The sequence below is a fragment of the Saccharopolyspora griseoalba genome (assembly GCF_042665275.1).
Classification (GTDB): domain Bacteria; phylum Actinomycetota; class Actinomycetes; order Mycobacteriales; family Pseudonocardiaceae; genus Saccharopolyspora; species Saccharopolyspora griseoalba.
Genome location: NZ_JBHTCJ010000022.1, coordinates 1 through 45,237, shown reverse-complemented (window position 1 = coordinate 45,237; position 45,237 = coordinate 1). Strand labels below are relative to the sequence as shown.

The following is a 45,237-nucleotide window of genomic DNA, read 5'->3' as shown; positions in this document are numbered from 1 at the left end:
TTCCTGGGTTTCGGCGAGCGCTTGCAGGCGGGTGATCGCTCTGTCGTAGAGGGCGATCTCCTCGGGGTCTTCGTGGTAGCGGCCGCCGAGGAGAACTTCCTCGTAGACGACCCCAGGATCGCCCACCCAGTCCGTGGGGAATTTCAGCAGGCTGAACGAGCCGCCCTGCTGAGCCAGGTGCGCTCCGGCTTTGCGCGGGAGGATCTGCAGGTCGATCCGGCGGCGCTCGGAGAGTTTGATCAGGTGGTCGATCTGTTCGGCCATCACCTGTGAGTTGCCGCGCTCGCGGTAGAGCACCAGCTCGTCGATCAGCGCCCACAGCCGGACCGGGTCGGCGTCTCGGTCGAGGATGCGCTGGCGTCGCATCCGGACATCCACGATGCGCTGGACTTCTTCGTCGGTGAAGTCGGGGTCTCCACGCACGACGGCCTCGGCGTAGTCCCGGGTCTGCAGCAGCCCGGGGATGAGGTAGGCCTCGAAGGTCGAGATCTCGGCGGCGCCGCTCTCCAAGCCGAGGTAGAGGTCGAACCACGGAGGAACCGCTCCGCTGAGCTGGTCCCACCAGTTCTTGCCCTTCTTCGCCGCTTCGACGATCCGCAGGAAGTCAGGGAGCCGATCAGGTTTGCCGTAGAAGTCCAGAAGGATCTCCAGTACCGGCCGCGACGGCAAGCGGGTCGCGGTTTCGAGATGGCCGACCTGGGCGCGGCTCAAGTCGAGCCGCTGCATGACCTCGGAGCGATCTTTCCCGGCTTCCTGCCTGAGTTGCTTCAGGTTGAGGGCGATCCAGCGTCGTAGCAGCGCAGGGCTCGATGACTCCACCACCAGTGACCTCTCCTTCGCCTGCCGTGGCTCCGGCCCTTGGCATTCAGCTTCGGTTGCCCTCGGGGCACAACATCACCCGAATGGCGGCATGAACAACTCTTGGTCGTGTAGCAGCTACGTTGTAGCTTCTACTTGTAGCCGCTACAGGGACAAGGCTACACGTAGAAGGACCGGGTGGGGCGCTCCGGTGGCCTCCCCCAGCGCACCGTCGAGCGCCCCACCCGGTCGCCAGAGCTTGTGGGGCCCGGCCGTGCTCCCCGACCCGGCCGGGCCCTGCATTTCCAACGGTAGGGAGCCATCGTGTTGGGACGATCGCGCCAGCCGTGGATCACGACCGACGGCTCGGGGACCCGCGCTGATCCGCGGCAGAAGCACCGCGGCGGCCGGCCGTGGACGACGGCCCGCCCGAGGACGATCTTGGGGATTCACGTCGCGCATGAAGTGCAGACCTTTTTGCACTGGTGGGACCAGCGCCAAGGCGAGCACATGCAGTTGGTGTGTGCCTGCGGTGCGGTGCGGCTGTGTGATGCAACTGGGCTGAGCCCGTGGCTGAAGCCGCACACGTCTGCCGCACCCGCTCGCAGTGATCAGGGTATGGCTCGTGGGCTGGCAGGAGTCGCGTCGTGAGCCGGGTCGAGCAGCTGATGCGGGAAGTGGCCCACGCGCTGGCCACCGAGGACGAACCGGCTCCTGAGCTGGCCGCGGCCGCAGTGGAACTCGCCGCCGAAGCGCTGCGTGTAGCCACGGACGCGCTGCCCGAACACACCGCGCCTGCGACGGCCGCCGTGGTGATGCCTGTGCCGCCGCAGGACGTGCTCATCTGCGCCGAGCGCACAGCCCCTGTCCTGCTGCAGGTCATGCAGCTGCTGCTGAAGATCGAACCGCAGCTGTACGCGCTTCCCGACGACCTGCTGCATGCCAAGCCCACCCGCTCGGAGGAATCCGGTGCTGCGCGTGGCTCGACGCTCAAGCGCCAGGCCGCGACCGCGCTGCGGTCGATCGGGGGAGAGCTCACCAGTGGTGTTTCGCCGTGGCTGCTGGCGAAGGTCTCCGATCTCCGGCACGTCGAAGTTCGAAAGGAACAGTGATGAGCGAACAGTCGTGGGGCCATGTGATCGGCGATGCCGAAGCCCTGGCAGCCGAGCGAGCAAGTTCGGCGACGGAACCCGAGATGTGCTGGTCCGCACCCCCGGGGGTTCTGATCGCCTCCGGCGAGTGCGCGCGCTGGCTGGTCGACGACGGCCGTGCTCGTTGGGTCGGGGACTGCGTGTTGCTGGAGCCGCCGCCGAAGCTGCAGGGAGGCGAGCCACGCCTCGCCGCGGCCGAGGCCTACGTGCGCACCCTGGCCGCGCGGCTGGCCGACGAAGGCGTGACCGTCCGGCTGGTGGGGCTGGCTGAGCCCGAACGCCGGACCCCGGGGCAGAGCTGGGACGAAGTCGTGCGCAACGGGATGCGGGCCTTCCGTCCGCCCGAAAACGGTTGGTTCGGCGCGCCTGTCGAGAACGACAACGCCCCGCCGCCGCAGCACTCCGTGGTCGAGGTGTTCCAGGCCTCCCAGCAGTGCTGATGCCTCTCAGCGAGGGGTGGTGGTTCAGGGGGAGGGCCGATGAAAAGGCGCTTGCTCGGCCCTCCCCCTGAACCACCACCCACACCGGAGGAGGATGGATGAATTCAGCCGTCGCACCTGATCACGCCGCTGATGACGAGGTACGGCGCGGCTTCGAGGAGCTGGCACTGCGCTACGGGGTGCCGCTGGAAGACGTGCTGCTGCTGGCGGTGAACCTGCACGGGGTCAACGCCGACCGACCCCGCAACCGGGCCCGGCTGCGGCTGCGGCTGGTGCGCGAGCCCGATACCCCGTGGATGGTGATCGTGCCGCTGAACAACACGGCCTCACCGTTCCGGCTCTACGACCAGGAGCTGTGGCTGGGATCGACGCTGGTCGCGCACGTCTCGCGCATCGAGGGAGACGACGCGGTCGGCGGGTACTTCCGGTGTGGAGGCCGGGCGGTCACGCTCAACCCCAACGCCCGCTCGCGCTGCACCGGATGCGCGTTCTGCCCCAACACGCTGGAGGCCGCGGCGGATCCCCGGCTGACCGAGGAAACCAAGCTCAGCGCGCTGCTGGAGTCGCTGGCAGCGAGCTCACCAACCGGCAGCCTGGAGCAGGTCGACGTCGTCACCGAATCCACCGGCTGCTACCAGCTCGAAGAAGCCGCGGTGAAGCACTTCATCGACTTGCGGCGCGTGCTGACCGGCATGGGGTTGTCGCCGCGCATCGGGTTTCTGACCAGCGTGGTGCGCACCGACGAGGCACTGCGCACGCTGGCCGACCGGGTCGGCGACTTCACGTTGTGGCTGACCATCGAGTGCTTCACCCGCCGCGATCTGCTGCTCAAAGACACCAAGGCCGATCTCACCCCCGAGCAGATGCCCGACCTGCTGGCCCGGGCGCGCTCGGCCGGACTGGATGCCTCGTTCAACCTCGTGGTCGGTCTCGACCCGCTGGACCGGCTCACCGACGGCGTGCGCAGCCTGGCCCCGCACGTGAGCGAGTTCCCGAACCTGCAGGTCTACCAGGCCCACACCCCGCTGATGTCGAGCCTGCGCACCTCGGGCGCCGAGAACCTGGAGTTCTACCTGCAGGCCCGCGCCGCGCTGGAGAACGAGCTGGCCGGCACCGGGCTCACCCCGATGCGGTGGGCCTGCTACCGACCGCTGTGGCACTACGAATTCGCCGGTCAGCCGTTGACCGGCCCGACCGTGTGAGGAGAGCCCGATGGCGGACTGGAACAAATTGTTCACCGACGAGGCCCACATCAAGCGCGCACCGGAGGGCGCGTTCTACAAGTGGGCCTCCACTGTGGAGGACCTGTTCAAGGGCGAGACGATCCGAGCGTGGGACTTGTGCTGCGGCGCCGGGCGGCACACCGTCGCGATGACCCGCCGCGGCTGGGACGTGTACGCCAGCGACCTCGCCGAAACCGGTATCGCCGAGACCCGCTCCTGGCTGGACCGCTTCGACCTCGACGCGACGCTGGCCGTGGCCGACATGACCGACATGCCCTGGCCCGAGCAGTCCTTCCACGCCGTGATCAGCTGGGACTCGATCCACCACAACACCATCGCCAACATCCGCACCGCGGTAGCCCACGTGCGCGAGCGCCTGGTGCCGGGCGGGCTGTTCATCGGCACCATCAAGTCCGACAAGGCGTGGTCGGCGAACTCGGGCGAGGAAGTCGAGCCCGGAACCCGCCGCAAGAACGTCGGTTCCGACGCCGGGGTGCTGCACCACTTCTTCAATGAGGACGAGCTCCGGGCCCTCTTCGACGGCTTCGACTACATCGCCTTGGCCGAGAAGGTCATGGACTACAAGGAGTACGACCGGGCTCTGAACCCCTTCGGGTTCACGACGTGGGCGTTCTGCCTGCGCAAACCGAACGAGAGCTGAGCCAGGCGATGGCCAGCTTTCCCGACGACGTCAGCGCCCGCCACCACCTGCTGTGGCGGGCGCTGACGTATCTGGCCGCCGCGCAGCTCTACCTGCGCGGCAACGTCACCGCCGACCGGCCCCTGCAGGCGGGCGACCTCACGGCAAGCCCGGCCGGGCACTGGGGCACCGTGCCACCGGTGGCCTGGGCCTTGGCCGGGCTCGCCGTCCAGGACCTCCCGGTACGGCCGGTCATCGGTGCCGGGCACGCCGGCATCGTGCAGCGCGGCTACGCCTGGATGACCGGCGATCTCGGCGAACTGCGCCCGCGCTACGCCCGCACCCGTACCGGGCTGGAGGCGCTGTGTGCGGACTTCCCCCACTGCGACGGGCTCGGCGCGGAAGTCCACCCCGAGCTGCCCGCCGGAAGCTACGTGGGCGGGCAGCTCGGCGGTGCCCTGGCGTTCGCCCAAGCCGCCGCGGCCGCCGACGACGGCACGGTGGTCGTGCCGATCATCGGTGACGGCGAGGCCGAGACCGGCGAGACCGCGGCCGCATGGTTGGCCGACCCCGTCATCCGCCCGCGCGCCGAGCATGCGCCGATGCTGCCGGTCCTCAACCTCAACGGCCTACGCATGGGCTCGGCCTCGCTGCTGGGAACCCGCGCGGCCCGCGAGGTCGACGCCTACCTCGCCGGGACCGGCTGGCGAACCCGATGGGCCCACGTGCGCACCGCGAGCCTGGACGAGGCCCGCCAGTTCGGACACGTCCTGGCCCAAGCGCTGGAGGCGGTGCGCACCGGCGAGCGCCTGGTGCTCGTGCTGGACATGCCCAAGGGGCTCACCGGTCCCGGCGCGGGGACTCCCGCCTGCCACAAGACCCCCTTGCCTGATCCCGCCACCGACCCGCGGCAACTCGACGAGCTGCGCCGCTGGCTGGGCGACTACCAGCCGCAACGACTGTTCACGACCGCGGGCGCGCCCCGCCGCGACCTGGTCGACGCGCTCCCGCGCTGGCCACCCAACCCGCCGCCGCAGCCGCCGGCATCGCCCCGGCCGGTCCAGAGCGAGCCGGTGACCTGGTCACGCGCGGCCGAGGACGTTCTGCGCGCCCACGCCGAGCGCGGGCTGCGGGTGTTCAGCCCCGACGAGCTGGCCTCCAACCGGCTCGGCGGCCTCACCGGCGAGCAGTGGGTCACCGAGGTGCTCAACGAACCGTTGCTGGCAGCGTGGCTGCTCGGCCACTGCGCCACCGGGAACCCGGGGGTGGTCATCACCTACGAGGCATTCGCCCCGCTGATGCACACCGCGCTGATCCAGCACGCGAAAACGCTGCGGCTCACCGCCGAGGGCCACCGGTGGCCCTCGGTCAACGTCGTGGTCACCAGCCTCGGCTGGCGCAACTGCTACACGCACGGCGACCCGAGCCTGATCACCACCGCGCTGGGGCTGGCCGATCCCGCGATCCGGGTCTACACCCCAGCCGATCCGCGCCGCGCCACCGCCCAGCTCGACCGCATGCTCGCCGACCACGGTCAGATCAACCTGCTGGTCGTCGACAAACACGGGCCCGTCCAGGGCCCCGCCGACTCGATCGACGCCGAACTCGACCACGGCTGGGCCACCTGGCACGAACCCGAGAACCCGCCCCAGGTCGTGCTGGTCAGCATCGGCGATCTCGCCGCCACCCAGCTCACCACCACGCTCGCGCAGCTCGACGTCCCGGCGCGGCACGTCCACGTGCACGAACCCGCCGTGCTCGGCGACCCGGGTCGCTGGCCCCAGGCGATCCCGCACCAGCAGTGGGCACGGGTCTTCCCGCCCGAGCTGCCGATGCTGGTGGTCACCACCGGCCAACCTGCAGCCCTGTGGCCCCTGCTCGGGCCACGCGGGCACCGGAGGCTCGACATCCGCGGCTGGCACGAACCACCCGCCCCGCTGCCGGACTCCGAACTGCTGCGCTGGTCCGGAATGGACATCCCCTCGCTGACCGCCGATGTGCACCGCGCGGCGCGCACCGCACGGGAGGCCATGTGATCTGCGATGACGTGGCGGTGTTCGACGCCGCCGAGCACGCCCTGCACCCCAGCGACGATCACCACTTCCTGGCACTGCGCTGCAACAACCTCACCGGCTGGTACGGGCCCGTGCCGCACCAGCTCGCCGAGCGCGCCGCACGACTCGCGGCCCGGCTGCGTGGCCACCGGCTGACCGTCGAAACCCTTCCAGGGCTGCTGACCGCGCTCGCCCCAGCCGGCACCGACCGGGCGAGCCGGGCCGCGCTCGGGGTCGTCGACGCCGCGGCCTGGGACCTTTGCGGACGTGCGGCCGGAGTCCCGGTCGCCGACCTCCTCACCGACCGGCCCGTGCGCACCATCTCCGCCTACGCCTCGTGGCTCAGTCTGGACGCCGCCGAACCCCGCCACCACGCCACCGTCGCGGCCCTGGCCGCCGAGAACTGGGCCCACACCAAATGGTCACTGCGCGCCGACGGGCATCCCGACCCCGGCGCGCTCGCCGCGCGCCTCGCCACCATCACCGCGGCCGCGGGCACCCCGGTCGCCGTTGACGCCGTCGGCACCTGGAACCAGCCCGTCGTCGAGCACCTGCAGGCCGCCCCAGCGCCGAAGAGCCTGGTGTGGCTCGAAGACCCCCTGCCCGCCGGGCATGACCCGGTCGACGCCGGAGTCCCGGTCGCACTCGGAGAGCACGCAACCCACCCCACCGGCCTGCTCGACCTCGTCCGCCGGCATCGGCCCGCAGTGCTGACACCCGACGTGCTCTGGCTCGGTGGGATCGAGGCCACCCGCTCTGCACTCCACACGCTCGGACCGGCCGCTCCCCCGATCTGGCTGCACGGCAGGGCCTTCGCTCCAGCACTGCACCTCGCCGCTGCGGCCCCAGGCCTGATCCGGGGCGTGGAGTACCAACACCACTGGTGGCCCCGCCGCATGGCTCTACTCGCCGAACCGTTCCCCGCCACACCGGGACAGCTCACTGTGCCCGACCGGCCCGGCCTGGGCCTGACGCCGAAAGGAGCGCTCACCCCATGACACCCAATGCAATCGAGGTCAGCGGCACCACCACCCGCGGCGAAGGCCGACCGCTACTGATCTGCGAGCAGCGCGTGCTCGGCGAGACCTTCCTCCAGGGCTGGCTCACCCTCACCGGTACTTCCGAGCAGCACGCCGTGCGGGTACACACCTTCGACGAACGCACCGTGCTCGAACCCCTCACGCCAACCGCACTCCCGCCCGGAAACGACTGGTCTGGGCACCTACGACTTCGCCCCGGCGCGCGCCCGCCCGTCCTGCCCGCCGATCTGGCGCAAGCCCTGGCCGATGCGCAGCTCAGCACCGATCAGATCGACCCCAGCGAGCTCACGCACCTGCTGCACTGGCTCGCCGAAGCCCGCGGCCCCCACGTCCGACACCAGCGCATCCAGCAGATCATCACCGCCGCCCGCCTGCCGTGAACGAGCGGCGCGTCGCTGCCGACGCCTGGCAACCCACCTCGCTACGATCACCACATCTAGTAGTACGCCGTTGTTGTTTCGCCAACTTGTTGTGGTGAAGGAGTTTTCGTTGTCCGATCTTCTGGTGCCGGCGACGCCGACGATCACGCGCCAGCACGTGCCGCGCGTCCGCCGCGGCTACCGCTGCGACGTCTCGATCGGCGGGGTGAGCTTCGAGATCACCATCAACGCCACCGGGGAGCAGCTCGTGGAGGTCGACCTGCAGCACGCCAAGCACGGCACCTTCGGCCACGGGATGAGCTCGGCGGTGGTCGTGCTGCTCAACGAGGCACTGCGGCATGGGATGCCCATCGAGGCCTTCGTGCAGCGGTTCCTCCACACAACCTTCGAGCCCGCAGGGATCACCGATGATCCCGAGGTACCGCGCGCGAGCTCGGTGATGGACTACCTCGCCCACCGGATCGCGCTGGATGCGCTGCCCCAGGAGCGCTGCCAACGGCTCGGCGTCCTCGTGGCCGCGGTGTGACCGTCTCGGCCCGGTACCCGCGGCCGGGGTGAGGTCGTCTGGATGCGCAGGACACGGGGCCGGTGGCGATGACGGCCGTACTCGACCCGTCCCCGTCCGCCCGACGAAGGGGTGTCTCGGCGGATGTGGCGGTTCAGCCGGGGAGCAGGCTGTGGCCGTATGCGGGCGCGTTGCATCTCGCGCATCCCCCAGGAAGGCATGGTCGCTACCGGGGCGGTGTGCCGCCTCGACCGCGGTGCCCCGGCCGCGCAGGCTGCCGGGTATGACCACCACCGGCGATCGACCCGACTGCGGCGGCCTCGTGATCGAGCACATCGACGACACCGTCAGTGCCTGCTCGCGCGGTAGCGCGTGCACTGGCGGAGGACACACCGAAGCCGAGGAGTGCCACGGTTTTCCCGAGCGCTGCGATTACTGCCTGACGCTGCGCTGCGAGCATGCGGTCATCGAGCACGCCAACGGCGCCGAGGAATGCAGGGTGCTCGGCGCGGACTGCCCGGGGGCCTGGCACGACGGCGAGCTGATCGCCTGCGAAGACGTCTACGGAAACGATCACACCTGCCCGCCGGCAGTCTGATGCATGGCACTGCGGGTCGGGCGTGTGCGTGCTCACGCGCTGCCAACCGGGGCGGCGCGCAGCTGTTCCAGCCGCTCGGCGAAGAGGTCTTGCAGGGCGTCGAGCAGCCGCTTGCCCTTGTCCGCACTGGCCAGCGATGGCTGGCCGATGGTGCCCTCGGGGGCGTAATGCCCGAGGCCGTGCAGCAGTAGGTCGGGCCGCTGGTCGGCGCGGTGGTCGGCGCTCATGTAGTCCCCGACTTGGTCGGGGGCGGCGTGCAGCAGGATGGAGGTCTCCCCCTCACCCGCATGCATGTCCTGGGACGCCGTGAGCTCGCAGCCTGCGTCGTCGCGGGCCTGGTCCCAGATCTTATCGGGGTAGACCAGCATGGCCCGGTTCCTGCTGGCTGAGACTTCCTGCGCGACGTTCGACAGCACGTAGTTGCCTCCGTGCCCGGAGATCAGGGCGATGCGACGGATTCCCTGCCGTTGCAGGGAGTCCGCGATGTCGTTGACCTGCGCGTACAGCGTCGTCGATGCGATAGAGACCGTCCCGGCGAGCACGCCTTCATGCTCGTGGCTGCAGCTGAACGGGATGGTCGGCAGCAGCATGAGGTTGTAGGTGGTGGCGAGCCGCTCGGCGATCAGCCAGGCGATCATCGAGTCCGTGGCAAGCGGTAGGTGCGCCCCGTGTTGCTCGAAGCTGCCGATGGGCAGTACCGCCGCGTCGAGGTTCTGCTTTTTGACGTCGGCGGCGGTGGTCGAGGGTAGAAACACAGGTGCGCTCCTCATCATGCTCGCAGGATCAGCCGGAGTCGGTCGGAGAGCTCGGCAACGGTGGGTTGGTTCCGGCGGTACTGGTGGAGGGTGCCGCGCAGCTGCTCCAGTTCGTCCAGGGCCCGGGCTGACGGGATCGCCTGAACGGCGTCGGCGGCTTGGTGCCCGAGGCCGCAGGCGCGGTCGAGCTCGCCCGCCAGCAGCACGGCGTGGGCCAGGCGCGCCAGCCCGATTCCGTGGTCCCGGGCCTGTTCGGCAGGCCAGTTCCGCAGGGCGTCATCGAGGAGCCCCACGGCGCGGTCCGGGCGGCCGAGCCGCACCCAGGCGCTGGCGGCTTCGGACTGGATGTAGGACACCCCGCAGTAGGGGGCGAGGTCGGAGGCGTCCGTGCTGTGCACCGTGATGTCGAGTGCGCGGTCGATCGCGCGCCCGGTCTGCAGTTCATCCCCGCGCAGCGCGTAGGCGTGGGCGTGCTGCCGGTAGGCCAGTGCCTGTAGGTCGGCCGGGAGCCGGTCGGCCTGCGCGAGCGCACCGTCTGCGAGCAGGAGCCCCTCGTGAGCTTGGCCGGCATCGGTGGCCACGTTGGACCGGCGCATCCACACGTAGCTGACCAGGTTCGCGTTGCCGGTGAGCGCGGCCAGGTCGGCGGCTTTCGCTGACCAGCTCGCGGCGGCCGCGGAGTCTCCGTTGTCCTGCGCCAGCCAGCCGCCCAGTTCGGCGTAGCGCGCGGCGAGCTCGGCCAGCTCGGAACGCATCGGAGCGCTCGCCTGGTGTAGCAGGCCTTCCAGGGTGCGCAGCTGTTCGCGCACCGGACCGATCGCGGCCCGGGGGCCTGCGCTGGCGTCGAGCTGGGCGTACATACCCAGCAGGTTTCGGTAGATGTGCAGTGTGTCGGGCGTGATCGCGGCAGTCGAGGACACCGTCGGCTGCGGTTCGCTCCCACCGACGGGCGCACTGCTCTCGCCGACCCCGAGTTCGTCTTCCGAACAGCCGAGCGCAGCACACAGCAGCTCCCGACTGCTCTCATCCGGCACGTTATGCCCGTTTTCCCAGCGGGACAGGCTCGTGCGCAACGAGTTCCGAGTCGGAGCAGAGCGGCCCAGGCGGAAGGCGTGCTGCTCCAGCTCGGTCAGCAGGCGCTCCTGGCCCCACCCAAGGGCCCGCCTGAGCTCCGCGATTCGCACCTGGTCTCCCCGGCTCCCCTGGCTTGGCCGCCGCATGATCTAGCCCCCTGATCGTCGCCGCCGCGCCCCGGCTCACCAACGCCTTAGCACGGACTTAGCACGTTACGTGCTAACCCCTGCTAAGCGATGCCAGGTTCCGCGCGAGGAGGCCGAGCAGCACAGTCAAGGCATGATCGATGTGACACGTGACCAGGTCCTCACCCCGCGCGAGGCTGCCGAACTCCTGCAGACCTCCGAGGCCGAACTCCTCGACGCCGCAGCCAGGCGCATGATCCCGGGCGTCTGCCTCGGAGGTGTGTGGAGGTTCTCGCTGGTGAAGATCACGCGGGCGAGCGACACGAGGGTGAGGGAGCTGCGCTGAGCTCGGAGCGCCGGTAGAACGGCGCCATGGCGTATGTGGGACAGACCGGGGTCGTCATCCCGGTCCCGGAGGCGCAACCGTTGCTCGCCGCAGTAACCGAGCGGTTCCCGGAGGCGGTGCGCTCGGGGGTGCCAGCGCACCTGTCGTTGCTGTATCCGTTCGTGCAGGCTGACTCCCTCGATGATCACGTGATCACCGAGTTGACCAGCATCTTCGCCGAACAGGCTCCGTTGCCGGTGAAGTTCGCAGCGTGCCACCGCAGGGGTGCATTCGTCGCGTTGCGCCCAGAACCGAGTGACGGGGTGGAAGCCCTGGCCAGCGCTGTGCAACGCCGCTGGCCCGATGTAGTGCCCTACGAGGGGCGTTACGACGCCGACCCGCACCTCACGGTCGCGATGCACACCACGGAGGAGCGCGCGGCCATCATCGAGCGCGAGCTGGTGCCCGAGTGGGTACCGCTGTCCGCTGAACTGCGGGAGGCCTGGCTTGTCGAGTTCGACGGCCAGTGGCACCTGCGCCACAGGCTCACTCTCGGCAGCAGCTAGCCGTCGACCGGCGCTGTCTGACGATGCGCGATCTCGCGACGCTGCAGCTCCGCCGCGACGCGCGTGAGCCACCCGATTTCGCCGGCCAGGTCGTCATGCTGCGGGCCGGTAACGGAATCGCCGTCAGGGCGGTCACCGCTCTCCCGGCGCTGTATTGCGCTGCGGATATCCGCTGCTTCGATGGCGGCCGCGCGCCGACGGGCCGGAATTCCCTGGGCCTGGTGCTGATGCTGGAGCGTGTCGGCGGCCGAGCGGTACGGCTGCAGAGCCAGCAGGTGATCCCTGATGCTGATCACCTGCTCGTAGAGCCGCTCGGCGGGCGTCGAGGGCTGACCGGTCGGAATGGCCCCGTCGAGCTCCGGCAAGGCATCGCGCAGCAGGGTCCACAGCGGTCGCAGCTTGCGGTGGCGCCACCGTGCGAGCGCCGCCTGCACTGGGCGGGTCAGGCGTGGGCCGATCACCGGCAACGAGGCGCCGAGGATGAGCGCGGACGCGAAGATCGGCGGGAGGCCCACCGAGGCGGTGCACCCCCACCCTGCAAACGGTGAGGGGCAGTAGGTCTCCGCGGTATCTGGTTCGGTGAACAGCTCCGATCCGATGCTGGCCACCTTTTCGGCCAGATACACCACGGCCAGCACACAGCCGAGAGCAACAAGGCTGAGCCCGGCGCGCAGCCACGATCGCGTGTGGGGCAGGGACCGCAGGCTCAGCGAAGCGCCATCGCTGACCGCCACCGCGAGGTAGACAACGTAGATGGCCGCGTAGACGGCCAGACCGGGCTGCTGGTCATACAGCCCACCGAACAACCCGCTGGTCGGCGGGCTGCTGACCAGGAACATCACGGTCATCACGGCGGCCGCCACCAGGAGGACACCAAGACGCTGCCGGGCCGCGCGCCGGGCCGCCGCGTCGTCGTAGCGGACATGCAGCCCAAGGCACACGAAACCGTAGGCACAGGTCAGCGTGCTGATGTTCGACAGCAGCCGCCCGAGCGCGGGCGTGATGGCGCTGGCGGTGACCTGCACACTCGGGGCGATGAACACCAGCGCGCTCGCGCCGGCGATGGTGATGGTCAGCAGGGCCCCGTCGACCGGTTTACGACGGCCGTGGTGGCGCACCCACATTCGCCAGGCCGCCGAGGCGAACACCAGCAGCGCGCTGGTGAGGAACAGGGCATCTACCATCGCCGATCCCCCAGGTCATTCGCCGAAGACGTACTCAACCCGTGCAATGGTGCTCTGGTCGGTGGTGACCTGCGGTGCACGGGTCAGTCGCTGGTACAGCAGGCTAGCCAGCAGTTCGGCCTCCTGCTCGTCGTCGGCACCGGTAGCGCGGTCAAGTAGGTGCGCAAAGGCCGCAGGGCCCAGATCGGGCGCCAAGCGTTGGGCATCCTCATTGGACAGGATGCACTTCCCCCGATGGCCGCACACCATGTGTGCGACCTCGTGCAGGATGATGTGATCTTGATGCGGCCCCGACGTATTTGCGGGGTAGGCGATCACATCGTGATCGCGCTGGGCGCGCCACACGCCGAACGCGTCGCCTTGGGTCCACTTGATGGCACAGAGATCGATCGGCCGGCCACGATCAAATTCCAGCCGGTCCAGCCAGCGATCCATGCACCACGGCACCGGAACACCCGTGCGCGCGACGAGGTCCTCGACGCGACGCTGGCACCGGGCGCGCAGCTTCGGTCCCGGAAAGCGTCGCCGCACCGATTCCCCCACTGCCATCGCCGTTCCCCTGATACACCACGGCGCCGCGCCAGCACCGGCCGCGGTGTACATGTTCAGCCGTCGCCGTCGCCGTCGTACGAGGCTTTGCGGCGTCTGCGCTGCTCACGGGGCGCGTCCTCATAGGACTGCAGACTTTCGATCAGGTTCGTGACTGTAGCGCGATCACGAGGGCTGAGCTCGGAAACACGCTGCGCGATTGTCCGCGCTTCGGTGTCCCGCCAGGCGAGGATGTCGTCGATCTGTGCGTTGATCGACTCCGTCTCCTCATCGTCGAAGAAGTAGGCAGGCGGGACGCCGAAGAACTTCGCCAGCGCTTCAACGTGGTGCATCCGGGGGTACGGCTGCTGGCCACGTAGCAGCTGGCTCACGAAGGCGGCGGTCATCGCACCGGGGTCATCGGCGATCCCCGCAGCGATCTCTCGGGCGGAGTACGGCCCCCGGTCGGGCGGATGAATCCGTTCACGCAGGTGAGCGAGCTTCGCCGCGAACGACCGCTGCTGCTCCTCGCTCATGTCGTCGCCCCCGTTGGTGTAAACGTTCGGATATTCCATTCATACCACGCGAGAACACGTGTTGACAGCCCCCGAAAACACTTGTTTACACTCGCCACTGACCGAGGAAACGTTTGCAGTCAGGCCCGGGAGGTCTCGCGATGAACGACCACGAAGTCCTCGACACCGTGCTGCTACCTCACGAGGCCGCCGAGCTGCTGCAGATGCCCGAAGCCGAACTCCTCGACGCCGCGTCCAGGCGCGCGATCCCGGGTATCTGCCTGGGCGGGACTTGGAGGTTCTCGCGCCGCCGACTTCTGACGTCGCAGGTGGTCAAGGCTGCTTGAGAACAGAGTGCGGCGTGTCGCCTGCTGGACCTCGCCAGGTCCTGATAGGTTCTGATCATGGCGAGATCGACATCACCGGAGCGGGCGGAGTGGGCGTTTCGCACCGACCCACTCCATCGCGACGTCTACGACGAACTTGCCGCCGAGCACGGGCTGAAGCGCCAGATCTTCCTGGCGATGCTGGGCGCGGCGGCTGCGGGTCTTCCCCGGCCGTCGGGGACACCGGCGATGCAGCTTGACCTTGCTGCGATTCAGAAGCGCGGTGCCGAGATCTACCGAGAACTGAACCCGGGCAAGGAGGTGCTGGCCGAGACCGCGTAACCCTAAAGAAGTTGTGGGCTAACTGAAGACGCGGCGGGCACCCGCACAGCAAAAACCCGCCCCTGCCAGGGCGGGTGTCGGAACCACGGTCTCTATGAGGCCGATGACCTCTGCCAAGGTCGCCGACCAAGCTTTGTGTGGGGAACGGACTGCCATCCGTTCTTCCCGTCGCCTCCCTGCCAGGAGGACTGCGTGCCAACGCGTTCTCAGGGTAGCGCACGTCCTGATCCGTTTGCCACCCAGAACCCGGGCGACACGCCGTGTCGGTCGGGTGACTCGGGCCATTTCAGCGTCGGCAAGTGCGCCGTCGAGGCCGATGCTGCCTGCGATCCAGCTGCACTGGATCGCGCCTTGTTCGAGGTCGGGGCCCCGTATGTGGGGATTACCGCGCAGAACGAGGGCACCGTGATCACGCGCGATCACGAGGTCGCACAACGATGGCTGGCCATCTCCGAAGAGATCGCGACTGTGGCCGGCACCCTGCGTGCTGACGTGCACGCCGCTGACGTCGACCCGGCCGATGCCGGGGCCGAGCCGGAGGCAGGCCAGGCGGCCGCCGAGGAGCTGATCGCGGCGGCCGAGGCCTTGGGGTTGCCGTGGTTGCTGCGCGCGTCCGGACGGTCCGGTGGTCGACACGTCCTGGTCGCGGCGCCCGAGCTGGCGGCCGAGGAGTGGTCGCGCTGGTGCTGCGGGGCTGCTGGGCGGCACGGGGTCGGGGTGACGCCGCGGCGCACGCTGCGGTTGCTGGCCGCGCCGCACCGCAGCGGGCTGGCTGCGCCGCTCGTGGCGGGCACGCTGACCCCGGAGGATCTGCCTGCGCCGGAGCCGGGCTCGCGGCGGCCATCGAGCCGGGTGATCCGCGTGCGGGAACACCGCGCCGCTCCTCCGGTCGACGAGGACCGGTCGGCGCGCGAGTTTGGTACCGCGCTGGCTCGACGCCGGGCTGGCTGGAGCGCCCACCGCGCCTACCGGGCGGCCGCGACACCGGGCTCGAAAGCCGCGGAGTTCGGCGAACTCAACTGGCGCCGGTGGGTTTGGTCCCGGGTGGTCACGATCGAGGCCGCCGAGCGGGGCCTGGACGAGGACGCGGCGTGGGCCGAGTTCGAGGCAGCGTCGCGCGCGCGGGCTCGGCAGCTGGGACGCGACGCCTGGAGGCAACGCTACTGGCTTCCGGCCGTGGCCGAGGCAGCCACCGAGCGGCCGCGGCGCCGCAGCGTCGACGTGGGCGGTGGCACGGAGCAGGGCGAGGTCGAGCGGATGCGCGCGGCGCTGCGCGCGGTCGCCGACGAGGCCCTGACCGCTGAGGGTCGGCGGCCGCAGTTCCGCCGCTCGGTGGCGGCCGCCGTGGACGCGATCGCGCCGGTGTTGGTGCGCCGCGCCGGGTCGTTGTCGGAGCGGGCGTGGTGCGAGGCCGCGCACCTGGCCCGCAGCACGCTGCGAGCGGTGCTGACCTGGTTGCAGCAGCACGCGATCCTGGCCCGGCAACGGGCTTATCAGGGCGGTACCGCGGACTGCGCACGCTGGGAGCTGGGCGCCCGCGCGAGCACCGCACTCGCAGCTCAGAACGCCACAGCTGAAACTCGGACCACTGGTGGTACACCTCCCCCCCAGCCCCCCACGGTCGGCCGAGCCAACCCCACGAGGTTGCGGGAGGCCCACACACGGGAGCGGCAGGTGCGGGAGGAGGAGATTTCAGCTCTCACTGAGACGTCAGTAGCAGCCGAAGTAAGCCCCGCGGCTCACCGCACGGCCCGCAGCCTGGCCTGGCAACGCCGCTGGTGGAACAGCCTGGACCCCGCCGAGCAAGACGCCCGCCGGGCCGCCCGGCGCCAGCTGCTCGGCGCGATGCACCACCGCCGCCGCAGCGCCTGGCTGGACTGGCTCGGCCGCCGCAACGACCTCGCCGCAGCCGCTGAGCGCGTCGTGGCCGCCCGCGGAACCCCCAGCGACCACGACGCCCTCGCCGAGGCCCCTGAGACCGCACACCGCGGCCTCCAGGCCGCCGAATGGCGCACCCAGGCCCCAACGCCGCCCGAGCTCGCCCTAGCGGCGTAGCGTGCCGTCGGCAGGGATGCGATCACCGGACCCGATCGATGGTGCGCGCCGTGCCCCGTGGGTGCCGGCGGGAACGCTTCGAGTGGGACACCTCGATCATCCACTGCCTCGAAGTCGTGCTCTCGGTGGCCCTTTGCGCAACGCTCGATACCGGGGAGCCGCACCATCCAGGTCCTCGGCCGCGCCGCCATCGTCAACGCCAGGTTCACCTTCGACAGGACCCGGACCCGGCTCGCCCCCGGGTGCTTGCTATGCCGAGTGCAGCAGCGCGGCGCCGAGTCACGCTGCAGTGTTCGACATGGCGACCGGCCTATTCCGTACGGCATAGGCCGGTCGCGGTCGCGTGGTGCGGTCAGGCTGGGGTGGAGGCTTTTACTGCTGGGGTTACCCCATGCTCGTCGAGCTCGTCGAGTAGCTTGCGGTAGTCCTCGGTGACCTCTGCATCAGGGAAAGCCACCGGCAGCGGGGTGGCCTCTGCGTAGGCTTCGTCAACCCAGTGCTGGCGCCGGATTGTCTGCTTTGTCACGACATCCGCATGCTGCTTCCCCAGTTCCGCCAGGACTGCGGGGTAGAATCCGCCGTCACGCTTGGACGGGACGATGTTGGGAACGACCGCTGCGACTGGCGTTCGGAACTGCTCGGCGCGTTCCAGCAAGCGATCGATCGCGACCTGTTTGATAGTGGGCGAAACGCAGATGATGATCTTGTCTGCCGCTGCGATCGCGGCCGCAGACAGGATGTTGAGCTCGCCGGGCCCGTCGTAGAGGTTGCAATCGACCGGCGGGGCGCTTCGCATTGCGCTGGTGAGCGTCTCGCCGACATTCCCCAGCTGTGCGAGCCTGATCGCGTCGTTTTCCAGCTCGATGGCCTCTGGTACCACCGTAAGCCCGTCGATCATCGTGGGGCGTTCGATGTCCTCCACCGTTGGTACCCGTTTGACGGGCTTGCCGTTGGCGTCGACTTCGCCAGTTCGGATTCTGCCCTTACCTTTCAGGAGGTCTGCCGAGTAGAGCTCACCCTCGTCGGGATCGACGTCGTGGCCATACCAGAGGCTGAGGGTGCGCTGCCGGTCCAACCCCGTCAGCCGGACTCGCTGCCCTCGCTGGGCCATGAGCGCTCCGAGGTTGGCCGTCAGCGCCGACTTCCCCACGCTCGTTGCGCCCGACAGGACGGCGATGTTCGTTGTCATCGATGGATCTCCTCACGGATCGGGCGAACAGAACGTGCCCTATTCCGTACGGAATAGGTTAGCCAGCGGCGCCCAGTGCGCGGAGGCGCTCGATGTGGCGGTGTACATGGGGTGGCTGGGGGTCGGTATCAGCGTGCCGCCCAAGCTCCCCATCGAGGATCACGAGTGCTCGGATCGTGGCCACCTTGCGCCTGTTTGGTTGCGACAGCTGCGATGTGTCGATCGCTCCGTGGCCCGGAAGGCTGATGCCGAGGACTTCCTCCGCGAGTGCCCGCCACTCCGTTCGGACTGCCGCGTCTTCATCAATGTGCAGGGCAACATCGGCAAGCATGTCCGCTCGGACGGTAGCACTCACACCGGTTTTCAGGATCGCTGACAGGGCGTTTGCTGTGATCGGCCCAGGCCAAGCGAATGGCGACTCCGGTGCTGACGCCGGCGACTCCGGGGCTGGCGCCTTGCTCGTTGCGCTATCGCTGGCCGTATCGGCCGAAGCCTGCGCTCGAAGTAGATAGGCCCTCAACGGCTTGGCTGACTCCGTGCCGGCCTCGGCCTTCCAGGCCTCGAAGGCGGCAAACCGATCGGCCTCGGATGCCTCATCGAGGAAGGCGAAGCCGTCGTCCCGGGTTAGGCGGCCGGCATTCATCTCGGCCGCGACCTCGGGGAACTTTTCCAAGGCACGCAGTTTCAACGTCTTTGAGACCTGCGGTTGGCTGAAGCCGACCCGCTGCCCGATCGCGGTCGTGGACATGCCAGCGTCGCGCATCCGGCTCCACGTCTGCGCCAGCATCAACGGAGATGGCGCCTTCCGACGGAGGTTTTCGTCGCTGAAGATCGCGCCGACAACTTCGGGAGTGCAGCTTCCCAGCCGCTGAATGCCTGGAAGTGATTCCAGGCCGACATGCTTCGACGCGGCGTAGCGTCGGTGGCCTGCGATGAGAACCCACTGGTGTGCATCAGCAAGGAGACGCGCAGCCGCGGGATCGTCGCGCTCGATCAGCGCGCGAGGAGCAAGAACAAGGGGCTGGTGCAGTCCCTCTTCCTTGATGTTCTCCCCGAGGTCGACGAGCTCGTCGTCAACATCCAACCGTTCGACGGGGTTGAACGGGTGTGGAGCGATCTCGCTCAGCAGGTACCGCGGAAGCTCAACGCCACGTTCTGCGGCTTCTTCTTGGGCCTGAACGATTTCCTCGGCAGTGTCGCCAGCGACTGCAGAAAGGAGGGGGTCATCAGCCGCGTCATCACGATCAACATCAATCACGGCCTGACTCGCCGAGCTCGACCCCGAAGTCGGGCGCTTCTGGGCTCGGTTCATGGCAGCGCCAACGTTGTACTTCCTCGCCATGCTCGTAACCCTATTCCGTACGGAATAGCTAGCTCGCGGGAGATCAGCAGCAGCGAGCGTTCGTTATGAAACCGCCGCGCTCGCGTTCAGCTGCGTGAGGAGGGGACGCCGGCCGCGCGCGCGATGCGTCGGAGGTGCTCGCGGGCGTAACCGCTGAGCTCTATGAGCTCGGACTGCGGAAGAGTCTTCGCTTCCTGCTCTTTGGCGAGCACCTGGTGGTACGCCTGCCGGGCGTGAACGGCCTGGGCCTCGGCATCCTCGGCGGCGCGGCGAGCTTTTCGAACTCGGGCGCGAGCTTGTTCGGCGGCGTCCTCCATGTGGACATCATGCCACATTCGTGTGGCCACATCCATGTGGACAGCCCGGCCGATCTATGCCACATTGATGTGGCCACATCAATGTGGCATAGATCGGATGTTGAACGCCCGGCCGGATGAGGAGTCGCAAACCAGATCCGACCGGGCGTGGATCCCCTTGAGGCAGGAGATGACCTATGTCTAGCACGCCCATCACGCACCTTCCGGACGAGGAAGACATCGAAGCCATCGCCGACGCCGTCAACGTCCTGAACCGGTGGTGATCGCAATGCAGCTGTCCTACGAGTCGCCGATCGGGACGTGCGCGTTGTGCCCGATGCCGACGAGCGGCGTGATGTGCCTGTCGTGCGCAACTCGGTATCGGGCGGTGATCCTTCATGGCTGATCCGCAGCAGGAGCTCGTCGACTGGTTCGTCGACTCGACCGTTGAGGAATCGCAGGAACTCGCCAACGCCCACGGAGATGCGAAGAGGGAGGGTCGATGAGCCTCGAAACCTACCTCGCGGCCGCCCAGCGGCACGCGGACCGGTACCGCGAGCTCAATCGCCGCTGCGGCCCGACCTGGCAGGCCGGTGACCACCTCCGCGCCGTCGCCCAGCTGCTCGGCGCGGCCGCGGCCTACCGCGCCGCCGCAGGCGAAGCCGCGGCCACTGGTGACGGGAGAGCGCGGGATTTCGGCTGGTCCGCCGCCCGACTCAGTGAGCTGGCCGAAGATCACCAGCTGTGGGCCGAATTTGGCCGCATCGAGGCCGCGGACGGCGCGCAGGCGTGAACGAGTAGGCGTGAACGAGTAGGCGAGTGGGCGACTCCAGCACTGGGAGTCGCCCACTCGCTGTTGTGTGCCCGGGTCGGGTAGACGTCGGAGCTGGCCGCCCGCGAGCCCGGGAGCCACAATCGAACTTGTGAGCGATGACTGTGGTGAGGGTGGATGGAGCGGCACCCGCGACGTGCGCGAACCGCCGGTGCCGGTAGTGGTGGACCTGCGGTACGCCCTGCCGCCGCAGCGGATCGGTGTCCAGCCCGGCACTCCGCTGATCGTGCGGTCCGGCGGAATCGACAACGGCCGCACGGTCAACGCCGAACTCGTTGCCTGGCACCTCACAGCCACCGGCGACCGGTGGGCGCACGTCCGCGAAGTCGAGCTCGTTTCCCGCAACGGCCGTGGTCGCATGATGACCGAGATGTGGGTGCCCGAGGTCGCAGTCCGGCCACGCTCAGGGACGCCCGAGGGCTGACCGGGTCACGAATAGTCACGGTGACGAAACCTCGCCCCGGACGGACTTCTCCGGGGCAGGCTTCTTCGGTCGGGAGATCGACACCGCGCCGGTGTGACGGCCGATCTGGAGGACGCCGTACCCGCGGTGGTCGCGTGCCAGTAGCTCCAGGATCTTGCGGACGCACTCGTTCGCGGCGGCCTCGTCGGCGCAGCGAGCGAGGTCGTGTGTGCGTTCGGGGTCGTAGGCGACATGACCGAAAACCCGGTACGGAGGCGTGTCGCTGCTGTCGAAGTGCGCCCTTTCGAAACCGATGCCGACAAGCTGGTCACCACGGATACGCAGGCCGGTGCGAGTGAGCACCCAGAGCTGGTCGGCCGCCGAGGCGGTCGTGTTGATGTTGTTTGTCATGGTCGGGACGGTAGCGAGCAGGCCCACCGGCTCGCTGGGGATTTAAGCCCCAGGTCAGGGCATGAGAGCGTCGGCAGCCCTCATGTGCTCGCACCACGTCGGCACCGGCGGGCCGGGCGAGAGGCGGCGGCAGCGAAACCGCGCGCCGAGGGGGCATCGGAGATCTCCGTGGTGGACCAGGCGTATCCGGGGTGCTGGGCAGTCGCGGCCTCGACCAGGCGTCGGCCCAGTCCCTGTCGGGTGTACTGGTGATCGATCCGCAGGTGCTCGATCACCGCGCGCTCGCACGGCTCGCACACCCGTAGCAGGAGATCGCCGACCGGCACGCCGTCGACGTATACGTCGAGGTAGGTGATCCCGGCCGGCACCCGGGCGGGCGCGCGCACGATCTCCACAACCACTGGCCGGTCAGGCCGGTACGGAACCCCCACGGCAACCATCATCAGCCGGTCACCGCCGGTGCACATGTCGACTCGCCCGCGTCGCGGGCCTCGGCCAGCCTCACTACCGGGAGAAACGCACTGGAGCAAATAAAAACCCCCGGCGCGCACCTGGGGTGCTGGCTAACCGGGGGACTTCGAGCGCAAGCATAGCACGGGCTACGCGGCGCTGGGGTGGTAGAACGGGCGCGTGTCCGATCACACCGTGCCCGAGGAGCTGGAATCGCTGCTGTCCGCCGAGAGGCTCGGGACCTATCACCGGCATGCCCCGGAGTGGGAACGTTCGCCGATCTCGCTGTACCTGCTGGGCAGCGACCTGGCGTCGAGCATGCATCGCGATCTCGGCGTCGCCGAGGTCGTGCTGCGCAACGCGATGAACGACGTCCTCACTGAACGCTACGAGCCGCGGTGGTGGGCCAACCCGGAGCTGCTCGACGAACGCGGCCAGGAGGCGGTCGCCAAGGCGTGGAAGGACAGCGGGTCCAATCAGGACAGCCCTCCGGGTCGGGTGGTCGCGCGCCTGCCGATGGGGTTCTGGATTCAGCTGCTCGAAGCCGGCGGCTGGGTGGGGCAAAAGCCGTTTCGCACCCGCCGCTACTACGACGCGACGTTGTGGCGTCCGGCCCTGCGCTTCGCGTTCCCGGGATCGACGTTGGTGCGCGCGGATGTGCACGCGGTCGCGCAGCGGGTTTATGCCCTGCGCAACAGGATCAGCCACTGCGAGCCGGTGATCGCGGGGGTGCGCGTGCCGGGTACGCGCACCCGGCGGAGCCCAGCGGAGATCCACCAGGACATCATCACGCTGGTGTCCTGGATCTCCGAGCCGGTCGGGCAATGGCTGGCTCACCGGTCCCACACGCCAGCGCTGCTCGCCGACGCGCCGGGGTGAGGCTTCAGCGGCTGCAGTCGGCGAAGCGCGAGCGCAGCCGGTCGGCGTGCGCCAGCAGTGTGTGCACGGTCTGCTGACGGGCGCTGTCGAGGGTCAGGACGCCGGGGGCGTTGCGTAGTTCGGCGCAGGCCAGGCCGAGCACGACCATCGTCGCGGGGGTGAGGTCGTCGGCGCGGGCGTCGGCGGCCAGTTCATCGAGCCATTCGCGCTGGGTGTCGTGGAGCTGGTGCTGGTCAGCCTGGGCGAGCAGGCCGCTGATCAGCTCGTGCAGCTCGACGCGGTGCTCGGCGATCCAGGCGAGCTCGGCGCCGCGCCGACCACGCGCCGCGGTGGCGTTGCGGCGCGCTTCCCGGGTGAGCTGTTCATCGGGCCGGTGGAAGAGCAGCAGGGCTTCGCCGCGGTCGATCCGGTCGCGGATGCCCTGTTTGCCGATGCCGCGCTGTGCGCCGAGCTGGGCCAGGAACAGCCCGCGCTCCCGGCCGGCCTGCAGCCAGTAGTGCTCCCGGGCCTGGTCTTGCCACCACAACCAGTTCAACAGCGTCAGCGCGTCGAGGACCTCGGCCTGCAGCACCCACCGCGGGATGTGCGGCCCGGAGTGTTTTTGCAGGTAGTCGAGCACTTCCCGCGGGTCAGCCTCCGGTGAATCGGGCAGCTGTTCGCGGTCGGGATCGTCGACCTTGACTCGCCGCGCACTGATGCGCGCGAGGGCAGCGGCGAGCTCGGCGCGGTGCACGCGCGGCGGAGTGGCCATGCCGTCAGGAAATCACTGACGAATCCGAACACGCGCACCCGCCCGCGTCCTTCCCGGCGCTGTGCGTCCTGGCCGCGCACGGAGACCACTGCGCTGCCCTGCGCATGTGCGTACCGCACATAAGTGGAGTTATGCGCGGTTTCGATCATGTGCATTCGCATATCGTATCGGATTTCGCCGGATACAAAACGACGATACGATACAAAACGAAACACCGATACGATTTGACTCGATACGAAATGAAACAGTATGATCGTCGGCATGACCGAGCACGCGCACGCGGACACCGACTCCGCGCACGATGACGCCGCGGATGCGCACGACTCCGCCGAAGGTGCGCACGGGGGCAGCCCGACGTGCGCATGGCCCGATGGCTGCAACAACCCCGTTACCCGAGCCGGGCAGCCCGGACGTCCAGGGAAGTATTGCCAGCGGCCGGGACCGGACGGTGTCGTGCACAACCGCACGAACGCGGGAAACCTCAAGCGACGCCGCAGCGAACGGGCGCAGGCTGCCGAGACGCCGGCGACCGCGGCCGTGGAGGACGCGGGGCAGCGCCCCCTGCTCGATGTGGGTCGGAGTGCCACCGAGCAGGCTCACGTCGTCGCCGAACGGATCGACCGACTCCTGGCTGAGCTCCCGGACTACCTGCGTACGCTGGCTGACCTGGGCGATCTTGATGCAGCGGCTCGTCAGGTCGATGTCGAGCGCCGCAAGGCCGCCCGTCAAGTCGCCGAGATCGAATCGGAACGCGACGACTTGGCGGATGAGCTGGCAGCGGCGCAACGCGAACTCGCTGAGGAAGTCGCGGCGCGCGAAGACGCCGACGCGGCGACGCAGGAAGCGGTCAACGAGGCTGAGCGCGCACGACACGAAGCTGAGGCCGCACGCGAGGAAGCACAGCGCGCACGGCATGAAGCCGATGAGGAGATCGCTCAGGTACGCGCCGACGCTGAAAACGACGCGCGCGAGGTCCGGACCGAGCGCGACCGGATCCTCAGTGAACAGACCACAGCCCACGCCGCCGAGCTTGAGGAGGTTCGCGCACGCGCCGAAGGTGAGGTCGAGTCCATGCGCAGCGAAGCCGCTAAGGCAGAGCAGGCGCGCGCACGCGCCGAAGAGCGTGCGCAGCACGCTGAAAACGACGCGGCGCGCGTGCGCTCCGAGCTCGACGAGGCACGCAAGGAGATGGCCGCGTTGCGCAACGAACTGGCGCAGGCCCGCGCCGAGCATCGCGATGAACTCGCAGCGGTACGCGCGGACCACCGCCAGGAGCTCGCCGAGCAACGCCGCACTGCGAACGAACAGTTTGAGCAGTTGAGGTCTTTGCTCCGGGAACCTTCCACCGATGACACCGCGGAGGAGGATGCCTCGTGAGGTAGCGGACCGACCTGCTGCTGACCGCGCCGGTGTCCCGGCGCAAGGAAATGAGACTGGCGGGCGCCAGTCCCGGAAAGAACGTCGCCCGCCAGCCGCCCCTGAAGAGAGGCAAGGAACATGATGCCCGATATCCATCGAGCGGTGCCCGTGGTGGGTGGCCTGCTCCAAACCCCGCCGCTTCCGACCGCTCTCGTGGCTCTGATCGCCCTTGTGGCGGCTGCTGGAGCCTTGTGGGTCGCTACGGTCGTGGGTCGGCGCCTCACGGCTCGTGTGCGGGCCTCAGCTACGCCGGCGCACCTGTTCTACACCTCCGCTGCGATGTCGATGTTCGTTTCGGCTGACACGAGCTGGCGCTTTTTCGGTGACGAACTTGGCATCGAGGCTCTACCGGAGCGCATCGCGATGTTCGCCGTCATTGAGATGGCTCTCGTTGCGTGCGGGTATGCGATGCACCGCAACGTGCAGGCAACGGGTGAGGCTGGCGGCGCACCGCGAGTGCTGGCCTGGTCGTTGTGTGGTTTCTCTGCTTACGCTGCCCTTGCACTGTCGGGTCCAATTGCCGGAATCGCTCGGGTTCTGCTTGGGCCGGTCCTCGGGGTCATCTCCCTGCATATGGCGCTGGGAATTGAACTACGCAAGCGCCGTGATGCAGCGACGACCAGCACGATGGCTCGGGTGTTGGTCGAGATGCGAGAGCGCCTGCTTTCCCGGCTCGGGCTTGCTAACGAAGGCCGCACTGCCGTTGCCTTGACGCGCGACCGTGCGGCGCGACGTGCGGCCCGGTTGGCAAAGGCGGACAAGGCCCTGTTTCGGAACCAGCGGCTTGCGAGGGCGCTCCGAGTGTCGAACGTGGCACATGACGAGGAGCAGCGGATTCGCCTGCTCGACGAGCTTGCGATGCTGCAGCATGCCGATGACCTGGCCAAGCTTGAACAGCACTCGCCGTGGACGTCGACCTCACGCGGAATCAATGAGCAGATCGAGGCTGCAGAGCAGCGTGCCCGTGATGCTGAAGCGGCGGCGGCGAAAGCCGTGGAGACCGCAAGGGAGGAAGCTGCTCAGGCGCAGCAGCAGGTTCGGGATCTTAACTCGGCAGTCCGGCAGCGCGAGGCCGAGCGAGAGCGGCTGCAGGAGCAGCTTCGCGAGACGGAACAGATCCTGACGACCGAGGATGCACGAACTCCCGAGGACTGGGCGATGCTGCGTGAACTCCTCGGTCAGATCAACCTCGATGTACAGGGAACGACCGCAGTGTCGCGAGCGCTCCGGGTCAGTACCCGATGGGTGCAGAAGTACGCTCACAGTGCCGTCGATCAGAACAGCAACGATCGTCAACTGACGCTGGCGCGGTAACACAGCAGGAACAAGTGGCGGGGTCGCACCGATCGGTGCGACCCCGCCACTTGTTCCTGCTGTGGTCTGGAGGGCGCGAACGTGCCGTTAGAAGCCGGAGACGGCTCAATCAGCCTTCGCCGAGGGATTGTGCGTCAGCTGCGCCTGACGCCGTGTCGGTGTTCGATGGCTGCGATGCTGGCTTGCTGGCCGTGCGCCGCTTCGACTTGCTCTTTGCAAGCCCGAGATCGACGAGCTGGCTATTTTCCCAACCAGCCTGGCGGGCTGCGCGGCGTTGCTGCGCCACGGCTTCATGCGTGCCCTTGCGGAGCTCCTCGACGGCCTTGAGCGCGTTCTGAACTGCACCATCAACGGAGGAGGGAAGCGAGCTCACAGCCTTCTGGAGCGCCGCTTCGACGTCGCTGATTTTGGAGTCGGCTTCGACGGCGTCCCGGAGGTCTTTGATCAGCTTAACGCGGTCGCGAGATCGCTGGGCTTCGATCTCCTGTGCCGCCTTCACGGGATCAGTGCTCATGTGCTCCAGGCTAACGCCTAGGTCCGACCTTTGCGCCGAACTTCCTGCGTCGTTTCGGGTGCTACATGGCTAGCCATCTATGGTGTCACCTGCAGAGAGCCTTGGATCCTGCTTCCAGCAGAGCAAGATAGTAGATCAGCCAGGCTGATCTAAAAGATTGACTAGCTTGGGGCTAGTCAATCGGCCACACTGGGGTGTGTCCGTCGCTGCGCTCTGGGAGGTGTTGTGTCCGCTGCTGACGACTCGTCGACCTCAAACAGTCGACGACGCATCCGCCACAACGGCGGCCGTCGTAAACAGATCTACGTGCGCGTTACCGAAGACGAGCACGAGAAGCTCGCCGCGCGTGCTGCTGCCAGCGGATTGACCGTGCCGAGCTATCTCGCGCTTGCTGGGATGCAGAGCCTCGCTGCTGGCGCTGACGGCCCGTCGATGACGCCGCCGCAAGCGCGTGCACTGGTGGCTGAGCTGTACGCGGTGAAGCGCATCTTGCGCGGTTCGTCGACGAACCTGAACCAGCTGACCAAGGGTGCGAACGCCACGGGCGAGATCCCGCCGGAAGCCTGGCATCACGCCGAGCGAATCGCGCGCATGGAACAACGCTTGGACGACGTGCTCGCCTCGATCGCCCCGGAACTGAAGCCGCGGACATGATTACGAAGGTCAGCCCGAAGCGCGGGTCGCGGACACGTGGCCTGCTGGAATACCTGTGGGGCCCGGGGCGGCACAACGAGCACACCAATCCGCACATGGTGGCGGCTTGGGATGAGAGCTTCCTGCAGCACGAGCTCGACTCCTTCGAGCGTGGCTTGCTGGCCCGTGAGATGGAGGCGCCGCTGCGTCTGTTTGGCCGCGAACCCGGCGGGCACGTCTACCACACCTCGGTGTCCATCGACGCGCCCGACGGCGAGCTGACCGACGAGCAGTGGGCCGAGGTCGCCCGTGCCGGCGCCGAGAAGCTCGGCTTCACCGATGAGGACGGTCAGGCGGCCGTGCCGTGGATCGCAATGCGGCACGGCAAGTCCACCAACGGCAACGATCACATCCACTTCGTGGCGTCGCTGTGCCGCGAGAACGGCACCGTTCCGGACATCCGCGGCGACTACGGCAAGTGGCGCGAGGTGCGCGAGCACTTCGCCGCAAAGTGGGGACTGCGGACCGGCCGCAGCCGCGGTGCGGGGATGCCGGGTGTCACCCGCGCGGAACTGGAGTCCGCGCAGCGGCAGGGCCGGAACGAGCCCGCGCGGACGGAGCTGGCGCGCGAGGTCCGCGGCGCGGCCGCCGGTGCACGCACCGAGGCTGAGTTCCTGCAGCGGCTGCGCCGGTCCGGGGTGTTGGTCGGTGCCCGGTGGGAGGACGGCAAGGAGCTGCCGGTGGGCTACAGCGTCGCGCTGAAACCGCCCACCGGCGAAAAGCCGGTGTGGTTCGGCGGCGCGAAGTTGGCCGAGGACCTCTCGCTCGGCTCGCTGCGCACGGCCTGGCCCGAACCCGGGTCCGAGCAGGCCGCCGACGACCGCCGGGCATGGCACCCGACAGGCTGGCGGGACATGCCAACCGGTCGTCAACTGGCGAACCGTCGGCTGCGGGCGGAGGCATGGGATGAAGCCGGGCAGCGCATCGCCGAGATGCGCACGCGGCTGGAGCAGATCGAGCCCACCGATGCCGCGACCTGGAGCAGCGCTTCCCGTGAAACCGCGGGCGTGCTGGCAGCTCTTGCGCACCGGGTCGAGCCCGGCCACCGCCAGCAACTGTCGCGCGCGGCAGACGCACTCGCGTCGGCCGCGCAGACCGCCGAGGAGGAGCCGGATCCGCCCCGCGTCGACGTGCTGGCGCCGATGGCCGGCGTCGCGCGCGCAGTCGCCGATGCCGCCCTGGTCTCGCACAGCGGCCCGATCGCGATCGCGACCGTGACGATGCAGTTGGGCCGCCTCGTGCAGGCCCTGGAGCGGGCGCACGAGCTCGCAGGACGGAAGGAGCAGGCGGAGCGTTCAGCGCGGGCGGCCGCGGAGATGTTGGAGCACATCCGCCGGACCCCGTCGCCGCAGCAGCTCCAGGCCGAAGCGCAGCGCGAGCAGGAACAGCGCGAGCAACAAGAACGCCAGCAGCGTGAACAGCAGGAGCAGCGCGGCGAGCAGCCGCGAGGTGGCTTGACCGAGCGAAGGGATGAGGGACGTGATGGTCGGTAACGACGAGACGACCGAGGCGGTCGGCACGACGTCCAGGAAGATCGCCGTGTATGCCTCGATGGCGCTGTCCGCCCTCGAAATGGGGATGCAGCTGCACGCCCGGCGTGCCGAGCGCGCAGCCCGCGAGGCCGAAGAGCAGGCTCGGGCGCTGCAGCAGCGGCTCCGTGCCGAGCGAGAGCTGGCCGCGGCCAGCTGGCGCCGCCTGCGAACCTTGGAGGGCGACCCCCGCGAGCTCGGCCAGGCGCTGGCCTCTGCTGCCGTGTGGGCACCGTTCGACACGCGCGCCGCGCGAGCTCTTTCCCAGGTCCAGCGGCGCCTCGGTGCGGCCGGCGTGCACTGGCAGCCCGACAACGAGCACCAGCGCACCAGCGACGACTACGCCGCCCTGATGCTGCTACTTCAGCGAGAAGAAGAAACGCGCGGTACCAGCGCAGGAGCTACGGACTCGGGCCCATCGCTGGCGGAAACGTACTCCAGCGGTGACCCAGTCCAGGACCTGCAGCTGCAGCGTGTGGCCGCCGCTCTCGATGAGGACGAGGCCGAGCAGGTACTGCACTCTGAAGGCTGGGGCGCCCTGCAACAGAGCATGGAACGAGCGGCCGAAAACGGGTACAGCCCGGAGCTGCTGCTGGCCCACGTCCGACGGCAGCGGCCACTGGACTCCACCGATGCTGCCGGGCACGCACGGGACGTCGGAGCGGTGCTGCACTGGCGCATGGAACGGCACCTCAACACCCACCCCGAGCCCGACAACATCCTGACCCCAGAGGCCTTCGAGGCGCAGCAAGACCGCGAAGCCAGCGCACGTGCCGCGACCCCGTCAGCCGACCATGCCGCGGCCGAGCCCGCCGCGGTCGAGGTGAAGGAACCGGCCTTGGTTCGCGATGCAGCGGAGCTGGTTGCGCGGTCCCAGTTCGGCTCCACCTCGATGCTGCAACGCAAGCTGCACGTAGACATCGCTGAAGCCGAGCAGCTGATGGATGCGCTGCAGCATCGCGGGATTGTCGGTCCCAGAGAGGGGTCGCTGGCGCGGGAAGTGTTGGCATCACCGGCAACCGTGGAGCTGCACCTCGACGGTGCTCCCCCCTCGCCGAGCGGGCCGCCGAGCGGTGAAGCAGAAGCAGCCCCTGACGGCGCGAGCACCGAGCGACCGGAGGGGGCCGAGCCCGATGTCGTCGAGATCGAACCGGACAAGCACGGCTCGCGTATCCACGTCGACCCCCAAACCGCGGAGGCCACCGAAGCAGTCGAGCACGGCGAGCCCGAGCGGTGGGCTGATGGGTCCGAGGCCGCACGGCTCGCTGGGCAGGCAGCCCCCGATGACCTCGACCTGACTCAGCAGCCGCGGCCCGAGTCCGCGGCTGAGAGCGACGGTGCTCGGCACCCTCGCCACCGGCCGTGGATGAACCGCTTGCACGGCCACGAGCGCGACAGGTAGATCGCGGGAACACACGCACCGCGCCCCTCGGGAATGATTCCCGAGGGGCGCGGTGCGTTCGTGGGTCGACCAGGTCGGGTCAGGATTCTGGGGCGGTGCCCCAGGTGCCGGCGGGAGCGCGCTCCACCGGCAGTTCGGGGTACTCACCCACGTGACCGTCCTTGGGATGGCACTGGCTCATGGGCGAGCGATCGCGGTCGACCAGTTCGGCCCAGTGCGGGCCGAAATGATCGCGCCACCACACGCTCATCCCCGTGGTCGCATCAAGACGCAGCCCTTCCCACGACCGCCACAACGCGTCGAGGCGGCTGATCACCTCGGGGTGCTGCCACCACTGCGGACACCAGCAGTGGTCGCCGGTGAGCTTGCGCCGGATGATCGGAGCGAACCAGCCGATGACCCACTCCTCAACGGAGGAGTACAGCGGTTCTGGTTGATCAGACTCAGCGTCCTCACCACCGTTGTCGTCGGCTTCGATGAGCGCTTCGTCCCATTCGTCGGTCATCAGGCTGCCCCCTCTGCGTCATCGTCATCGTGACCCGGGTCGTAGCGGGCCAAGCTGTAGCGGATTCCTCCGGCGTGCGGTCCGGTCATCCACGCACGCGGTGCGAGCAGGATCGGTCGTGACCCGGACAGGAACGCGATCATCCTGTCGCGCTGGAGGGCTTGCAGTTCGCTGACGTCGAGGATGCGGCGTTCCCGCACTGAGCTCGACTTCGAGCCGCCGCCGGAGCGGTCGACCGACACCGACCACACGGTGTCGTCGTGCTGGCCGATCAACTTCGAGAGCCGTTCGAGGAACTCAGCGTCGGCCGAACCGCCGCCGTAGATTCGGACGTTGGCGGCGTCCCAGATCTTCTGGATCCCCGAGCGGCCCCAGGCCTCCGCGCCTTGCTCCCAGCTCTGCAGGATGATCTTCAGCGGAGCTCCGCGCGATCCGAGATGGGAAACGAGATCGGGCAGATCGCGGATGCGGACTACGTTCGCGGCCTCATCGAGGATCGGCAACAGCGGTGGGTCGATGCGTGCACCAGGTGAATGAGCCCCGATTTCGTTGACGACTTCGAGGATGTCGGCGCTCATGGCCGCGGTGAGCGGACCAGCAGAACCCACGCCCTCCCGGGAGAGGAGGAAGGCGGTGTCGCGCGAGCGCACGAAAGCGTGCGGGTCGAATTCCGGACGGTCCTCCCCGTCCGGTGGTGGGGAGACCCACTGCAGAACAGTGGGTTCTTCCAGGCACTTCAACAACTTCAATGCGGAGGCGAAAACACCCTCTCGCTGCTTCTCCGGGGCGTCGACCAGGGACTGCAGCTTGACGGCGAGGAGTTGGTCACCAGCGTTTTCCAGGTGGGTGACGGCCTTTTCAGCAGCGCGGTGATTGGCGCACCAGGTGTAGACCTCGGTCAAGGTGAGGCCGGCACGGGCAGCAGCGAGCATCGCGTACGAGCACAAGTTCTCGCCTTCGCCATCGAAATAGGCATCGGTCTTCGCGTCCGGGCCACGGGAGTTGGCGGCGAAGTGGCTCACCAGCTCCGCGGCGCGACGAGGTCCGGTGACACGCCGAAGCGGGTTGTACCAAAAGGACGGCTGGGCGTCGGCAATGCCTTGCGGGTCGAACACCCAGCAGGTTCCGAGCTGCTCGCGCACTCCCCGGGTGGCGTCGTGGATGTCGCGCTTATTCGAGGTCGCCAACACAGGGCCTGGGGCCTCGACGATCTGCGGGATGACCTGCGCGGTCGACTTCCCGGTCCGGGGCCCGGCGATGACCACGCTGACGTCTTCCCAGCTGGAACGGATCTCGGTGTTGCTGGGCAATGCGTCGCCGACCAGCATGCCGTGGTCGGCTGGGTCGTTGCTGATCGTGGAGGAAGGACGCAACCGACGGGCCGACGCAGCAACGCCCTCGGGAGCGTAGGCCGCGAAGTCGTCGCGTGTAGCCAGGTGCGGGGTAGCGGCGTCGACGCGCTTGCGGCCCTTCCGTCGCCGTGCGATCTGCAGCCCGACCAGGATGGCGGGGGCGGCCAGGACGAGCACGAGTCCGGCCAGGGCGAGCCACCCGGCGGTGCCGGGCCAGGTGGCGGTGCCCAGCGCCAGGTCGACCACCGTGGTCAGCGGGGTGCCGCCGGTCCAGCCGGTGCCGGCCATGAGCCCGCCGAGTCCGGCGGCCAGCCACACCAGCAGCGAGCCCGCCATGTAGGCGCCGATGGCGGCCAGGGGCAGCATCGGGTGACCGGGCATGCCGGGCTTGCTCGTGCTCATTCCTGCCACCTCCGGTTCGTGTCGTGCACCCCGGCGCGCCGCTCGGCCTCGGTGAGCATCACCTGCGTCGGGATGCCCGGTCGGCTTCCGACCTTGATCAGGCACTTGCCCTGCCCCGGCGGGGGCTCCGGGGTGCCTTCGTCGTGGTTCCACGCCCCGGGCGCCGACCACTCGGTGAGACGGCGGCGCTCGGCATGGGAATGGGCGATGATCTGGCCCAGGTCATCGACCTCCCGGCGCGGGAGCCCGAACTCCACAACGGCACCGGCGCGTTCGATGAAGCCGCGTGCGGCGGCCCGGTCTTCGGGCCGCTCGGCGGTCTCGGCATCCAGTGACGAGTGCGTGATGTAGGCGCACGCCGTTGCCCATTCGCGATTGATGCGGGTCATCTCGTCGAGGCGCTCGACGAGCCCGTGCCGCAGTACCCGCCAGAGCTCGTCCATGATCACGAAGAATCGGCGCTGCGGGCCCTGGCCGGCGTCGGCGAGCTTGTTCGAGGCCTCGATCGCGCCGAATCCGTGGTTCCAGCTGGCCAGGAGCACGGCCGCGGTGAGGCGCTTGTCGTGCAGCGGCAGTGCGCTGACGTCGATGCACACCGCCGTCGCGGAGGCGTCGATGTGCACCGTGGAGGGCTTGGAGAAGACGTCGCCGAACGCGCCGTCGCAGGTGGCCAGCAAGCTCAGGTGCAGCGGGTCGACCGCGGACCGGTAGGCCTCCTCCGAGCCGCGCGCGAGGGTGTAGCGCCGCAGTTCCTCCGGGCCTTCGTCGAGCAGGGCGATCAGGTCGTGCAGCAGCGGCGCTGGGTGGCCTTCGAAGCGTCGATCGAGGATGCGGATCGCGGCCGAGAGGATCGTTTCTTCGTGGTCGCTCACGCGGGTGCCGCGCACGAGCTCGACCAGTGAGGCGACCATGTGCAGGCGACGCCCGTGGACCTCGGCGCGCACCTGGTCGGCCGCGCGCTCGGACAGCTGCGGGATGATCTGCCCGAGCGCCCCGACATCGAGGGGGTTCAGGGAGCCCAGGCCGCGGCCGAGCCGCAGCACCTGGCCACCGAGGGCGCGCACGACGTCGACGTAGTCCGGCCGCAGGTCACCGAGCACCAGGGGCGTGACGCCCTGGGCAGCCGCCCCGATGACCTGGCGGCGCACGAACGTGGACTTGCCGAGCCCGGGCTTGCCCAGGATGTACTCGATGGGGGTGCTGATCAGCTGGGCGCGGGAGAACCAGCTGATCGGGTCGAAGCACACCGCTGCGCCGTTGTCGGCGTGCTGTCCGATCGGGGTGCCGATCGTCGGCGCGCCGGAGGCGACCCCGAAGGGCCACAGCCCGCAGGCCTGCACGGTGGTTGCCCGCCACATCGGTGGGGCCTCCACATAGGAGGCCCGCCCGGCAAGTGGCCCGCGGAACCCGGTTCGGGTTGGGGCGATGGTGCTGGTCATGTGCTCACTCCCCCTCAAACAGGCCGCCCAGGGTGGCCAGAGCTTCGGGCTGGATCCCGAAGCCGAGGCCAATGGCGAACGCTGCGGTCTGGCCGCCGTAGACGCGCCGCAGCCGCAGCCGCGAGGCGGCCGCGCTGTTGTGCAGCGTGGCCTCGGCGGTACGGAGCTGGTCGGTATCGAGCACGGTGGCCGTGGCGATCAGGCCGAAGGACACGAGTCCGGCGCCGGAGGCTTCCTCGTCGGTTTGCTGCATCGCGGCGCGGACATCGGACTCGTCGCGGGCCTGCATGGTCCGGCGCTGTGTGGCGTTGCTGCGCGCGTTGCGCAGGTCGCGCTCGACGATCGTTGCCGCGGTGCCCGGGTCGTGCGGCCGGTAGTGCAGCACCACCCGCTTGCGGGTGAAGTCCGGGTGCGGAGCCAACAGGTCGGACAGCACGCTGGAGAGCACCGCGCCGCGCGGGGCTTCCTCCATCGCCTCAACGACGCTGATGCCGCCGCCGTGCAGGTAGCGGTCGCGCTTTTCGACGGCGACTCCTGCCGGGCCAGCGGAGGTCCAGCTGATGTCTGCTTGCCCCCGCGCGCGGTCGAGGTCGTCGGCCTGCTCGGGGTTGTAGGCCACGAAGGTGGCCTCGGCGAGCTGCTGGACGGTCATCGGCCGCGCCGAGCCCGCACCGGTCAGCGCCAGGTCCCGGCCCAGGGCAGGCAGGCGCGCGCCGATCTCGGCGGCCATCTCGGCCAGATCACGCGGCTTGGCTCCCTGGGTTGCCTGCGACCGCCAGGTGATGGCCACCCGGGTGTGCACGGCCGCGGCCGCGGCCGGGTAGTCGGCGGCGGCCTCGGCGAGCACCTGGCTGGCCAGGTCGGGGCTGTCGGGGCTGGTGATCCGGTCGACCTCGGCGGCCAGGCGCTGCCCGGAGTCCCCGGCGGTTTCGACCGTCACCTGCACGCTGTCGAGGCTGGGCACCTGGCTGAGCCGGGCCAGCCAGTCGCCCCAGCCGGCGACCCACTGGTCGACGGTGTCCTGATCAACCAGCGAGGAGCCCTCGGAGTCGACGCGCAGGACCGCGGTGCACTGCCCGGTACCGGTGTGTTCGAGCAGGCCGAACTCGCGGCCGTAGGAGTCCTGGGCCTCGTGCAGGTTCGTGGCCGCAAGCAGCCCGGGCAGCCGGTGCGTGGAGCCGGGGACCACACCGAGAGGACCCGCCAGGTGCAGATGCTGACGGCGGCGACGACCTCGCTGGAACGCCAGATTGGCGATCAGCAGGGAGTAGAGGGTGCGGCCGCGCACCCGCAGGGCCAGCGGGGCCAGGACCAGCACCCCAAGGCCCAGCAGGCCCCAGCCCAACGGGAGCGAGATCATCATGACCACGAAGCTGGTCAGCAACCAGGCGAACGCAGTCATGGTGGCGCCCAGGCTGAGCCCGAACAGCCCGAAGGACTTGGGCTTGCGCCAATTGCCGTAGCGCGGCTCGGCGGCCGCCGCGGCGGCCCGGGTGTCTTCGATGGTGTTGGTCATGACTTACCTCCCTGCGAGCCCTGCGAGCCGCTGGGCTGATCCTGGTCATTGGGTCGAGAACCGCGGTCGGCGGCGGACTGCGCTGCCTTTTTGCCTGCAAGACCGACGGCGGCCACCGCACCGACCGGTCCTGCGGCGGCCGTGGCCGCCCCGGCGGTCTTGGTTGCGGCGGCGGTCTTGGCCGTCGACGCACCGGTCGAGCCGCCTGCGCCGCTGGGCGAGGTCAAACCGGGCCGGTGGCCACCGCCGCCGCCACCGCCTCCGGAGCGGCCCGCACTGCTGCTGCCGGAGCCGGAGCTGAGCATCCGCGCGCCGGAAGCGGCCGCCTGGCCGGCGGCCATGCCTGCGCCGCTGCTGCCACCCGAGCCGGTGAGTCCTTCGACGTGCGGGGTGATCACGCGCATCAGCGCAGGCATGGCGCAGGAAGCCAGCACCACCATGAAGATCCCGGCGAGCTGCGCGTTGGGGTCATCGGCGCTGATCGTCCAAAAGCTGGCCGCGTAGACCACGGCCGCGGTGGGCTTGAACAGGACGAACGCGATCATCCAGGCGAGGATCTTGTCCAGGGTCTTTTTGCCCGCGCCGCCGCCGATTCCGGCCGCGGCCGCCAGCGGCAGCACCCCGGCGCACAGAACCAACATGCCCGCGCGCACGAACATCAGCGCGGCCTGCACGAACGCGGCAATGAGGGCGATGAGCGCGAGGATGATGATCAGGGTCTGACTCGCCCCTGGTGTGCTGCTGAACAACAGGTAGCCGCCGACCGCGGCGCCGAGATCCTTGCCTGCGGCGCGGTGGATGATCCAGGTGCTGAAGGCATCACCGGCCTGGACAGCGAGGCTGAGCCCGGCGGTGCCCGCTGTGGACAGCAGGATCCAGCGGCCCAGGCCCTGGCCGGTTTCGCGGAGTTGCTGGCCGCCGTTGTCGGCCAGCGCGAGTTTCGCTGCGCCGATCAGAAGGCCCAGGAACCCGAAGATGAACATGTACCAGGCCAGGTGGTGCTGGATCTGGGCCACGGGGCCTTGCGTTGCCGAGATCCCGGGCGTGGGGATGTGGACCCACCAGGTCCACAGGTAGCCCATCATCTTGCCCATCGCGTCGAGCATGGCGTCGGCCATGCCCTGCATCCACTCGTTGAACGCCTTGCCTGCGGCGCTGCCTGCGGCTTGCCCGATGAGGTCGCCGGCCTGCATGGCCGGGTTGGTTGCGCAGACCATCATCATCTCGGGCTTGTCGCACATGGCCATGTCAGTTCACCCCTGCCGAGAACGGGGTGTAGTAGCTGAGGTCAGCCAGCTGGGTCGCGCCCGGCGAGACCGCGCCGTTGGGTTGCAGTTCGAGCTTCCAGTCGCCCTCGGACCAGCGGACGGTGACCGTGGTGCCGACCAGGCCGCCGTTGGCCGCGCGGCTGGCCAGCTGGATCACTGCCTCGTCCGGGGTGTAGGTGACGAACCGGAACCCGGCGAACTGCGACCGCGCGGAGCCGAGGTCATCTCCGGCCGACGAGCGCGCCTTGATGTAGGCGTCCCGGCCCGGCCCGGGGAGAACCTGGTGCTCGGTGACCTGCCGCCATCCATCGCCGGGCAGCACCAGGTAGCGGGTGCTGATCTGCATGGACGCCAGCAGCGCACCGACCGGGGAACGCTGGTAGTCCGCGGCCACCGCACCCCCCTGCATGCCCGGCCCGGCTTCCTGGGAGATCGGCAAGGCGATGCCCTGGACGACTTCCCAACGCACCTGCGGGGCCCTGGTCGGCAGTGCCTGGTTGCCCTCCACCGGGCTATCGGTCGACGGAGCCGGAGCGCTCGGCCGGGACGGGGGAACTGGCCGCGGACTGCTCGACTCGCCGCCGGTGACCGCGACGAACACCGCGACCGCGGCGATCACGACCAGGAACACGATCGCGGCGATACCGGTGATGCGCCGCCGCCGACGGCGCTGCTGCTGCGGCTGCTGGTCAGTGGTGGTCATGAGAACGTCGCCACCCCCGCCAGAATCCCGGTGATGTTGGTGGCGATGATCGCGCCCGCCAGCGGCTTCCAGAGCCCGGCGACTGCGTGCCCGCCGCCGTGCGGCGTGTTGTGCTCGATGGCCATCTTCCCGGCGATCCAGGCGGTACCGGCGAAGCAGACCGCGAAGACGCCCCAGAGCACCCAGCGCAGCATCGTCATGACGCCGCCCGCGCCGGGAGGGGCAACGGGGGCACCAGGATTCGGGATGGACGGTGGTGCTGGCGCCTGTGCCAGCACGTCGACTGCAGTGGTCAACAACATGATCAGCTGTCCTTTCGGGTGAGCTCGGCAAGATCGTCGGCGATGCCGGCGGCTGCCCGCGGGAGGTTTTCCGGCGTGGGCCGGTGATTGCGCCACTCGGGCACCCACGGCGCCCGCCAGCAGCGCGGATAGGCCGAGGCCACGACCTTGGCGAGCTGTCGCATCTCGCGGCTGGGGCGCCGGTCGAGATCGGGCACCAGCACCAGGCCGAGGACCTGGACCTGCGGCGGGATCAAGGCGCACACGACCTGGCGGGCGAAGTCGCGGGCGTGTTCCAGGCCTTCGCGGTGGGTGCGCGTGACCGCGACCGCGTAGGGCGACTGGGCCGGGTGACCAGACGGCATGTACCTCCGGGCGTCACCGGCCGCCGGCCAGGCCGCGGTCAGCGTGGATACGCCCGCGCCGCCATGCAGCCCGACCAGCCAAAACTGCGGATCAGGGTTCCCGGCGTCCGGATGCCGCGGAATCAGCCCGGGCCAGGTCGGGACCTGGCGCCAGGTCGGAGGCGGCTGCACTCCGGCCAAGCCCGCCTGGGTAGCGGCCACCTCCGCTGCGGAGCGGCGGCCCGCTGCCCACCGGAACGGCGCGAGCGCCGCCGGGGCTGGAGAGAACTCATTGGTCGTCACACGCCCATACTAGCCCATAAAGGGATTCAAGCAACCACAAACGACCTTAAAGGTTGTTAAACGTCGCCAAGTGGCTCTATGGTGTGCCTGACGACGCCGCCCCTACCCGCAGGGGCGAGAATGACCAACGTCCGTGAGGTCGATTGAGGAATGAGCTGGCGAGATGAGCGAGCCGCCCGAGGAGGCGAACCCCGAACTGCCGATGACCGCGCAGCGCTGGCGCGCCGCCGTCGCGGACATGCCCGAACTGCTGACCACCAAGGAAGCAGCCCTCGTACTGCGCATGACCGAGAAAACGGTGCGGAACTTGGCCTCGGGCGGGCACATCAACGGTGCCTCCCGGCTGGGCAAGGAGTGGCGGTTCAGCAAATCGGCGCTGCTCGATCAGCTGCAGATCCGCGACCCCGCCGAGGAGGGCGAAGGCAGCACTGGCGAGCAGTAGCCGCCGCGCTGCTGGCCGCTGGAGCGGCCGCCGGGTGCGCCGCAGAGCCCACCGCGCCGGTGCCCCCGGCGGCCGCCCCGGCCCCGAGTAACCCTCCGCAGCAGGCCCGCGAGGTCTGCACCCAGGCGGCCATCGCCTGGCTCTCGCCGGACACCCGCACCGACTCCGACCCCTCGGCCGCCCGGCTGCGCGCCGCCGAACGCTGGGGCACCCCCGCGCTGCAGGCCACCACCGCCAGCGCCCCGCCCGCGCGGCCCACGTCCGAATGGCGCGAATGGAACGCCCACCATGCGCGGATCTCCGCGCATGCGGTGCCCTACATCGGAGACGCGCCACCCCCGGCTGACCACGGCCGGCACTACGCGGCCGTGCAGATCGCGCGCACCGCGATCGGCACTGGCGGTTGGCAGCAGCAGCTGCCTGAGGTCACCGCCTACTGCACCACCAGCACCGAGCACGGTTCCGTGCTGGTCGACCAGCTGCAGATCACCCAAGCGGGGCAGCCGTGATGTCGCGCAACGGCGGTCTCGGCTGCGCCCTGGTCGGTTTCCTGGCCGTGCTCATGGCCGGCGTGCTCCTCGTCATGGCCGTCGGCGCCGCCCACCAGCAGGCCCAGGCCACCGGCGGCATCGGCACCGTCGGCGCCGGAGCACGCCTCAAGCCCGGTGCGGTACCGGAGAAGTACGTCCCGCTGATCGAGAAAGCCGCGCAGACCTGCCCGGAGATCACCGCTCCCCTGCTCGCGGCCCAAATCCAGCAGGAATCCGGATGGGACGAAAACGCCGTCAGCCCCGTCGGCGCCCAAGGGCTGACGCAGTTCATGCCCGCCACCTGGCAATCCTCCGGAGTGGACGGTGACGGCGACGGCGTGCGCGACCCGAACAACCCCGCCGACGCCATCGCCTCCCAGGCCGCCTACATGTGCGACCAGGTGGCCCTGGTGCGCGAACACGACGTGCCCGGCGACGTCGTCGACCTCGCCCTGGCCGCCTACAACGCCGGTTTCGGCGCGGTGCAGAAGTACAACGGCATCCCGCCCTACTCCGAGACACAGAACTACGTGCGCCGGATCCGCGCAATGACCGCCGAGATGTCGATGCCCGCCCCGCAGCCCGGAGGCGGTGCCCCTGGTGGCTGGGTCACCCCGGCCGAGGGCCGCTGCAGCAGCGGCTTCGGGGCCCGGTGGGGCGAGTTCCACAAGGGCCAGGACATCGCAGGCCCGATCGGCACCCCGATCCTGGCCGCCTCGGCGGGCACCGTGATCGCTGCCGGACCCGCCTCCGGCTACGGGCTGTGGGTCAAGATCCAGCACCCCGGCGGCGTGATCACCGTCTACGGGCACAACAACCGAAACCTCGTCGAGGTCGGCCAGCAGGTGGCCGCTGGCCAGCAGATCGCCGAGATCGGCAACCGCGGCGAATCCACCGGCCCGCACCTGCACTACCAGGTCGAGCAGAACGGCGAGCCGGTCAACCCCGTCAGCTTCCACCAGCAGCACGGCGCCGCGCCGCTGTGCGGATGACCTCTGGAAGGAGACCGAGCATGAGTGGGTGGTGGATTCCGAATCCGCGCAGCGCGCGCGGCGTCCCGATCGCGGCCACCGCGACCGCCGTGGCCGTCGCAGGCTGGGCCGCCACCGCCCACCAACTACGGCGGTGCACACGCCAGCTCGCCGAGACCCAGCGCGACCCCGTCACCGGTCTGCTGACCCGCGCCGCGTGGGAGCACGCCGCCGCCCGCATCTGGTGCGCCCGATCCGGGCTGGCCGGAGTCATCGATCTCGACGACTTCAAGCAGGTCAACGACACCTACGGCCACCAGGTCGGCGACGCCGTGCTCCGCGTGGTCGGCCACCGGCTCACCCGTTGTCTGGATCAGGTCGCCGTCCTCGGCCGCCTCGGCGGCGACGAACTGGCCTTCGCCACCCGCACGCGGCGGGGGCTGATCCAGCCTGAGGCGCTGCAGGCAGCCCTGTCCGCCCCGATCCACCTCGGCGACGCGCTGACGCTGAAGGTCGGCGCGTCGCTGGGCATCAGCGCCGCCCCCGCGTTACCCGACGCGCTGGCCGCCGCCGATGCCGAGATGTACCAGGCCAAACGCCGCACGAAACAAGTGAGGAGCTGAGCATGCCCGTCAAGACACATTGGACGATCAAACACAGCTGCGGGGACGTCGAGGAGCGCGATCTCAGCAGCAAACCGGCGCACAAGCGCGCGACCCTGGCCGCCTGGCTGGCCAAGAAGGACTGCACCGACTGCTGGCGCAAATCCCAGGGCATGGAGCCTCGGATGAGCACCGAGGAATGGAAGGCGCACAAGCGCGCCGAGGAGGCCGAGGCCGCCGAGCAGTGGGCCACCGACAACCAGATGCCGCCCCTGGTCGGCACCGACGGACAGGTCGCGTGGGCTGCCCGCCTGCGGCATCAGGCGATGCGCGGCCTGTATGCCTGGGCCGTCGAGGAGGACAACGCGGCCGAGGGCTTCGATCCCGCCGAGGAAACCGCCCGCAGCCTGGACCGAGCAGGCTGGTGGATCGACAACCGAGACGAGATCACCGAGCCCGAAACCCTGCTCGAACTGCTGCACTCGGCCGCGACCGACGACGGCGTGATCTGCGAAAACACCTTCTAAGGAGTACCCGTGCACAGCACCATCAGCGAAGAAGTCATGCGCCAGGCCCTGAGCACCGGCGAGGCCGCCGCGCTGCTTCCCGAAGGCACCCCCGGGCCGGTGCACTACGCCGACCAGTGGTGGGTCATCCCCCGCGGCCACGCCGACTACCAACCCGCCGAGGACGCCGAAGCCGAGCGGCTCGATCAGCACGCTCAGCGGCTGATCGCCAGCGTCCGCGCCACCAGGAACGGGGGGAGGTCATGACTCCCCGCGACTTCGCCGAGAAGGCGCTGCTGGGCACCCTGCTGACCGGGCCCGCGCAGATCCGCTCCCTGGACTGGCTGCAGGCCGAGGATTTCCGCTCCCCGGCCCACCAGCACCTCTACCGCGTGCTCTCCGAGATGGTCGCCGAGCACGACGCGGCCGAGCGCGACGAGGACGGCGAGGACTTCGACTTCCACCGCGACGTCCTCGGCGACGACCTGGTCGTCGGGGGCGTCGCCTACGACTCGACCGTCTACGAACTCGTCGACGGCGAGATCGTCGAACGCAGCGAGCAGGACAAGATCGCCCAACACGCCCGGCGGATGCGAGAACACCACGAGGTTCCGGGTATTGACCCGGTCACCGTGCTGCAGCGGCTCCAGGCCGACCCCGACCCGTCGGTGCAGCGCAACACCACGCTGACCGCGCCAGGGCTACACGATCTCATCGCCGCGGCCCCGCCGATCCACGCCGCGCAGCCCGAGGCCTACGGCCAGATCGTTCTCGAAGCCTCCATCCGACGTCAGGTACAAGCCGCCGGCATCCGCGTCGGACACGCTGCCGAAACCAGCAGCGACCTCGCCGGAATGCTCGACGTTGTCGAACACGCCCTGACCGAAGTCGACGACGCCCGCCGCCGGTGGGACGGGCTGGCCGACACCGCGCCGCAGACCGAGGCCGCCACGCGCCCCGAGCGCGCCGCGCGCGACCCGCTGCTGGCCGACGGCCCCCGCCTCGATGCCAACGCCCAGCACGACGCGGAATACGGCCTGGTCGCCGAAGTCCTCGCCGACCCCTTCGTGCTCGACGAGCTCGCCGACCGTGTCCAGCCACGCGACTTCGGCGACCAGGAGCTCGGCAACACCTTCCGCGCCGCCAGCGCCGTGCACGCACAGCGGTTCAGTACCCACACGCGCGTGGATGCCGTGACCGTGGCCTGGGAGCAGCAGCGCCAAGCACCGAACCACGGTGACGGCCTGGAGATCGACGAACTGGCCGAACTCGGCCACAGCATCCCGCTGGGACGCGACCACGCCCACCACTGCGCCGAAGGCGTGCTGCGGGGCTCGCTGGAACGCCTGACCGCCACGGCCTCGGAGTCGGTCACGGCTGCAGCCCAGCATCCCGGGCTGCAGCCCTCGGATGTGCTGCACACCTCCAGCAGCGCGCTCGAAGGGGTCCTGCACATGGCCCGACGCGCAGCGAGCCCTGCCGCCCAACTCGCGCAAACAGCCCAGCCCGGCCACTCCCCCACAACCCCGCGAGCACCGAGCTCGGCGCAGCAGCCCTGTGCCGCGATTCCGCTGCACAAGCCCCGGCATCGAACTGCCGAAAACGGGAGGTGACACCGATGCCAGCCACCACCGCCTCGCGCGGCGAGAGCTTCGGAGCCGTGCTCCGGCGGGCGGCCCGCCGCGCCTGCACCGCACTGCAGGCCGCTGTCGGTCCTTCAGCGGCACCGAACTTCACCCGCATCGAGGCCTACGCGAACGGCGAGCGCGAACTGGAGCTGTTCGTCTACACAACCGACGAACAGCACTGGCGCCGTCGGCTGATGCAGTTTGAAGCCGCGCTCGGCCAGGCTCTGAGCACCGTCGATCCCCACGCCCCGATCCCGAGCACCCTGCGGAAGACCAGCGGTTACGGGCGCTGGATGCGGTTCCAGCGCTGGCGCATCCCCGCACCCCACGGTGCTCGCGTGATCGTCCCGCTGGCCGAAGTCCTCGCCGTGGCCCACGACCTCGGAATCGGCGACGACACCCACGTGACCTCGAACTCGATCCGGAAGGACGGATGATCATGACCCAGCAGATCCCGGTCGGTGACCTCGTGACCTCGTTGCAGGACACCATCGCCGAACAGCAGGACACCATCGACGAACTCACCGCCAGCGTCGCCCGGCACGAAAAGCAGATCGCCGCGCTCACCGCGGCCATGCGCCAGGCCGGCATGACGGTCCCGGACCTCGACCGTGAGGAGTGAGCGTCATGGCCAAGCCAGCACGGCGCTCCCCCGAGCAGGCCCGCGCCGCCCGCGACGAGAAACTCAACGCGGCCCACCAGCAGATCAGCGAGTACGTCGACAACATCACCACCGGCGACGACTGGGCCCGGTGGCTGGCCGTGGCCAGCAAGTTCAGGTCGTACTCGTTCAATAACATCATCCTGATCGCCCAGCAGCGGCCCGATGCCACCAAGGTCATGGGCTACCGCCAGTGGCAGGACCTCGGACGCCAGGTCCGCAAGGGCGAGAAGGGCATGACCATCCTCGCCCCGAAATTCGCCATCACCGGCTGGCGCGAGAAGGACGGCACGCTCGTCGACAACGGCAAGCCAATCAAGAAAGACCAGGTACCCCACGGCGCGAAACCCGTCCGGAGCATGGTCGGGTCGCTCCCGGTCAAGGTCTTCGACGTCACCCAGACCGAAGGCGAGCCCCTCCCTCAGCTGCCGATCCCCAACCCCGTCTCGCTCGACGGTCCCGCGCCCGAGGGCCTCTACGACGGCCTGGCCAGCATCGCCGAGAACAACGGCTTCACCCTCACCGCCGAACCGTCGATGCAAGGCGAGGACGGCTATACGTCCTTCCTGGACAAACGCATCAACATCACCCCAGGTCAAGCGCCCGCGCAGGAAGCGCTCACGCTGGCCCACGAGGTCGGGCACATGCTCATGCACGACCCCGCCAACCGCGACCCCGACGAACCCGGCCACCACCGCGGCATCGGCGAAGTCGAAGCCGAATCAGTCGCCTACCTCATCGCCGACCACTTCGGCTACGACACCAGCGACAACTCGTTTCCCTACGTCGCCGGCTGGGCCGGTAAGGACAACCCCGCCGACGTCGTCCGCGCCACCGCCACCAAGGTCGTCGGCACAGCCGGGCAGATCATCGACGACATCCAACCGCCCACAGCAACACCCGAGCACGACCCCGAAGCCTTGCACCAGCGCTCGGCCGCCACACACCACGCCGCGGCCGCGATCAACGACAACGCCCGCACACCCGAACCAGCCGCCGAGACGAACACGCCCCGGTCCGCCGCCCAGCTCGCCCAGCAAGCGGCGACCAGCGCGCCACCAGCAACCCGGCCAACCAGCGCCGCCGAGGCAACCCGGCCCCGGGCAAGCCTGGCCAGCGGCCACGACCGCACCGAGCTGCACCGCTGAACCTCGGGCGCACGAAAGAAGCACCGTACGAGGGTTTCCGACGGTTGATGCGGCCGGTCGCGTCCCACGACGCGAGCCGGTGCGGCATCATCCGGTGCGAGCTCCGCGGGCTCGCGCAACAAAGAAGTCCTCCCGGCCACCAGGTCTGGCCGGGAGGACTTCTTCTTGTTCAGGCGCCTCGTACGTCAGGCGCGTGATCAGTGCGTGTCGAACTCGCCGTTCCGCACGCCGAGGAGGAATGCCTCCCACTCGGCGGGGGTGAAGTAGTGCGCCGGCTTGCTGCGGTCCTTCGAGTCCCGCAGCCATCGGCCACCATCAGCGGCGAAGCCGACCTCGACACAGTTTCCTTGCTGTGCGCTGAAGCTCGACTTCCGGAACTCGACGTCCCGCAGCACGTCGAGCTGCTGGTCATCCACGTCTCACACCTCCTTTCGTGCCCGCTGCAAGATTGCTCGTGAGTCTTCCTGGGTTTCGGCGAGCGCTTGCAGGCGGGTGATCGCTCTGTCGTAGAGGGCGATCTCCTCGGGGTCTTCGTGGTAGCGGCCGCCGAGGAGAACTTCCTCGTAGACGACCCCAGGATCGCCCACC

The 45,237-nt window shown here is 69.2% G+C and carries 54 protein-coding genes and 1 pseudogene; 32 read left to right on the top strand and 23 right to left on the bottom strand.

The features are described 5' to 3' along the window. The coding region (locus ACFQRI_RS26570; protein WP_380673314.1) for a helix-turn-helix domain-containing protein at positions 1 to 822 on the bottom strand (822 nt) is incomplete at its 3' end. 623 nt (positions 823 to 1,445) lie between these two features. Here ACFQRI_RS26570 and ACFQRI_RS26565 point away from each other — a divergent pair. The 9 genes from ACFQRI_RS26565 to ACFQRI_RS26525 all read left to right on the top strand — a co-directional run bounded on the left by ACFQRI_RS26565 (position 1,446) and on the right by ACFQRI_RS26525 (position 8,829). Further along, the gene (locus tag ACFQRI_RS26565) at positions 1,446 to 1,910 is read left to right on the top strand and encodes a hypothetical protein (protein ID WP_380673312.1); all 465 of its coding nucleotides are present in this window, start codon (positions 1,446 to 1,448) and stop codon (positions 1,908 to 1,910) included. Further along, positions 1,910 to 2,389, top strand: coding sequence for a hypothetical protein (locus tag ACFQRI_RS26560; RefSeq protein ID WP_380673310.1), 480 nt, complete (start codon positions 1,910 to 1,912; stop codon positions 2,387 to 2,389). The genes ACFQRI_RS26565 and ACFQRI_RS26560 overlap by 1 nt, the downstream gene beginning before the upstream one ends. Positions 2,390 to 2,487: 98 nt before the next feature. Then, the gene (locus tag ACFQRI_RS26555; RefSeq protein WP_380673308.1) at positions 2,488 to 3,591 is read left to right on the top strand and encodes a hypothetical protein; all 1,104 of its coding nucleotides are present in this window, start codon (positions 2,488 to 2,490) and stop codon (positions 3,589 to 3,591) included. 10 nt (positions 3,592 to 3,601) lie between these two features. Next, positions 3,602 to 4,273, top strand: coding sequence for a class I SAM-dependent methyltransferase (locus ACFQRI_RS26550; protein WP_380673306.1), 672 nt, complete (start codon positions 3,602 to 3,604; stop codon positions 4,271 to 4,273). 8 nt (positions 4,274 to 4,281) lie between these two features. Then, positions 4,282 to 6,288 carry a phosphoketolase family protein gene (locus ACFQRI_RS26545; RefSeq protein ID WP_380673305.1) on the top strand — a complete coding sequence of 669 codons (2,007 nt, stop codon included), beginning with the start codon at positions 4,282 to 4,284 and terminating at the stop codon, positions 6,286 to 6,288. Beyond that, positions 6,285 to 7,304, top strand: a complete 1,020-nt coding sequence (locus ACFQRI_RS26540) for an enolase C-terminal domain-like protein (protein WP_380673304.1) — start codon at positions 6,285 to 6,287, stop codon at positions 7,302 to 7,304. Before ACFQRI_RS26545 ends, ACFQRI_RS26540 begins: the two co-directional genes overlap by 4 nt. Next, complete coding sequence (locus ACFQRI_RS26535) at positions 7,301 to 7,726, top strand: hypothetical protein (protein ID WP_380673303.1); 426 nt, start codon at positions 7,301 to 7,303, stop codon at positions 7,724 to 7,726. Before ACFQRI_RS26540 ends, ACFQRI_RS26535 begins: the two co-directional genes overlap by 4 nt. Positions 7,727 to 7,835: 109 nt before the next feature. After that, the gene (locus ACFQRI_RS26530; protein WP_380673302.1) at positions 7,836 to 8,252 is read left to right on the top strand and encodes a TSCPD domain-containing protein; all 417 of its coding nucleotides are present in this window, start codon (positions 7,836 to 7,838) and stop codon (positions 8,250 to 8,252) included. Between the two features lie 262 nt (positions 8,253 to 8,514). Further along, positions 8,515 to 8,829 carry a hypothetical protein gene (locus ACFQRI_RS26525; protein WP_380673301.1) on the top strand — a complete coding sequence of 105 codons (315 nt, stop codon included), beginning with the start codon at positions 8,515 to 8,517 and terminating at the stop codon, positions 8,827 to 8,829. A gap of 32 nt (positions 8,830 to 8,861) precedes the next feature. Here the strand turns inward: ACFQRI_RS26525 and ACFQRI_RS26520 are convergent, their stop codons facing one another. Together ACFQRI_RS26520 and ACFQRI_RS26515 are read right to left on the bottom strand one after the other, a co-directional pair. After that, positions 8,862 to 9,584 carry a creatininase family protein gene (locus ACFQRI_RS26520; protein ID WP_380673299.1) on the bottom strand — a complete coding sequence of 241 codons (723 nt, stop codon included), beginning with the start codon at positions 9,582 to 9,584 and terminating at the stop codon, positions 8,862 to 8,864. A gap of 14 nt (positions 9,585 to 9,598) precedes the next feature. Then, positions 9,599 to 10,768 carry a hypothetical protein gene (locus ACFQRI_RS26515; RefSeq protein ID WP_380673297.1) on the bottom strand — a complete coding sequence of 390 codons (1,170 nt, stop codon included), beginning with the start codon at positions 10,766 to 10,768 and terminating at the stop codon, positions 9,599 to 9,601. 169 nt (positions 10,769 to 10,937) lie between these two features. Here ACFQRI_RS26515 and ACFQRI_RS26510 point away from each other — a divergent pair, with 169 nt between their 5' ends. Together ACFQRI_RS26510 and ACFQRI_RS26505 are read left to right on the top strand one after the other, a co-directional pair. Next, positions 10,938 to 11,129, top strand: coding sequence for a hypothetical protein (locus ACFQRI_RS26510; RefSeq protein WP_380673295.1), 192 nt, complete (start codon positions 10,938 to 10,940; stop codon positions 11,127 to 11,129). A gap of 26 nt (positions 11,130 to 11,155) precedes the next feature. Beyond that, complete coding sequence (locus ACFQRI_RS26505) at positions 11,156 to 11,674, top strand: 2'-5' RNA ligase family protein (RefSeq protein WP_380673293.1); 519 nt, start codon at positions 11,156 to 11,158, stop codon at positions 11,672 to 11,674. On the opposite strand, the gene ACFQRI_RS26500 is transcribed toward ACFQRI_RS26505, so the two are convergent. From ACFQRI_RS26500 to ACFQRI_RS26490, 3 genes are read right to left on the bottom strand one after another with little or no spacing between them, the layout of a single operon-like run. Further along, positions 11,671 to 12,858 (bottom strand): MAB_1171c family putative transporter, encoded by a 1,188-nt coding sequence (locus ACFQRI_RS26500; protein ID WP_380673291.1) that lies wholly within the window; start codon positions 12,856 to 12,858, stop codon positions 11,671 to 11,673. The genes ACFQRI_RS26505 and ACFQRI_RS26500 overlap by 4 nt on opposite strands. A 15-nt stretch (positions 12,859 to 12,873) precedes the next feature. Then, complete coding sequence (locus ACFQRI_RS26495; RefSeq protein ID WP_380673289.1) at positions 12,874 to 13,407, bottom strand: hypothetical protein; 534 nt, start codon at positions 13,405 to 13,407, stop codon at positions 12,874 to 12,876. Positions 13,408 to 13,463: 56 nt separating this feature from the next. After that, positions 13,464 to 13,961, bottom strand: coding sequence for a helix-turn-helix domain-containing protein (locus tag ACFQRI_RS26490; protein WP_380673287.1), 498 nt, complete (start codon positions 13,959 to 13,961; stop codon positions 13,464 to 13,466). Positions 13,962 to 14,062: 101 nt separating this feature from the next. Here ACFQRI_RS26490 and ACFQRI_RS26485 point away from each other — a divergent pair, with 101 nt between their 5' ends. The 3 genes from ACFQRI_RS26485 (at position 14,063) to ACFQRI_RS26475 (ending at position 16,624) form a co-directional block, all read left to right on the top strand. Next, positions 14,063 to 14,248 carry a hypothetical protein gene (locus tag ACFQRI_RS26485; RefSeq protein WP_380673285.1) on the top strand — a complete coding sequence of 62 codons (186 nt, stop codon included), beginning with the start codon at positions 14,063 to 14,065 and terminating at the stop codon, positions 14,246 to 14,248. Positions 14,249 to 14,305: 57 nt separating this feature from the next. Further along, on the top strand, positions 14,306 to 14,569 hold the full coding sequence (locus ACFQRI_RS26480; protein ID WP_380673283.1) for a hypothetical protein: 264 nt from the start codon (positions 14,306 to 14,308) through the stop codon (positions 14,567 to 14,569). Positions 14,570 to 14,761: 192 nt separating this feature from the next. Beyond that, positions 14,762 to 16,624: an ATP-binding protein gene (locus ACFQRI_RS26475; protein ID WP_380673281.1), complete on the top strand. Its 1,863-nt coding sequence runs from the start codon at positions 14,762 to 14,764 to the stop codon at positions 16,622 to 16,624. A gap of 352 nt (positions 16,625 to 16,976) precedes the next feature. Here ACFQRI_RS26475 and ACFQRI_RS26470 read toward each other — a convergent pair whose 3' ends face one another. From ACFQRI_RS26470 to ACFQRI_RS26460, 3 genes are all read right to left on the bottom strand, one after another. Beyond that, entirely contained in the window at positions 16,977 to 17,813 is an 837-nt protein-coding gene (locus ACFQRI_RS26470; protein WP_380673279.1) for a ParA family protein, read from the bottom strand. A 58-nt stretch (positions 17,814 to 17,871) separates the two neighbouring features. Then, positions 17,872 to 19,155, bottom strand: coding sequence for a ParB/RepB/Spo0J family partition protein (locus ACFQRI_RS26465; RefSeq protein ID WP_380673277.1), 1,284 nt, complete (start codon positions 19,153 to 19,155; stop codon positions 17,872 to 17,874). Between the two features lie 86 nt (positions 19,156 to 19,241). Continuing rightward, positions 19,242 to 19,472 carry a hypothetical protein gene (locus ACFQRI_RS26460; RefSeq protein WP_380673275.1) on the bottom strand — a complete coding sequence of 77 codons (231 nt, stop codon included), beginning with the start codon at positions 19,470 to 19,472 and terminating at the stop codon, positions 19,242 to 19,244. 481 nt (positions 19,473 to 19,953) lie between these two features. On the opposite strand from ACFQRI_RS26460, the gene ACFQRI_RS26455 reads away from it, so the two are divergent. Together ACFQRI_RS26455 and ACFQRI_RS26450 are read left to right on the top strand one after the other, a co-directional pair. Next, complete coding sequence (locus tag ACFQRI_RS26455; protein WP_380673273.1) at positions 19,954 to 20,244, top strand: hypothetical protein; 291 nt, start codon at positions 19,954 to 19,956, stop codon at positions 20,242 to 20,244. A gap of 175 nt (positions 20,245 to 20,419) precedes the next feature. Beyond that, a complete protein-coding gene (locus ACFQRI_RS26450; protein ID WP_380673271.1) occupies positions 20,420 to 20,707 on the top strand; it encodes a hypothetical protein in 288 nt (95 codons plus the stop codon). Positions 20,708 to 20,722: 15 nt separating this feature from the next. On the opposite strand, the gene ACFQRI_RS26445 is transcribed toward ACFQRI_RS26450, so the two are convergent. Beyond that, positions 20,723 to 21,097 carry a hypothetical protein gene (locus ACFQRI_RS26445; RefSeq protein ID WP_380673269.1) on the bottom strand — a complete coding sequence of 125 codons (375 nt, stop codon included), beginning with the start codon at positions 21,095 to 21,097 and terminating at the stop codon, positions 20,723 to 20,725. An 80-nt stretch (positions 21,098 to 21,177) separates the two neighbouring features. Next, on the bottom strand, positions 21,178 to 21,564 hold the full coding sequence (locus ACFQRI_RS26440; RefSeq protein ID WP_380673267.1) for a GNAT family N-acetyltransferase: 387 nt from the start codon (positions 21,562 to 21,564) through the stop codon (positions 21,178 to 21,180). Between the two features lie 163 nt (positions 21,565 to 21,727). On the opposite strand from ACFQRI_RS26440, the gene ACFQRI_RS26435 reads away from it, so the two are divergent. Beyond that, positions 21,728 to 22,426: a CAAX protease gene (locus ACFQRI_RS26435; protein WP_380673265.1), complete on the top strand. Its 699-nt coding sequence runs from the start codon at positions 21,728 to 21,730 to the stop codon at positions 22,424 to 22,426. Between the two features lie 4 nt (positions 22,427 to 22,430). Here the strand turns inward: ACFQRI_RS26435 and ACFQRI_RS26430 are convergent, their stop codons facing one another. Continuing rightward, the gene (locus ACFQRI_RS26430; RefSeq protein WP_380673263.1) at positions 22,431 to 23,177 is read right to left on the bottom strand and encodes a hypothetical protein; all 747 of its coding nucleotides are present in this window, start codon (positions 23,175 to 23,177) and stop codon (positions 22,431 to 22,433) included. A 261-nt stretch (positions 23,178 to 23,438) separates the two neighbouring features. On the opposite strand from ACFQRI_RS26430, the gene ACFQRI_RS26425 reads away from it, so the two are divergent. Further along, entirely contained in the window at positions 23,439 to 24,554 is a 1,116-nt protein-coding gene (locus ACFQRI_RS26425; RefSeq protein ID WP_380673261.1) for a coiled-coil domain-containing protein, read from the top strand. A 321-nt stretch (positions 24,555 to 24,875) separates the two neighbouring features. Next, on the top strand, positions 24,876 to 25,910 hold the full coding sequence (locus ACFQRI_RS26420) for a hypothetical protein (protein ID WP_380673259.1): 1,035 nt from the start codon (positions 24,876 to 24,878) through the stop codon (positions 25,908 to 25,910). A 109-nt stretch (positions 25,911 to 26,019) separates the two neighbouring features. Here ACFQRI_RS26420 and ACFQRI_RS26415 read toward each other — a convergent pair whose 3' ends face one another. Next, positions 26,020 to 26,424 carry a hypothetical protein gene (locus tag ACFQRI_RS26415; RefSeq protein WP_380673257.1) on the bottom strand — a complete coding sequence of 135 codons (405 nt, stop codon included), beginning with the start codon at positions 26,422 to 26,424 and terminating at the stop codon, positions 26,020 to 26,022. Between the two features lie 225 nt (positions 26,425 to 26,649). Here ACFQRI_RS26415 and ACFQRI_RS26410 point away from each other — a divergent pair, with 225 nt between their 5' ends. The 3 genes and pseudogenes from ACFQRI_RS26410 to ACFQRI_RS26400 form a co-directional block, all read left to right on the top strand. Continuing rightward, on the top strand, positions 26,650 to 27,078 hold the full coding sequence (locus ACFQRI_RS26410; protein ID WP_380673255.1) for a plasmid mobilization protein: 429 nt from the start codon (positions 26,650 to 26,652) through the stop codon (positions 27,076 to 27,078). After that, positions 27,075 to 28,610 (top strand): relaxase/mobilization nuclease domain-containing protein, encoded by a 1,536-nt coding sequence (locus tag ACFQRI_RS26405; protein WP_380673253.1) that lies wholly within the window; start codon positions 27,075 to 27,077, stop codon positions 28,608 to 28,610. Before ACFQRI_RS26410 ends, ACFQRI_RS26405 begins: the two co-directional genes overlap by 4 nt. Before the next feature lie 874 nt (positions 28,611 to 29,484). Continuing rightward, positions 29,485 to 29,673 (top strand): annotated as a pseudogene (locus ACFQRI_RS26400) (DNA translocase FtsK); the annotation flags it as partial. Between the two features lie 454 nt (positions 29,674 to 30,127). On the opposite strand, the gene ACFQRI_RS26395 reads toward ACFQRI_RS26400, so the two are convergent. The 8 genes from ACFQRI_RS26395 to ACFQRI_RS26360 form a co-directional block, all read right to left on the bottom strand. Beyond that, the gene (locus ACFQRI_RS26395) at positions 30,128 to 30,553 is read right to left on the bottom strand and encodes a DUF4913 domain-containing protein (protein WP_380673251.1); all 426 of its coding nucleotides are present in this window, start codon (positions 30,551 to 30,553) and stop codon (positions 30,128 to 30,130) included. Continuing rightward, positions 30,553 to 32,307, bottom strand: coding sequence for a type IV secretory system conjugative DNA transfer family protein (locus ACFQRI_RS26390; protein WP_380673249.1), 1,755 nt, complete (start codon positions 32,305 to 32,307; stop codon positions 30,553 to 30,555). The genes ACFQRI_RS26395 and ACFQRI_RS26390 overlap by 1 nt, the downstream gene beginning before the upstream one ends. Continuing rightward, positions 32,304 to 33,665: a hypothetical protein gene (locus ACFQRI_RS26385; RefSeq protein ID WP_380673247.1), complete on the bottom strand. Its 1,362-nt coding sequence runs from the start codon at positions 33,663 to 33,665 to the stop codon at positions 32,304 to 32,306. Before ACFQRI_RS26385 ends, ACFQRI_RS26390 begins: the two co-directional genes overlap by 4 nt. A gap of 85 nt (positions 33,666 to 33,750) precedes the next feature. Then, positions 33,751 to 35,262 carry an SCO6880 family protein gene (locus ACFQRI_RS26380; RefSeq protein ID WP_380673245.1) on the bottom strand — a complete coding sequence of 504 codons (1,512 nt, stop codon included), beginning with the start codon at positions 35,260 to 35,262 and terminating at the stop codon, positions 33,751 to 33,753. Further along, positions 35,259 to 36,509, bottom strand: a complete 1,251-nt coding sequence (locus tag ACFQRI_RS26375; protein ID WP_380673243.1) for a hypothetical protein — start codon at positions 36,507 to 36,509, stop codon at positions 35,259 to 35,261. The genes ACFQRI_RS26380 and ACFQRI_RS26375 overlap by 4 nt, the downstream gene beginning before the upstream one ends. 1 nt (position 36,510) lies before the next feature. Next, positions 36,511 to 37,233 (bottom strand): DUF8175 domain-containg protein, encoded by a 723-nt coding sequence (locus tag ACFQRI_RS26370; RefSeq protein ID WP_380673241.1) that lies wholly within the window; start codon positions 37,231 to 37,233, stop codon positions 36,511 to 36,513. Next, positions 37,230 to 37,433 (bottom strand): hypothetical protein, encoded by a 204-nt coding sequence (locus tag ACFQRI_RS26365; protein WP_380673239.1) that lies wholly within the window; start codon positions 37,431 to 37,433, stop codon positions 37,230 to 37,232. Before ACFQRI_RS26365 ends, ACFQRI_RS26370 begins: the two co-directional genes overlap by 4 nt. 104 nt (positions 37,434 to 37,537) lie before the next feature. Beyond that, on the bottom strand, positions 37,538 to 38,161 hold the full coding sequence (locus tag ACFQRI_RS26360; protein ID WP_380673237.1) for a DUF6668 family protein: 624 nt from the start codon (positions 38,159 to 38,161) through the stop codon (positions 37,538 to 37,540). 163 nt (positions 38,162 to 38,324) lie between these two features. On the opposite strand from ACFQRI_RS26360, the gene ACFQRI_RS26355 reads away from it, so the two are divergent. From ACFQRI_RS26355 to ACFQRI_RS26310, 10 genes are read left to right on the top strand one after another with little or no spacing between them, the layout of a single operon-like run. Next, a complete protein-coding gene (locus ACFQRI_RS26355; RefSeq protein WP_380673235.1) occupies positions 38,325 to 38,603 on the top strand; it encodes a helix-turn-helix domain-containing protein in 279 nt (92 codons plus the stop codon). Between the two features lie 59 nt (positions 38,604 to 38,662). Continuing rightward, positions 38,663 to 39,112, top strand: coding sequence for a hypothetical protein (locus ACFQRI_RS26350; RefSeq protein ID WP_380673233.1), 450 nt, complete (start codon positions 38,663 to 38,665; stop codon positions 39,110 to 39,112). Then, positions 39,112 to 40,125, top strand: a complete 1,014-nt coding sequence (locus ACFQRI_RS26345; RefSeq protein WP_380673231.1) for a peptidoglycan DD-metalloendopeptidase family protein — start codon at positions 39,112 to 39,114, stop codon at positions 40,123 to 40,125. Before ACFQRI_RS26350 ends, ACFQRI_RS26345 begins: the two co-directional genes overlap by 1 nt. A gap of 20 nt (positions 40,126 to 40,145) precedes the next feature. Next, positions 40,146 to 40,727, top strand: coding sequence for a GGDEF domain-containing protein (locus ACFQRI_RS26340; protein ID WP_380673229.1), 582 nt, complete (start codon positions 40,146 to 40,148; stop codon positions 40,725 to 40,727). A 2-nt stretch (positions 40,728 to 40,729) separates the two neighbouring features. Then, positions 40,730 to 41,233, top strand: coding sequence for a hypothetical protein (locus tag ACFQRI_RS26335; RefSeq protein ID WP_380673227.1), 504 nt, complete (start codon positions 40,730 to 40,732; stop codon positions 41,231 to 41,233). A gap of 9 nt (positions 41,234 to 41,242) precedes the next feature. Next, positions 41,243 to 41,479 carry a hypothetical protein gene (locus ACFQRI_RS26330; protein WP_380673225.1) on the top strand — a complete coding sequence of 79 codons (237 nt, stop codon included), beginning with the start codon at positions 41,243 to 41,245 and terminating at the stop codon, positions 41,477 to 41,479. Continuing rightward, on the top strand, positions 41,476 to 42,825 hold the full coding sequence (locus ACFQRI_RS26325; RefSeq protein WP_380673223.1) for a DnaB-like helicase N-terminal domain-containing protein: 1,350 nt from the start codon (positions 41,476 to 41,478) through the stop codon (positions 42,823 to 42,825). Before ACFQRI_RS26330 ends, ACFQRI_RS26325 begins: the two co-directional genes overlap by 4 nt. 5 nt (positions 42,826 to 42,830) lie before the next feature. Next, a complete protein-coding gene (locus tag ACFQRI_RS26320) occupies positions 42,831 to 43,277 on the top strand; it encodes a hypothetical protein (RefSeq protein WP_380673221.1) in 447 nt (148 codons plus the stop codon). A 2-nt stretch (positions 43,278 to 43,279) separates the two neighbouring features. Beyond that, a complete protein-coding gene (locus tag ACFQRI_RS26315; RefSeq protein WP_380673219.1) occupies positions 43,280 to 43,462 on the top strand; it encodes a hypothetical protein in 183 nt (60 codons plus the stop codon). A gap of 5 nt (positions 43,463 to 43,467) precedes the next feature. Further along, complete coding sequence (locus ACFQRI_RS26310) at positions 43,468 to 44,649, top strand: ArdC-like ssDNA-binding domain-containing protein (protein ID WP_380673217.1); 1,182 nt, start codon at positions 43,468 to 43,470, stop codon at positions 44,647 to 44,649. A 197-nt stretch (positions 44,650 to 44,846) separates the two neighbouring features. Here the strand turns inward: ACFQRI_RS26310 and ACFQRI_RS26305 are convergent, their stop codons facing one another. Together ACFQRI_RS26305 and ACFQRI_RS26300 are read right to left on the bottom strand one after the other, a co-directional pair. Next, entirely contained in the window at positions 44,847 to 45,065 is a 219-nt protein-coding gene (locus ACFQRI_RS26305; protein WP_380673215.1) for a DUF397 domain-containing protein, read from the bottom strand. A gap of 3 nt (positions 45,066 to 45,068) precedes the next feature. Next, positions 45,069 to 45,236, bottom strand: coding sequence for a Scr1 family TA system antitoxin-like transcriptional regulator (locus ACFQRI_RS26300; RefSeq protein ID WP_380673315.1), 168 nt, complete (start codon positions 45,234 to 45,236; stop codon positions 45,069 to 45,071). Between the last annotated feature and the right edge of the window lies 1 nt (position 45,237).

Bases quoted from the DNA above. Each gene is read 5' to 3' on its own strand.
- ACFQRI_RS26560 (WP_380673310.1), top strand. From the start codon at position 1,910: ATGAGCGAACAGTCGTGGGGCCATGTGATCGGCGATGCCGAAGCCCTG.
- ACFQRI_RS26555 (WP_380673308.1), top strand. From the start codon at position 2,488: ATGAATTCAGCCGTCGCACCTGATCACGCCGCTGATGACGAGGTACGG.
- ACFQRI_RS26550 (WP_380673306.1), top strand. From the start codon at position 3,602: ATGGCGGACTGGAACAAATTGTTCACCGACGAGGCCCACATCAAGCGC.
- ACFQRI_RS26545 (WP_380673305.1), top strand. From the start codon at position 4,282: ATGGCCAGCTTTCCCGACGACGTCAGCGCCCGCCACCACCTGCTGTGG.
- ACFQRI_RS26535 (WP_380673303.1), top strand. From the start codon at position 7,301: ATGACACCCAATGCAATCGAGGTCAGCGGCACCACCACCCGCGGCGAA.
- ACFQRI_RS26525 (WP_380673301.1), top strand. From the start codon at position 8,515: ATGACCACCACCGGCGATCGACCCGACTGCGGCGGCCTCGTGATCGAG.
- ACFQRI_RS26510 (WP_380673295.1), top strand. From the start codon at position 10,938: ATGATCGATGTGACACGTGACCAGGTCCTCACCCCGCGCGAGGCTGCC.
- ACFQRI_RS26505 (WP_380673293.1), top strand. From the start codon at position 11,156: ATGGCGTATGTGGGACAGACCGGGGTCGTCATCCCGGTCCCGGAGGCG.
- ACFQRI_RS26500 (WP_380673291.1), bottom strand. From the start codon at position 12,858: ATGGTAGATGCCCTGTTCCTCACCAGCGCGCTGCTGGTGTTCGCCTCG.
- ACFQRI_RS26495 (WP_380673289.1), bottom strand. From the start codon at position 13,407: ATGGCAGTGGGGGAATCGGTGCGGCGACGCTTTCCGGGACCGAAGCTG.
- ACFQRI_RS26490 (WP_380673287.1), bottom strand. From the start codon at position 13,961: ATGGAATATCCGAACGTTTACACCAACGGGGGCGACGACATGAGCGAG.
- ACFQRI_RS26485 (WP_380673285.1), top strand. From the start codon at position 14,063: ATGAACGACCACGAAGTCCTCGACACCGTGCTGCTACCTCACGAGGCC.
- ACFQRI_RS26480 (WP_380673283.1), top strand. From the start codon at position 14,306: ATGGCGAGATCGACATCACCGGAGCGGGCGGAGTGGGCGTTTCGCACC.
- ACFQRI_RS26470 (WP_380673279.1), bottom strand. From the start codon at position 17,813: ATGACAACGAACATCGCCGTCCTGTCGGGCGCAACGAGCGTGGGGAAG.
- ACFQRI_RS26465 (WP_380673277.1), bottom strand. From the start codon at position 19,155: ATGGCGAGGAAGTACAACGTTGGCGCTGCCATGAACCGAGCCCAGAAG.
- ACFQRI_RS26460 (WP_380673275.1), bottom strand. From the start codon at position 19,472: ATGGAGGACGCCGCCGAACAAGCTCGCGCCCGAGTTCGAAAAGCTCGC.
- ACFQRI_RS26455 (WP_380673273.1), top strand. From the start codon at position 19,954: ATGAGCCTCGAAACCTACCTCGCGGCCGCCCAGCGGCACGCGGACCGG.
- ACFQRI_RS26445 (WP_380673269.1), bottom strand. From the start codon at position 21,097: ATGACAAACAACATCAACACGACCGCCTCGGCGGCCGACCAGCTCTGG.
- ACFQRI_RS26440 (WP_380673267.1), bottom strand. From the start codon at position 21,564: ATGTGCACCGGCGGTGACCGGCTGATGATGGTTGCCGTGGGGGTTCCG.
- ACFQRI_RS26430 (WP_380673263.1), bottom strand. From the start codon at position 23,177: ATGGCCACTCCGCCGCGCGTGCACCGCGCCGAGCTCGCCGCTGCCCTC.
- ACFQRI_RS26425 (WP_380673261.1), top strand. From the start codon at position 23,439: ATGACCGAGCACGCGCACGCGGACACCGACTCCGCGCACGATGACGCC.
- ACFQRI_RS26420 (WP_380673259.1), top strand. From the start codon at position 24,876: ATGTCGATGTTCGTTTCGGCTGACACGAGCTGGCGCTTTTTCGGTGAC.
- ACFQRI_RS26415 (WP_380673257.1), bottom strand. From the start codon at position 26,424: ATGAGCACTGATCCCGTGAAGGCGGCACAGGAGATCGAAGCCCAGCGA.
- ACFQRI_RS26405 (WP_380673253.1), top strand. From the start codon at position 27,075: ATGATTACGAAGGTCAGCCCGAAGCGCGGGTCGCGGACACGTGGCCTG.
- ACFQRI_RS26395 (WP_380673251.1), bottom strand. From the start codon at position 30,553: ATGACCGACGAATGGGACGAAGCGCTCATCGAAGCCGACGACAACGGT.
- ACFQRI_RS26390 (WP_380673249.1), bottom strand. From the start codon at position 32,307: ATGAGCACGAGCAAGCCCGGCATGCCCGGTCACCCGATGCTGCCCCTG.
- ACFQRI_RS26385 (WP_380673247.1), bottom strand. From the start codon at position 33,665: ATGTGGCGGGCAACCACCGTGCAGGCCTGCGGGCTGTGGCCCTTCGGG.
- ACFQRI_RS26380 (WP_380673245.1), bottom strand. From the start codon at position 35,262: ATGACCAACACCATCGAAGACACCCGGGCCGCCGCGGCGGCCGCCGAG.
- ACFQRI_RS26375 (WP_380673243.1), bottom strand. From the start codon at position 36,509: ATGGCCATGTGCGACAAGCCCGAGATGATGATGGTCTGCGCAACCAAC.
- ACFQRI_RS26370 (WP_380673241.1), bottom strand. From the start codon at position 37,233: ATGACCACCACTGACCAGCAGCCGCAGCAGCAGCGCCGTCGGCGGCGG.
- ACFQRI_RS26365 (WP_380673239.1), bottom strand. From the start codon at position 37,433: ATGACGATGCTGCGCTGGGTGCTCTGGGGCGTCTTCGCGGTCTGCTTC.
- ACFQRI_RS26355 (WP_380673235.1), top strand. From the start codon at position 38,325: ATGAGCGAGCCGCCCGAGGAGGCGAACCCCGAACTGCCGATGACCGCG.
- ACFQRI_RS26345 (WP_380673231.1), top strand. From the start codon at position 39,112: ATGTCGCGCAACGGCGGTCTCGGCTGCGCCCTGGTCGGTTTCCTGGCC.
- ACFQRI_RS26340 (WP_380673229.1), top strand. From the start codon at position 40,146: ATGAGTGGGTGGTGGATTCCGAATCCGCGCAGCGCGCGCGGCGTCCCG.
- ACFQRI_RS26335 (WP_380673227.1), top strand. From the start codon at position 40,730: ATGCCCGTCAAGACACATTGGACGATCAAACACAGCTGCGGGGACGTC.
- ACFQRI_RS26325 (WP_380673223.1), top strand. From the start codon at position 41,476: ATGACTCCCCGCGACTTCGCCGAGAAGGCGCTGCTGGGCACCCTGCTG.
- ACFQRI_RS26320 (WP_380673221.1), top strand. From the start codon at position 42,831: ATGCCAGCCACCACCGCCTCGCGCGGCGAGAGCTTCGGAGCCGTGCTC.
- ACFQRI_RS26315 (WP_380673219.1), top strand. From the start codon at position 43,280: ATGACCCAGCAGATCCCGGTCGGTGACCTCGTGACCTCGTTGCAGGAC.
- ACFQRI_RS26310 (WP_380673217.1), top strand. From the start codon at position 43,468: ATGGCCAAGCCAGCACGGCGCTCCCCCGAGCAGGCCCGCGCCGCCCGC.